Annotated in this window: 60 protein-coding genes, 2 tRNA genes and 1 pseudogene (2 of these 63 only partly in view); 32 read left to right on the top strand and 31 right to left on the bottom strand. The window is 52.9% G+C overall.

Annotated elements, in window-relative coordinates:
- From HAP95_RS02245 to HAP95_RS02230, 4 genes are all read left to right on the top strand, one after another.
- Positions 1-329, top strand: the end of a protein-coding gene (locus HAP95_RS02245; RefSeq protein ID WP_215882780.1) for a phosphorylase family protein. It extends 736 nt beyond the left edge of the window; the window shows 329 of its 1065 coding nt (coding positions 737-1065); the start codon falls outside the window, past its left edge; it ends in the stop codon at positions 327-329.
- 227 nt (positions 330-556) lie between these two features.
- Positions 557-1321 carry a tetratricopeptide repeat protein gene (locus HAP95_RS02240; RefSeq protein WP_215882779.1) on the top strand — a complete coding sequence of 255 codons (765 nt, stop codon included), beginning with the start codon at positions 557-559 and terminating at the stop codon, positions 1319-1321.
- Entirely contained in the window at positions 1318-3393 is a 2076-nt protein-coding gene (locus HAP95_RS02235; RefSeq protein ID WP_215882778.1) for a phosphocholine-specific phospholipase C, read from the top strand. The genes HAP95_RS02240 and HAP95_RS02235 overlap by 4 nt, the downstream gene beginning before the upstream one ends.
- A 96-nt stretch (positions 3394-3489) precedes the next feature.
- Positions 3490-4176: a YoaK family protein gene (locus HAP95_RS02230; protein WP_215882777.1), complete on the top strand. Its 687-nt coding sequence runs from the start codon at positions 3490-3492 to the stop codon at positions 4174-4176.
- Between the two features lie 14 nt (positions 4177-4190).
- Here the strand turns inward: HAP95_RS02230 and HAP95_RS02225 are convergent.
- Both HAP95_RS02225 and HAP95_RS02220 read right to left on the bottom strand, forming a co-directional pair.
- A tRNA-Arg gene (locus tag HAP95_RS02225) sits at positions 4191-4266 on the bottom strand.
- Between the two features lie 69 nt (positions 4267-4335).
- The gene (locus HAP95_RS02220) at positions 4336-5343 is read right to left on the bottom strand and encodes a sodium:calcium antiporter (RefSeq protein ID WP_215882776.1); all 1008 of its coding nucleotides are present in this window, start codon (positions 5341-5343) and stop codon (positions 4336-4338) included.
- A gap of 122 nt (positions 5344-5465) precedes the next feature.
- Here HAP95_RS02220 and HAP95_RS02215 point away from each other — a divergent pair, with 122 nt between their 5' ends.
- A complete protein-coding gene (locus tag HAP95_RS02215) occupies positions 5466-6089 on the top strand; it encodes an MBL fold metallo-hydrolase (protein WP_215882775.1) in 624 nt (207 codons plus the stop codon).
- Positions 6090-6182: 93 nt separating this feature from the next.
- Complete coding sequence (locus HAP95_RS02210; protein WP_215882774.1) at positions 6183-8051, top strand: DEAD/DEAH box helicase; 1869 nt, start codon at positions 6183-6185, stop codon at positions 8049-8051.
- Positions 8052-8103: 52 nt separating this feature from the next.
- Here the strand turns inward: HAP95_RS02210 and HAP95_RS02205 are convergent, their stop codons facing one another.
- The 6 genes from HAP95_RS02205 to HAP95_RS02180 form a co-directional block, all read right to left on the bottom strand.
- Positions 8104-8307 carry a cold-shock protein gene (locus tag HAP95_RS02205; protein ID WP_009564993.1) on the bottom strand — a complete coding sequence of 68 codons (204 nt, stop codon included), beginning with the start codon at positions 8305-8307 and terminating at the stop codon, positions 8104-8106.
- A 105-nt stretch (positions 8308-8412) separates the two neighbouring features.
- The gene (locus tag HAP95_RS02200) at positions 8413-9801 is read right to left on the bottom strand and encodes a sigma-54 dependent transcriptional regulator (RefSeq protein WP_215882773.1); all 1389 of its coding nucleotides are present in this window, start codon (positions 9799-9801) and stop codon (positions 8413-8415) included.
- Positions 9802-9885: 84 nt separating this feature from the next.
- Complete coding sequence (locus tag HAP95_RS02195; RefSeq protein WP_215882772.1) at positions 9886-12042, bottom strand: primosomal protein N'; 2157 nt, start codon at positions 12040-12042, stop codon at positions 9886-9888.
- Positions 12043-12277: 235 nt separating this feature from the next.
- The gene (gene ubiA / locus HAP95_RS02190) at positions 12278-13180 is read right to left on the bottom strand and encodes a 4-hydroxybenzoate octaprenyltransferase (RefSeq protein ID WP_215882771.1); all 903 of its coding nucleotides are present in this window, start codon (positions 13178-13180) and stop codon (positions 12278-12280) included.
- Positions 13180-13704 (bottom strand): chorismate--pyruvate lyase family protein, encoded by a 525-nt coding sequence (locus HAP95_RS02185; protein WP_226832442.1) that lies wholly within the window; start codon positions 13702-13704, stop codon positions 13180-13182. Before HAP95_RS02185 ends, ubiA begins: the two co-directional genes overlap by 1 nt.
- 1 nt (position 13705) lies before the next feature.
- Positions 13706-14290 carry a class I SAM-dependent methyltransferase gene (locus HAP95_RS02180; RefSeq protein ID WP_215882770.1) on the bottom strand — a complete coding sequence of 195 codons (585 nt, stop codon included), beginning with the start codon at positions 14288-14290 and terminating at the stop codon, positions 13706-13708.
- A 172-nt stretch (positions 14291-14462) separates the two neighbouring features.
- On the opposite strand from HAP95_RS02180, the gene miaB reads away from it, so the two are divergent.
- From miaB to lnt, 5 genes are read left to right on the top strand one after another with little or no spacing between them, the layout of a single operon-like run.
- The gene (gene miaB, locus HAP95_RS02175; RefSeq protein ID WP_215882769.1) at positions 14463-15818 is read left to right on the top strand and encodes a tRNA (N6-isopentenyl adenosine(37)-C2)-methylthiotransferase MiaB; all 1356 of its coding nucleotides are present in this window, start codon (positions 14463-14465) and stop codon (positions 15816-15818) included.
- Positions 15819-15822: 4 nt separating this feature from the next.
- The gene (locus tag HAP95_RS02170) at positions 15823-16809 is read left to right on the top strand and encodes a PhoH family protein (protein WP_215882768.1); all 987 of its coding nucleotides are present in this window, start codon (positions 15823-15825) and stop codon (positions 16807-16809) included.
- Complete coding sequence (ybeY, locus tag HAP95_RS02165; protein WP_215882767.1) at positions 16806-17303, top strand: rRNA maturation RNase YbeY; 498 nt, start codon at positions 16806-16808, stop codon at positions 17301-17303. The genes HAP95_RS02170 and ybeY overlap by 4 nt, the downstream gene beginning before the upstream one ends.
- A complete protein-coding gene (locus tag HAP95_RS02160; RefSeq protein ID WP_215882766.1) occupies positions 17296-18171 on the top strand; it encodes a CorC family transporter in 876 nt (291 codons plus the stop codon). Before ybeY ends, HAP95_RS02160 begins: the two co-directional genes overlap by 8 nt.
- Positions 18168-19688, top strand: coding sequence for an apolipoprotein N-acyltransferase (gene lnt / locus HAP95_RS02155; RefSeq protein ID WP_215882765.1), 1521 nt, complete (start codon positions 18168-18170; stop codon positions 19686-19688). Before HAP95_RS02160 ends, lnt begins: the two co-directional genes overlap by 4 nt.
- On the opposite strand, the gene pmbA is transcribed toward lnt, so the two are convergent.
- On the bottom strand, positions 19657-21003 hold the full coding sequence (gene pmbA / locus HAP95_RS02150) for a metalloprotease PmbA (protein WP_215882764.1): 1347 nt from the start codon (positions 21001-21003) through the stop codon (positions 19657-19659). The two genes, lnt and pmbA, sit on opposite strands and share 32 nt — an antisense overlap.
- 365 nt (positions 21004-21368) lie before the next feature.
- Between pmbA and HAP95_RS02145 the strand changes: the two genes are divergently transcribed.
- Together HAP95_RS02145 and bfr are read left to right on the top strand one after the other, a co-directional pair.
- Positions 21369-21596, top strand: coding sequence for a bacterioferritin-associated ferredoxin (locus HAP95_RS02145; protein WP_215882763.1), 228 nt, complete (start codon positions 21369-21371; stop codon positions 21594-21596).
- A 95-nt stretch (positions 21597-21691) separates the two neighbouring features.
- On the top strand, positions 21692-22180 hold the full coding sequence (gene bfr / locus HAP95_RS02140; RefSeq protein WP_215882762.1) for a bacterioferritin: 489 nt from the start codon (positions 21692-21694) through the stop codon (positions 22178-22180).
- Here the strand turns inward: bfr and HAP95_RS02135 are convergent.
- The gene (locus HAP95_RS02135) at positions 22177-22704 is read right to left on the bottom strand and encodes a GTP-binding protein (RefSeq protein ID WP_368356537.1); all 528 of its coding nucleotides are present in this window, start codon (positions 22702-22704) and stop codon (positions 22177-22179) included. The two genes, bfr and HAP95_RS02135, sit on opposite strands and share 4 nt — an antisense overlap.
- A 124-nt stretch (positions 22705-22828) precedes the next feature.
- Here HAP95_RS02135 and HAP95_RS02130 point away from each other — a divergent pair, with 124 nt between their 5' ends.
- On the top strand, positions 22829-23020 hold the full coding sequence (locus tag HAP95_RS02130; protein WP_215882760.1) for a hypothetical protein: 192 nt from the start codon (positions 22829-22831) through the stop codon (positions 23018-23020).
- Positions 23021-23057: 37 nt separating this feature from the next.
- On the opposite strand, the gene HAP95_RS02125 is transcribed toward HAP95_RS02130, so the two are convergent.
- The gene (locus HAP95_RS02125) at positions 23058-24260 is read right to left on the bottom strand and encodes a carbohydrate porin (protein WP_215882759.1); all 1203 of its coding nucleotides are present in this window, start codon (positions 24258-24260) and stop codon (positions 23058-23060) included.
- Positions 24261-24450: 190 nt separating this feature from the next.
- Between HAP95_RS02125 and HAP95_RS02120 the strand changes: the two genes are divergently transcribed.
- The 4 genes from HAP95_RS02120 to HAP95_RS02105 are packed head-to-tail and all read left to right on the top strand — an operon-like array spanning position 24451 to position 27940.
- Complete coding sequence (locus HAP95_RS02120) at positions 24451-25407, top strand: metal ABC transporter solute-binding protein, Zn/Mn family (protein WP_215882758.1); 957 nt, start codon at positions 24451-24453, stop codon at positions 25405-25407.
- Positions 25408-25411: 4 nt separating this feature from the next.
- Positions 25412-26233 (top strand): metal ABC transporter ATP-binding protein, encoded by an 822-nt coding sequence (locus HAP95_RS02115; protein WP_215882757.1) that lies wholly within the window; start codon positions 25412-25414, stop codon positions 26231-26233.
- A gap of 4 nt (positions 26234-26237) precedes the next feature.
- Positions 26238-27119 (top strand): metal ABC transporter permease, encoded by an 882-nt coding sequence (locus HAP95_RS02110; RefSeq protein ID WP_215882756.1) that lies wholly within the window; start codon positions 26238-26240, stop codon positions 27117-27119.
- 2 nt (positions 27120-27121) lie between these two features.
- The gene (locus tag HAP95_RS02105) at positions 27122-27940 is read left to right on the top strand and encodes a metal ABC transporter permease (RefSeq protein WP_215882755.1); all 819 of its coding nucleotides are present in this window, start codon (positions 27122-27124) and stop codon (positions 27938-27940) included.
- Between the two features lie 163 nt (positions 27941-28103).
- Here the strand turns inward: HAP95_RS02105 and HAP95_RS02100 are convergent, their stop codons facing one another.
- Both HAP95_RS02100 and HAP95_RS02090 read right to left on the bottom strand, forming a co-directional pair.
- A complete protein-coding gene (locus tag HAP95_RS02100) occupies positions 28104-28346 on the bottom strand; it encodes a HigA family addiction module antitoxin (RefSeq protein ID WP_226832439.1) in 243 nt (80 codons plus the stop codon).
- 195 nt (positions 28347-28541) lie between these two features.
- Positions 28542-29345 carry a helix-turn-helix transcriptional regulator gene (locus HAP95_RS02090; RefSeq protein WP_215882754.1) on the bottom strand — a complete coding sequence of 268 codons (804 nt, stop codon included), beginning with the start codon at positions 29343-29345 and terminating at the stop codon, positions 28542-28544.
- A gap of 120 nt (positions 29346-29465) precedes the next feature.
- Between HAP95_RS02090 and HAP95_RS02085 the strand changes: the two genes are divergently transcribed.
- From HAP95_RS02085 to HAP95_RS02065, 5 genes are read left to right on the top strand one after another with little or no spacing between them, the layout of a single operon-like run.
- Complete coding sequence (locus tag HAP95_RS02085; protein ID WP_215882753.1) at positions 29466-30227, top strand: class I SAM-dependent methyltransferase; 762 nt, start codon at positions 29466-29468, stop codon at positions 30225-30227.
- Positions 30228-30271: 44 nt separating this feature from the next.
- Complete coding sequence (gene leuC / locus HAP95_RS02080) at positions 30272-31684, top strand: 3-isopropylmalate dehydratase large subunit (protein WP_215882752.1); 1413 nt, start codon at positions 30272-30274, stop codon at positions 31682-31684.
- Positions 31665-31832 carry a hypothetical protein gene (locus HAP95_RS02075; RefSeq protein WP_215882751.1) on the top strand — a complete coding sequence of 56 codons (168 nt, stop codon included), beginning with the start codon at positions 31665-31667 and terminating at the stop codon, positions 31830-31832. Before leuC ends, HAP95_RS02075 begins: the two co-directional genes overlap by 20 nt.
- Positions 31832-32461 (top strand): 3-isopropylmalate dehydratase small subunit, encoded by a 630-nt coding sequence (leuD, locus tag HAP95_RS02070; protein WP_215882750.1) that lies wholly within the window; start codon positions 31832-31834, stop codon positions 32459-32461. Before HAP95_RS02075 ends, leuD begins: the two co-directional genes overlap by 1 nt.
- 15 nt (positions 32462-32476) lie before the next feature.
- Positions 32477-32788 carry a hypothetical protein gene (locus HAP95_RS02065; protein WP_215882749.1) on the top strand — a complete coding sequence of 104 codons (312 nt, stop codon included), beginning with the start codon at positions 32477-32479 and terminating at the stop codon, positions 32786-32788.
- An 11-nt stretch (positions 32789-32799) separates the two neighbouring features.
- Here HAP95_RS02065 and pdxH read toward each other — a convergent pair whose 3' ends face one another.
- From pdxH to HAP95_RS02050, 3 genes are read right to left on the bottom strand one after another with little or no spacing between them, the layout of a single operon-like run.
- Positions 32800-33456 carry a pyridoxamine 5'-phosphate oxidase gene (pdxH, locus tag HAP95_RS02060; RefSeq protein WP_215882748.1) on the bottom strand — a complete coding sequence of 219 codons (657 nt, stop codon included), beginning with the start codon at positions 33454-33456 and terminating at the stop codon, positions 32800-32802.
- A gap of 24 nt (positions 33457-33480) precedes the next feature.
- On the bottom strand, positions 33481-34140 hold the full coding sequence (rpiA, locus tag HAP95_RS02055) for a ribose-5-phosphate isomerase RpiA (RefSeq protein ID WP_215882747.1): 660 nt from the start codon (positions 34138-34140) through the stop codon (positions 33481-33483).
- Complete coding sequence (locus HAP95_RS02050) at positions 34137-34898, bottom strand: type 1 glutamine amidotransferase domain-containing protein (RefSeq protein WP_226832437.1); 762 nt, start codon at positions 34896-34898, stop codon at positions 34137-34139. The genes rpiA and HAP95_RS02050 overlap by 4 nt, the downstream gene beginning before the upstream one ends.
- Before the next feature lie 519 nt (positions 34899-35417).
- Between HAP95_RS02050 and HAP95_RS02045 the strand changes: the two genes are divergently transcribed.
- The 6 genes from HAP95_RS02045 (at position 35418) to HAP95_RS02020 (ending at position 41110) form a co-directional block, all read left to right on the top strand.
- A complete protein-coding gene (locus HAP95_RS02045; RefSeq protein WP_215882746.1) occupies positions 35418-36383 on the top strand; it encodes a COX aromatic rich motif-containing protein in 966 nt (321 codons plus the stop codon).
- A gap of 15 nt (positions 36384-36398) precedes the next feature.
- Positions 36399-38513 carry a cbb3-type cytochrome c oxidase subunit I gene (locus HAP95_RS02040; RefSeq protein ID WP_215882745.1) on the top strand — a complete coding sequence of 705 codons (2115 nt, stop codon included), beginning with the start codon at positions 36399-36401 and terminating at the stop codon, positions 38511-38513.
- A gap of 82 nt (positions 38514-38595) precedes the next feature.
- Positions 38596-39231, top strand: a complete 636-nt coding sequence (locus tag HAP95_RS02035) for a cytochrome c oxidase subunit 3 (protein ID WP_215882744.1) — start codon at positions 38596-38598, stop codon at positions 39229-39231.
- Positions 39228-39668: a cytochrome o ubiquinol oxidase subunit IV gene (locus HAP95_RS02030; RefSeq protein WP_193650984.1), complete on the top strand. Its 441-nt coding sequence runs from the start codon at positions 39228-39230 to the stop codon at positions 39666-39668. Before HAP95_RS02035 ends, HAP95_RS02030 begins: the two co-directional genes overlap by 4 nt.
- An 11-nt stretch (positions 39669-39679) precedes the next feature.
- On the top strand, positions 39680-40618 hold the full coding sequence (locus tag HAP95_RS02025; protein WP_215882743.1) for a cytochrome C oxidase assembly protein: 939 nt from the start codon (positions 39680-39682) through the stop codon (positions 40616-40618).
- A 21-nt stretch (positions 40619-40639) separates the two neighbouring features.
- Positions 40640-41110, top strand: a complete 471-nt coding sequence (locus HAP95_RS02020) for a UbiA family prenyltransferase (protein WP_226832434.1) — start codon at positions 40640-40642, stop codon at positions 41108-41110.
- Between the two features lie 24 nt (positions 41111-41134).
- On the opposite strand, the gene HAP95_RS02015 is transcribed toward HAP95_RS02020, so the two are convergent.
- The 4 genes from HAP95_RS02015 to HAP95_RS02000 form a co-directional block, all read right to left on the bottom strand.
- Positions 41135-41500: a cytochrome o ubiquinol oxidase subunit IV gene (locus tag HAP95_RS02015; RefSeq protein WP_010643010.1), complete on the bottom strand. Its 366-nt coding sequence runs from the start codon at positions 41498-41500 to the stop codon at positions 41135-41137.
- Positions 41497-42135, bottom strand: a complete 639-nt coding sequence (locus tag HAP95_RS02010; RefSeq protein WP_010643012.1) for a cytochrome c oxidase subunit 3 — start codon at positions 42133-42135, stop codon at positions 41497-41499. The genes HAP95_RS02015 and HAP95_RS02010 overlap by 4 nt, the downstream gene beginning before the upstream one ends.
- Positions 42136-42204: 69 nt before the next feature.
- The gene (locus HAP95_RS02005; protein ID WP_215882742.1) at positions 42205-44355 is read right to left on the bottom strand and encodes a cbb3-type cytochrome c oxidase subunit I; all 2151 of its coding nucleotides are present in this window, start codon (positions 44353-44355) and stop codon (positions 42205-42207) included.
- Positions 44356-44384: 29 nt separating this feature from the next.
- The gene (locus HAP95_RS02000) at positions 44385-45353 is read right to left on the bottom strand and encodes a ubiquinol oxidase subunit II (RefSeq protein ID WP_215882741.1); all 969 of its coding nucleotides are present in this window, start codon (positions 45351-45353) and stop codon (positions 44385-44387) included.
- Between the two features lie 405 nt (positions 45354-45758).
- Between HAP95_RS02000 and HAP95_RS01995 the strand changes: the two genes are divergently transcribed.
- The 3 genes and pseudogenes from HAP95_RS01995 to HAP95_RS17445 all read left to right on the top strand — a co-directional run.
- Positions 45759-46421: a hypothetical protein gene (locus tag HAP95_RS01995; protein ID WP_215882740.1), complete on the top strand. Its 663-nt coding sequence runs from the start codon at positions 45759-45761 to the stop codon at positions 46419-46421.
- 627 nt (positions 46422-47048) lie between these two features.
- A complete protein-coding gene (locus HAP95_RS01990) occupies positions 47049-47906 on the top strand; it encodes an oxygenase MpaB family protein (RefSeq protein WP_215882739.1) in 858 nt (285 codons plus the stop codon).
- A 186-nt stretch (positions 47907-48092) separates the two neighbouring features.
- Positions 48093-48422 (top strand): annotated as a pseudogene (locus HAP95_RS17445) (PAS domain-containing protein); the annotation flags it as partial.
- A 15-nt stretch (positions 48423-48437) separates the two neighbouring features.
- On the opposite strand, the gene HAP95_RS01980 reads toward HAP95_RS17445, so the two are convergent.
- The 11 genes from HAP95_RS01980 to fabD all read right to left on the bottom strand — a co-directional run.
- The gene (locus HAP95_RS01980; protein ID WP_215882738.1) at positions 48438-48845 is read right to left on the bottom strand and encodes a chorismate mutase; all 408 of its coding nucleotides are present in this window, start codon (positions 48843-48845) and stop codon (positions 48438-48440) included.
- A gap of 457 nt (positions 48846-49302) precedes the next feature.
- Positions 49303-49393: transfer RNA gene (locus tag HAP95_RS01975), tRNA-Ser, on the bottom strand.
- Positions 49394-49496: 103 nt separating this feature from the next.
- Positions 49497-49859: a PilZ domain-containing protein gene (locus tag HAP95_RS01970; RefSeq protein ID WP_010640182.1), complete on the bottom strand. Its 363-nt coding sequence runs from the start codon at positions 49857-49859 to the stop codon at positions 49497-49499.
- The gene (locus tag HAP95_RS01965; protein WP_215882737.1) at positions 49843-50844 is read right to left on the bottom strand and encodes a DNA polymerase III subunit delta'; all 1002 of its coding nucleotides are present in this window, start codon (positions 50842-50844) and stop codon (positions 49843-49845) included. The genes HAP95_RS01970 and HAP95_RS01965 overlap by 17 nt, the downstream gene beginning before the upstream one ends.
- Entirely contained in the window at positions 50841-51491 is a 651-nt protein-coding gene (gene tmk, locus HAP95_RS01960) for a dTMP kinase (protein WP_215882736.1), read from the bottom strand. The genes HAP95_RS01965 and tmk overlap by 4 nt, the downstream gene beginning before the upstream one ends.
- Entirely contained in the window at positions 51488-52495 is a 1008-nt protein-coding gene (mltG, locus tag HAP95_RS01955) for an endolytic transglycosylase MltG (protein ID WP_215882735.1), read from the bottom strand. The genes tmk and mltG overlap by 4 nt, the downstream gene beginning before the upstream one ends.
- Complete coding sequence (gene pabC, locus HAP95_RS01950) at positions 52495-53328, bottom strand: aminodeoxychorismate lyase (RefSeq protein ID WP_226832430.1); 834 nt, start codon at positions 53326-53328, stop codon at positions 52495-52497. Before pabC ends, mltG begins: the two co-directional genes overlap by 1 nt.
- Positions 53329-53354: 26 nt before the next feature.
- Positions 53355-54596 (bottom strand): beta-ketoacyl-ACP synthase II, encoded by a 1242-nt coding sequence (fabF, locus tag HAP95_RS01945; protein ID WP_215882734.1) that lies wholly within the window; start codon positions 54594-54596, stop codon positions 53355-53357.
- A 38-nt stretch (positions 54597-54634) separates the two neighbouring features.
- On the bottom strand, positions 54635-54883 hold the full coding sequence (acpP, locus tag HAP95_RS01940; RefSeq protein ID WP_010639790.1) for an acyl carrier protein: 249 nt from the start codon (positions 54881-54883) through the stop codon (positions 54635-54637).
- 84 nt (positions 54884-54967) lie between these two features.
- Positions 54968-55717 carry a 3-oxoacyl-ACP reductase FabG gene (gene fabG / locus HAP95_RS01935; RefSeq protein ID WP_215882733.1) on the bottom strand — a complete coding sequence of 250 codons (750 nt, stop codon included), beginning with the start codon at positions 55715-55717 and terminating at the stop codon, positions 54968-54970.
- Positions 55717-56599 carry the 3' portion of an ACP S-malonyltransferase gene (fabD, locus tag HAP95_RS01930; RefSeq protein WP_215882732.1) on the bottom strand. Its footprint extends 53 nt past the window's final position, so 883 of the gene's 936 nt are visible here — the last part of the coding sequence; the start codon falls outside the window, past its right edge; its stop codon occupies positions 55717-55719. Before fabD ends, fabG begins: the two co-directional genes overlap by 1 nt.

The raw sequence follows: 56599 nt of genomic DNA, 5'->3' as shown, positions 1-56599 counted from the left end.
CCGATGAGGCCGGAAATTATCCTATTGCCCTGGTTTCAACAATGAACAAGATTCCTTTTATTGAGATTCATACTATTTCTGATGCAGCAATGAACGTGCCTACGGTAATTAATCAGTATTTTCATCAATGTTCTGAGTATGCACAGAAAAGATCTAACTTGATTGCGTTAAAAATGATTGAAATGATATCTTCTGAAAAGGATGGAAAAGTCGCATATAATTTAATGGGTGGATTTACTGATCCTTGGCCTAATGGAAAATTTATTAAAGCTATGAAGCCACCAGTCTATGTCTCAGATTGGACGAAAAAATATGGGGTTTACCGCTAAAACCAATCTGAATCTTGGTTATATCTGGTGCCTGGATATGGACGCCTCGAAAAACCCTCATTCAATTTCTATGTTGAAGAGGAGTATCGCCCCAGTTATCTGGGCGGCGACTATGCTGTAGGACAGCCAGGCGCCCCGACCTTTGTGGGTGCAGACCTTCGCGCAACATTCTGAACCTGTCTAAAACACGGTGGGCCGCATGGCCCACCTAACATCAGGAGCTTAAAATGCGACAACGTGTTTTGCAGTTGGCTTTTACCGGTGCAGTTCTGCTGACACTGTTACCTTTTGCCGATGCGGCGCAAGCTGGCAACACTCCCACGATTGTCATGAGCAACACCGCCAATCCGGGCGCCGTTGCTGATGCCTATCTGTCCCATGCCCGGGCCATCCATAAGGCGGATGATCCCATCGTCCATCTGCTGAATCAGGATGCCTATGCTCAGGCGGTGCCTCTGCTCAAAAAAGCAGCGGCGGACAAGGACGATTTCTGGGCTGCTGACACGCTGGGTCATTTGTATCAGGCAGGTTTGGGCGTTTCCGCAAACCCCCAAACCGCTTTCCACTGGTATCTGCAGGCCGCCGAAGCGGGGGATCGCTTTGCCCAGCGCCAGGTAGCCAATGCCTATCTCAATGGCTGGGGGGTTACTCACAACCCCCAACAGGCAGCCTTCTGGTTTCGCCAGGGTCTGATGGTGCCGCAGGTGGTCAATGCCGATTTCTGGCTGGGTAAGGCTTATACAGCAGGTTGGCTCATGCCGAAAAACAAAACCAAGGCTGCCTGGTATGAAGGGCGCAGTCTGGCCCTGTTAAAAAAACTCAATGCCGAACATGTGGGCGCTGCCGCCTATGACCTCGGTATTGCCTATCTCTACGGGCATGGGGTTCATGCCAATCGCGCATTGGCAGCGCGTTATTTTGCACACGCTTTGGCCTGGCACTATCCACCGGCTGCCGCTGCCCTTCAACATCTTGAGGAGAAGAATACATGAGACGTCGCGATTTTTTAAAAAGCCTGGGGGCCGGTGCCACGCTCACCGCTTTTCTGGGCAGTTCAGTAGCCCGTGCCGCCATGCTGCCCGCCCTGGGTCGTTCCGGGACTCTGGAAGATGTGGAACATATTGTGGTTTTCATGCAGGAAAACCGTTCGTTTGATCATTATTTTGGACACCTGAGCGGGGTGCGCGGTTATAATGACCGTTTTCCGCTGAAGTTACCCGACGGTAAACCCGTCTGGTTTCAGGGGCGCATGGACGACCCGACCCGGCCCATTCTGCCTTTTCATTTCAATACCCACAAAACTTCTGCGCAATTCCTTCAGGACCTGGACCATAGCTGGGCGTCCCAGCACGGAGCCATTGCGGGGGGCCTGATGAATGCCTGGCCGCTCAACAAGACCGACATGACCATGGGCTATTTCCAACGCCAGGATATCCCTTTCCATTATGCGCTGGCCGATCATTTTACCATTTGTGACCATTATTTTGCGTCTATTGCTGGCCCTACGAGTCCTAACCGCAGCATGTTATTTACCGGTACCATTGATCCTGAAGGTAAGCAGGGCGGGCCTTTCATTGATGACAATACTTGGGATTATAACCCGCTGAATAAACGCGAACCGGCACTAAAGCCGTTTACCTGGACGACCTACGCTGAACGCTTACAAGATGCAGGCATTTCCTGGTGTGTTTACCAAGAGGGGCGAGATTCGGACGATGGAACTTATCAAGACCCATTTAAAGGTAATTTTGGAGATAATGCCCTGGCATGGTTCAAACCTTTTGCCGGGGCATCCACCAGTGATGAACTGTATCAGCGCGGCATGGCAGGTGGAGGATTAGCCCGCCTTCAGGCTGATGTCCGCCTTAATAGACTTCCTCAAGTTTCCTGGATTGTTACTCCGGCGGGTTACTCTGAGCACCCCTCCTATCCACCGGCCTATGGCGCCATTTACATTGCCCGGGTGCTGGATGCCCTGACCAGTAATCCGGAGGTCTGGGGTAAGACCGTGGTCCTGCTGGATTACGACGAAAACGATGGCTTCTTTGACCATGTCACGCCACCGCAGCCCCCGACTCCGGTGCGCCCGGGGAAATCGACCGTCAGTACTGAAGGTATGGTCCATGATCATATCAACCCTGACTGGCCGGTACTCTATAGTGCGGATCAGTTGCCCTACGGTCTGGGTCCCCGGACGCCCATGACAGTCATCTCGCCCTGGAGTAAGGGGGGATATGTGTGTTCGGAAGTCTTCGACCATACCTCGGTCATCCGTTTTATTGAAAAACGCTTCGGCGTCAGTGAACCCAACATTGCCCCTTGGCGACGGGCGGTTTGCGGTGATCTGACTTCAGCCTTTGACTTTTCACGTGCCGATGAGCGCAAGGTGCCCCTGCCCAGTACCGCCAATTATGTGGCAACGGTCCATCACGAATCGACTCTGCCGGCTCCAGTGGTTCCCGAACACACCGAGAGCATCATTCCCCAGGAAAGTGGTCTGCGCAAACGGCGCGCCCTCGCTTATGCGACCGAAGTTCGGCTGGAAGCCAGCCGTAGAGGCGTCCGTCTGCACATGCACAATCCTTCTGATTTGGGTGTGGTCTGTACGGCCTACTGGGATGGCAGTCATGAGCTGCCTCACCATTACACCATCGGGGCCGGAGCCAAGCTGAAAGACGAGATGATGCTGCCCAAGGATCAAAAACTGGCGCTCACGGTTTATGGACCGGACAGCTATATCCGCAAAATTATGGGTACGGGTCCTTCCACTTTGCACATTGATACCCAGGGAACCCAGACTGGGAATATCCGGGTGCTCTTGTATAACGCCGGTGCCGATACCCTGCCCATTGAAGTAATGGACCCGGTGTACGGACAGGGTACTCGAAAAATTCAGTTGGCGGCAGGGCAAACCCAGGAACTGCACTGGAACCTGCAACCCAGTCACCACTGGTATGACCTGATCGTCTCCACCCCTCAGCACCATTGGCGCATGGCAGGGCATGTCGAAAACGGGCATGAGAGTTTCAGCGATCCGGCTAATATCGCGCCAGTTTTGATTTGATGCTGGCACATTGTCCTCGCCCCAGATTCGATTATGATGGCTCTATAAGGAACCGTGAACAATAATTTAAGAGGATATTGAGATGGCCTGCATTTTATGAATGAGCAATCTTCTGCGCCCCAACGCCTGGGGAAATCCGATCGGACCATGCACCTTCTCTCAGCTACTTCTGGCGGAGCAGACATTGTCGCCTTTCTCAAGTTTCACATGGTCTTTACCTCGGCTATGACGGGCAATCTGGCTCTGTTTGGCATTGCCGTAGGCCAGGGACACCTGCTCTCAGCTACCCATTCTCTGGCCGCCCTTCTGGGTTTTATAGTTGGCATCGCCCTCGGGAGCGTGTGGAAAGAACATCTCTATGGATTACGAATACTTCTCTGCGTAGAGACCTTTTTTCTGGGGGTTTATGCTTTAGTCTGGATGCTTGTAGGTTTTCCTGGTGATGGTGTATTGCTCTATGTCCTGATTATGGCTTCTGCGCTAAGTATGGGGCTGCAAAGTGTGGCTGCGAGGCTGATTAATGTCGCAGGCGTTCCTTCTGTCGTGTTCACGAATACCTTGACCAGCATTGTCATTACTTTTGTCGAAAATATCCGCAAGAAACGTCCGCTTCCCTTTGCCTGGCGTCAACAGCTAGCCGCGCTATGTGCATATCTGGTTGGTGCGATTTTGTTTGCATTTTTTCTTTTTCAGGTTCCTGCTCTCGCAATGGTTTTACCGGTATTTCTGGTTGGTATTGCGTTGCTAAGCCACTGGAAGAGTACGAGGGCCAGCTCTGATTAGAGATTACGTCGGATTGGTGCCCCGAGCGCGAATCGAACGCGCGACCTACCGCTTAGGAGGCGGTTGCTCTATCCACTGAGCTACCGGGGCATGGGTCTAGTCTAGCAAAAGCAGGATACCAGCGGCGAGTCCCTTGTTTGTTCGCATATCAAGAGGTGCTCAGGTCAAGGCCAAAAAGTAGGCGGCATAACACAGACCATTTACCACAAAATGATACGGACGCAGGATGACCCCACGGATGACTAGCAAGTAGGTATAAGTGCCGGCCAACAAAGTGAGCCCCGCCCCCAGCAGTACGGGGAAGGAGGGCGACCAAGGGGTGAGTAATACGCCAATGGCGGGCAGGAGGCTGCCCTGAAAAACCAGCGCACCGGTGATGTTGCCAAAGGCCAGGGTATCTTTGCCGCGCCGAATCCAGAGGATGCTGTTGATTTTTTCCGGAAGCTCAGTGGCGATGGGAACCACCAGCAGCGACAGGATCAGCGCCGATATGCCCAGCCAGTGGGATAACCCTTCAATACCATCCACAAATAAACTGGCACCAAACACGATCATGCCCAAGCCGATCGCCAACTGCAGCAGAATCACCGGCATTTGCACGGGTAAACCTGTTTTGCTGAGGTATAAGGCATGACCAGCTTCTGTGCCATGACCCTCGGCAACCAGGGCCGCCGAAGCACGTAGGGTAACCAGCACATACAAAAAATACAGGGTGATCAGAATCAGGGCGATGCCGACCCGTACCAGGGTAATATGGTGCGGTACAAACAAGGCGACGCTGGAGAGGCCAAAAGCGGCCAGAAACCATCCCAGATCACGACGTAATCCGCTGGGTTCTGGCTGTAGGGCACCCTGCCAGCCCCGTTTCGGAGACACAAAAACGGCCATCAGGAATAAGGTCAGGGTGGATAACATCATGGGCGCACCCAGAATGGCACCGACACCGACTTCTTCACCAAGATGGGCGGGTTTTCCCGATGCGGCAGCAAATACCGCGACGATGGGGACCATAGCCTCCGGCAGTGCCGTGCCTACAGCGGCAAATATCGAACCGGTGACCCCTTCGGATATGCCGAGGCGGTCACCCAGATGTTCCAGGGCATTGGTGAATGCCTCGGCCCCGGCGAGGATGATTATCAGGGCAGCAATCAGCAGGAGTATATTCATGAACGGATTATGCCACAGTGGTATGTATCCACAACGACAAAAAACGGTCGCAAGATGAGTTTCAGCGTGGATTATGTTTATACTGCAAGCATCATCTGGAATGACCGAGGCAGGAGCAGAGTATGCAAAAGTTGTGCAGTTTCTTCGACCGGGATATTTACCACGTAGAAGGTGGGGGCGCACAGCCAGCAGTATATTTTATTGCAGATAAGGATGCCGGGGGCATTCTCGTCAACGCGCCGGTATATACCGAGGTATTGAAAGCAGAACTGGAAGCTTTGGCTCCGCTGCAGATATTGTTTTTGCCCAGCCATTTTGGCGCGCAGGATGTGTTGCTCTGGAAGCAGGCCGGTTGCAAGCTGGTGGCGCAGCCCGCCGAGGCCCAATTTTTGAACACGCCCATCGATATTGCCCTGGATAGCAAGTTGCGCCTGACGCGCACCATTGATTTTCTGCCAATGTCTGGCCGCACCCCCGGCAGTTGTGCTTTACGCCTGAAAAACAAGCCAGGCGCTATCTTTTTTGGTCCTATCCTCGAATGTGCCAGTCCGGACCAGTGGCCGACCCTGATGGCCCATGCCGATGATCATTCCTGGGAAACCCGAATTTTTGGCAGCCTCGGCCTTCAGGATGTGCATTTTGAATATGCCTTCACAGATACCTTTGTGGCAGACCGGACGCCCGTTGGTCCCGGGGCAGATCTGGCGATTCAAACAGAACTGCAGGCGGCACTCGACGCCGACTGATTTTGCCGAACCGCATATATCGACAAGAAAACACTGCAAGTTCGCGATAATTGGCGTATAGTTCGGACCCTGAATTCTCTTCCGGGTGTGTCCATGTCTCAACAATCTGATCTCCGTTTTAGTGATTTTGCTCTCGCCGAACCTTTGCAGAAAGCGGTGGCGGAGATCGGCTATGAACAGCCCTCCCCGATTCAGGAGCAAAGTATTCCGCCGCTGCTGGAAGGCCGCGATGTCATTGGCCTCGCCCAGACCGGTACGGGTAAGACAGCGGCTTTTGCCTTGCCCCTGCTCAGCCGTGTCGATATTAGTCTGCGCATTCCGCAATTGCTCGTTCTGGCCCCCACTCGCGAATTGGCCATTCAGGTTGCCGAGGCCATGCAAAGCTACGCCAAATTTCTGCCGGGTTTTCATGTGTTGCCTATTTACGGCGGGCAATCCATGGGCTTGCAACTGAAGCAATTGCAGCGGGGTGTGCATGTGGTAGTAGGGACTCCGGGGCGCATTCAGGATCATTTGCGCCGCAAAACCCTGCGCCTTGACCAATTGCAGGCGGTAGTTCTGGATGAGGCCGACGAAATGTTGCGCATGGGCTTCATTGATGCAGTGGAAGACATCCTGCAGCACACGCCGGATGGTCGGCAGGTGGCCTTGTTTTCGGCGACCATGCCCGATGCCATTCGCCGGATTGCGAAAACCTATCTCAAGAACCCTCTTGAAATCAAAATCAAGTCGGCGACGACCACTGTGGCCACTATTCGTCAGCGTTACTGGCAAGTGAGCGGTACCCACAAGCTGGATGCGTTGACCCGGATTCTGGAAGTCGAAGACAGCAATGCCTGGATTGTATTTGTCCGCACCAAAACAGCGACTGTAGAACTCGCCGAACGTCTGGAAGCACGTGGTTACGCCTGCGGTGCCCTGAATGGTGACTTGAGCCAGGCCTTGCGTGAACAAACCATCGAACGCTTAAAATCCGGTGCTCTGGACATTGTGATTGCTACGGATGTTGCGGCGCGGGGCCTGGATGTGGAACGCATCACCCACGTCATCAATTACGATATTCCCAATGATACCGAGGCTTATGTGCACCGGATTGGGCGTACTGGACGGGCAGGACGAAGCGGTGATGCCATCCTCTTTGTGGCTCCGCGCGAGCGTCATTTGTTGCGGGCTATTGAAAAGGCTACCGGCCAGACGATTACGGCTATGCATTTGCCGAGCATCGAAGATGTGGCCGACCGCCGCATGTCCCAGTTCAAGGACCAATTGTCGGAAGTGATCAACGCTCAGGATTTGTCGGTTTTTGAATCGCTCATTGCCGATTATCAGCAGGAGCATGACGTGGGCCTCAGTGAAATTGCGGCAGCTCTGGCCTACATGGTGCAAAAAGAACGGCCACTGGTGCCTGTTGAAGAACCCACCCGGCCCATGCGTACTGAGTCCTCAGGATCAGGGCGGCCAAGCTCTTCACGGCGGCGCGGCGATGACGAAAGGCCAGTGCGTAGTGATCGCGGTGCTAACCGCGCACCCCGTAAACCCCTTGCGGATGATCAGCCGATGCGGCGCTTCCGTCTGGATGTCGGCGAAGATCATGGCGCCCAGATCAAGAATATTGTCGGCGCTATTGCCAATGAGGCAGGGATTCCCAGTCGCAATATCCGCAAGGTGGAAATCCACGGTGAATACAGTACGGTAGAGTTACCGGCAGATATTCCTGCGGACGCCTTGCAGCATTTGCAGAAAGTCTGGGTGGCGGGACGGCCGTTACAAATTGCCCCACAAGAAGCCGGAAGCGATAAATCGGGAGCACCCCGTCGGTCTTCAGCACCCCGTGCGCGTAGCGGGGGAGACGCGAAACCATCGAGGAAAATCTTGTCGGCAACTACGAAACCATCGAAAGGTGAGGCTAAACCGCGTGGTGGCACGGCTGGCAAGCGTAAAAAGCCAACGAGAGAGAGTTAGAAAATATAAAAACCGGATGCTCGAAACATCCGGTTTTAACGCTGAGCCCTGATTAAGCCCGGCGGACCTTTTCGGCCTGCAGACCTTTGGGTCCACGCGTAACTTCAAAGTTGACCCTTTCACCTTCAGCCAGGGTTTTGAAACCCGTACCTTCAATGGCGGAATGGTGCACAAACACATCTTCCTTACCATCTTCAGGTGTAATGAAACCAAATCCCTTACTGTCATTGAACCACTTCACTGTACCAACCGCCATTTCACACCCCAAAATAATCAAAAATAGCCCAACCGGCTAATTTCAAGAATAGCATATACCTGCCCCTGCGCAAGTTGCTATGCTGATCAGCCTGTTAGCGTACAATCAGCTTTTGGAAATGCCGTGTTTTTCCATCAGGCGATATAAAGACACCCGCGAAATGCCTAGCTGGCGGGCAGCCATACTGACACTGCCGCGACTTTGTGCCAGTGCGCCACGAATGCTGCTGGCTTCAGCACTGTCACGGGCTTCATTCAGGGTGACCTGCATGCGGGAATTGGTGCGCCGCTCCAGACCTAAATCAACCGGTGAAATCAGGAATTTTTCACACATGACCATGGCTCGACGGACACGGTTGATGAGTTCCCGGATATTGCCCGGCCAGTCATAATGATTCATGGCATGGAGTGCTTCTTCACTGAATCCTTTGACGCGATGCGCTTTTTCATCCGAAAAGCGCGTGAATATATATTGCGCCAACAAGGGAATGTCACCCACACGATCACGCAAGGGTGGCATTTTTATCTGCAACACATTCAAGCGGTAGTAAAGATCCTGTCGGAAACTTCCGTCCTTAATGGCTGCTTCCAGATTGATATGGGTGGCAGCGAGCACGCGGACATTGACTTCTATATCCTGACGGCCACCAACGCGGTGAATGGTTTTTTCCTGTAAAAAACGGAGCAGATTGGTTTGCAGATCCATCGGCAAGTCGCCAATTTCGTCCAGAAAAAGGGTTCCGGCAGCGGCAGACTCAATGCGTCCGATTTTGCGTTCATGGGCACCGGTAAAAGAACCTTTTTCATGCCCGAATAATTCTGATTGAATCAGGTTGGCAGGGAGAGCACCACAATTGACGGCTACAAAGGGCCCTTCTTTACGAGTGGATCTTTCATGAATAGCTTGGGCCGTCAGTTCTTTACCTGTCCCGCTTTCCCCCGTGATGAGAACGGGCGCTTCTACACCAGCGACTTTGCGAATTTCCTGATAGATTTTCTGCATCTGATCACTGGCGCCAACCATCTGGCTTTCGGGATGATGGTGAAGATCCCACTGTCCGCCCTGAAAGGTATCGGCCGTCATTTCTGCCATACCAAATGCGTGTCCCAAGGTAATGGACAGACGCAGGGCATCTAAAGGCAAGGTGTGATAATCATAAAATGCGCTACCAATCAGCTGACGGAAAGCCGGTTGTTCAGCGGCATTGGGGGGGATCAAGGCAATCCATTTTAACAGGGTTGACTGGGCGAGCATCAGTTCGACGCGATGCGCATGATCCACGAACTCTTTCTGGCTGAAGCCGACTACGCCAACCAACGCGCCGCTTTTGCTGGCGTATTGAGGAGCCTCCACTAAAGAGGGTGCAAAAATGATATTCCAGCCTTCTTCTTTCAATATTCCGGTGGAGTCAGCAATGATCTCTTTTTCACCAACATACAACACACTGCGTTCTATCGACGGGTCGGAGAGTTTGACCTTGGCATTTTTGGGCATGTGTACTCCTTCGAATTTGTTACGAGTGTCGCATAAATTTCACGCATACCCAATATAGTGGAGCTTTTACTCATCACGCCGGAATCAAAGCATGAATTGCGGGTCGACATCGACAAACCAGCGCACCCTACGGGCTTCTGGCAGCTGCTGACAGCAGGGCAGCCAGGTTTTAAGGGCCTTCTGCATGATCCGGCGTGTGGGAGCTTCTATCCATAATTCAGCGCGCTCAAAACCGGCCCGTCTTTCCAGAAGTGCGGGCTGCGGTCCGCTGATTTCCAGCGAATCAGGAGCGCAGGCTTTTGCCGCTTCCAGGAAGGCCTGAATGGCTGCTCGTTGATGGGCTTCAGCACACATAAGGGTCAGGGCTGTGCTGGGAGGAAGGCTTGCTTGCAGGCGTTCTTCCAGGAGTAACTGGGCGGCTTGCTGATAGTCTCCCTCACTGAGTCTCTGGATCAGGGGATGATGGGGTAGGTGGGTTTGCAGAAGGACGCGTCCGGGTCGGTCTTCGCGACCTGCTCGCCCCGCCACTTGCAGAACCATCTGCAGCAAGCGCTCGGGAGCCCGAAAATCGGCACTGAATAGGCCTTGATCCGTGTTGACGATGCCGACCAGCGTGACGGCTGGAAAATGATGGCCTTTGGCGAGCATTTGTGTGCCAACCAGGATGGCGGGTTGATTTTGATGGATCTGCTCCAGTACGGCGGAAAAAGCCTCCCGTCCGGGTAACGCATCCCGATCAATACGCCAGACTGGAGTTTCGGGAAAGCGTTGGCGCAGGATTCCTTCCAGTTGCTCGGTTCCCTGTCCGGCAGTAATCAGCGCAGTGCTGTGGCATTCCGGACAGTCTTGAGGCCAACGTGAATCGTAACCACAATGGTGACAGCGCAGGCGTTCCTGGTGACGATGCCAGGTGAGGGCGGCACTGCAGCGTGGGCAGTGCAGGACATGGCCACAATCATGGCAGAGTACGGCAGGCGCATAACCCCGTCGGTTCAAAAACAGCAAGACCTGATTCCCCGCCGCAAGCGTTTCTGTGCAGGCGTTTAGAAGATCGCTGGAGAGCCCCCCCTGAAGATATTGGCGGCGAAGTGCAATAATCGTGATGCCTGGCAGGGGCGCGTTGGTAGCGCGTTGCCGTAACTGCAGACTTTGATAACGTCCCTGCTGGACATTGTAGAGACTTTCCAGAGAGGGCGTGGCCGAACCGAGAATCACCGGAATATTCTCCAGTTTGGCCCGCTGAATGGCCATGTCTCGGGCGGAATAGTGCCAGCCCCGGTGTTGCTTGAAAGAGGGATCATGTTCTTCGTCAATGACAATACAGGCCAGCTTCGGCATGGGAACAAACAGGGTAGAGCGGGTGCCGATGAGCAGTTGTATATGCCCCATGGCCGCCAATGCCCAGATGCGCAAGCGTTCGGTGTCGGTCTGGGCGGAATGCAGTGCGGCGACCGCTGCCTTGCCAAAGCGGGCCTGACAGCGGGCCAGCAGCTGTGGGGTAAGACCGATTTCCGGGACGAGAATAAGCACCTGCCGACCGGCTTCCAGATGGGGACGGATTGTTTCGAAGTAGACTTCGGTTTTGCCGCTTCCGGTAACGCCATCCAGTAGCCAGCAGGTAAAGCCTTGGGTAGCCCGTAATTGGGTGATGGCAATGCGCTGTTCTTCATTCAGCGGGTAGGGAAGCGGTTGCGCAGTCACCCAGGGAGCGGGAAGGGCGAGGGCTTCCACCCAGCCGTTTTGAAGCGCCTGGCGAAGGACAGGTCGTAAGCGTGCTGGTACTTCTGTTTCGGTGGTAGGGTTTGCGGTGCCGAGCAGGATTATCAGGGCTTCCTGCAGTTTGCCGGGGCGTGCAGGCGTTTGTTCAGGCTGGGTGAGTTGATAAGCCTGTGCTGCGGGCCGGGGCAAAGGCCGGCCCTGACGGAGTAGCGCCGGGAGGGCGGCAGCCCAGACATCGCCCAGAGGATGCTGGTAATAATGCGCACCAAAATTCAGAAGCTGCTGCAAGGATTCCGAAAGCAGGGGCCGCGTATCGAGAACAGCCTCAATGGGTTTCAGGGTGATTTCCGGTGGACAGTGGTCATATCCCACCAGAATACCAATGCGGCTTTTTTGACCAAAAGGGACACGCAGGCGTACGCCGAGAGGCAGGCGTTCCGGATTTTCCGGCAGAGCATAGGAAAATATCCGGGGCAGGTGACCCAAAACAGCCACTTGCAGGCAGGCAGTCTCAGTGGGCATTAAAGTTGCCCACAAGTTCTGTGGATAAGTCTGTGCATGGACCTCAGAAAAACACGCATATGCCTAGTGCTTCAAGACCTTAGCTGGCTTGCCCAAAAAAGTGGCAAGGGTAAATAATAAATAAAAACAATTAGATGACAATTTTCAACAATAACTTAACAGCGCTGCTCTGGCTTTTATCGGTTTATGAGTAAACTGTGTATAAGTTTTTCAAAAACGCACAAGATTCTCCGTTTTAGCCCCAGACTCCCGGTATGGGCAAGCTTGCCGATGGCGCCAAACCGGCCACTATTCCCCAAAACAGAACCAGCCCAATCCAGTTGTTGTGCAAAAAAGCGCGAAAAGCCAGATCTCTGTCACCTCCCAGCAACCCTTGTTCATAAGCGCCGAGAACCAGCGCCACGAGCAAGGCAAACCAAAAGGGCCAGTGCATTTGGGTACTGACGCCAATACCGACAAATACGCATAACATCACCAGTTGCAGACCGGCGATAATATGACGATCCCAGCGGCCAAACAAAATGGCTGTAGATTTGATGCCAGCCTTCAGGTCATCCGGACGATCCGCCATGGCATAGGCCGTATCATAGGCGACCACCCAGCAGGCATTGGCGAGCATCAGCCACCAGGCCATACCTGGAACGGTCCCTCTGGTTGCCGCAAAAGCCATGGGAATACCAAAGGAAAAGGCAATGCCCAGGTAAGCCTGGGGAAGATGCGTGAAGCGTTTGAACAGGGGATAGGTAATGGTAATGAATACTGCGCCACCGGCCAAAGCCAGACTGAGCAGATTCAAAAAAGGCAATAAGGCTGCTGCTAGCAGGCAGAGCAACACAAAGAGACGTAAAGCTGCAGCGGGACTGATGAGTCCTGCTGCCAGTGGCCGGTGCCGGGTGCGTGCTACCTGTTTATCAAAATCCCGATCAAAATAATCATTGATGACACAGCCTGCCGAGCGCATCAGCCAGGTTCCCAGGGTAAAAATCACAAACAGGCGCAGGGAGGGCGTCCCTTTGGCTGCCAGCCAGAGTCCCCAATAGGTTGGCCAGAGCAATAACAGCGTACCAATAGGGCGGTCCATGCGCATCAGTGCCAGATAGGCGGAAAAACGCTGATGAAACGGGATTGGATCATTCATCAGCGCCGACCTCGACCCGCCCAAGGGGGTAAGTCTGGCAGGAAATGTTCTTCAACCAGCACTTCAGTATGACCTCGGCGTAAAATGGAGCGTCGTCGCCAGACACGTTGGCCGAAGCGCGGCAAGGCCTCCATGGTGATGGGGGAGCGGCGCAAGCGGCGATGCCGAAACAGGGTGTTGCCGATGGGACGGGAACCATGGCGCGCCAAGGGAAGCAGACCATGGCGCAGCCCGCAAAGCGGTATGGTGGTCATGGCCCATATGGCGGGCCGATCCGGATCTCCAGCGTGGAGAAGTACTTCCCGCCAGAAAATGCGCTCGCCCCGCTTTAAATGCAAAAGCCGCTGTTCACTATAAGTCGGGTTTCGGCGTCCACTCCCTATAAGCAGCGCAGTAACCCGATGGGTATGACCATAGGCGCGTTGAAGTGCTGCAGTCAGCGATGCCGGGAGCGCCAACCAGGGCCATAAATGGCTTGGCGCATGATCCAGTGCTGCGGTTTTGTAAGCCATGATTCGGGGCAAATCAGACCAATCCTTTGCCGTGAAAAATAAATTGATCAATGCGGGCGGGAGGTAAATTGCGCAGCACCATGGCGGGGCGTCCGCGTCGAAACTCAGTGGGCAAGCCCTGGCAGGAACTGCGGAAATGATAGGTAAACTGAATAAATACCGTGCCCTGCTGGCTGACTGCCGGGAGTTGCTGAAAAATACGGGCGACGATTTCCTGGGGAATGGTGCGGAGCGGCAGGCTGGAAACAATGGCCCGGACCTTGCCACGATGGGCAATCATTTCCTGGAGTCGGGCAGCATCGCCTTCGATGACTTCCAGTTGCGGAAAGTGATGGCGCAGATGGTGGACCATCGTCGGGGCCTGTTCCACCAGCACCAGATCACTGGCATCTATACCCCGGGCGAGCAGGGCCTTGGTGACAGGCCCCATGCCGGGACCGAGTTCAATCACCAGTCCCGGTCCATCCGGGACCATAGCGGCCATGCGTCTGGCGAGAAAAGGAGAACTGGGTAGTACCGCGCCAATGGTCTGGGGGTCGCGTAAAAACTCGCGGGTAAAGTGCCAAGCCTGGGATACCGGCCCGGAAGATCTGGACATGGATTTTCTCCACCGGATAAAGGGCAATGCACGGATTTGCGCAGAACCCATATGAACGGTCAATACTCTAGCATGGGCGGCATGTAGAGCGAAACTGAGCGAAACGGGGCCCTTGTCAATCCGGGTTGCTGGCCCTATCATCGCGATAAGGCCGCTTTTTTCCGGAAATGCATTGCAAAATCTGTTTATTAAAACCTACGGTTGTCAGATGAATGAATATGACTCCGAGCGCATGGCGGATCTGCTGGCGCAGAGTCATGGACTGAAATTGGTAGAAGATCCCCAGCAGGCTGATGTGCTTTTGCTCAACACCTGTTCCATTCGTGAAAAAGCTGAAGATAAGGTGTTCACCCAATTGGGATTCTGGCGTCCGTTCAAGGAAAAGCGCCCGGAAGTGATTATTGGCGTGGGAGGCTGCGTAGCCAGTCAGGAAGGCGCAAAATTGCGTCGTCGTGCCCCTTACGTCGATCTGGTGTTTGGTCCGCAGACCCTGCACCGTTTGCCTGACCTGCTCGATGCCTGTGTGGCTGAACGCCATCCTCAGGTGGATGTGGATTTTCCGGTTCTCGAAAAATTTGACCGCCTGCCCCAGCGTCCCGGTCGCGATGGTGCCACGGCTTTCCTGACCATTCAGGAAGGCTGCGACAAGTTTTGTACTTTTTGTGTGGTGCCCCATACCCGGGGGCGTGAATATAGTCGTCCCATGCCCGATATTATCCGTGAGGCACGCAGTCTGGTTGATCAGGGGGTGCGTGAAATCACCTTGTTAGGGCAAAACGTCAACGCTTACCGTGGCGCGACGGGCTTGATTGGCGAAGGTGGCCTTGCCGAATTGCTGGAAAGACTTTCCCGGATTCCGGGTTTGCTGCGCCTGCGCTATACCACCTCTCATCCCAGTAATCTGGATGATGAACTGATTGCCGCTCACGGTTCTATCGAAAAACTGGCTCCGCATCTGCATTTGCCGGTGCAGAGCGGTTCAGACCGGATTTTGCGGCGTATGCACCGCAAGCATAGTGTCGAGCAATATCTGGAAAAAATTGCTCGCCTGCGGGCGGCACGTCCGGGCATACAAATTTCATCAGATTTCATCGTCGGATTTCCGGGTGAAACCGAGGCGGATTTTGCGGCCACCATGGACTTGATTGAGGCCGTGCGTTTCGACCAGTCCTACTCCTTCAAATACAGTCAGCGGCCCAATACCCCCGCCCTGAAACTCAAGGACAGTGTTCCTGAAGTGGAAAAAGATGCCCGTCTCGCCATTTTGCAGGGACGTATCAACGGGTTGGCCCAAGCATACGCCCAGAGTCTGGTGGGTACACTTCAGGCGGTATTGATTACCGGTCCTTCGCGCCGTGATCCGCGTGAAGTGACCGGGAAAACCGCCTGCAACCGCTCAGTCAATCTGCCCGGCAACCCTGACTGGGCAGGGCAAATGATGGATATAGAAATTACGGCCGCCTTGCCCAATAGTCTGCGTGGTCGTCTCACGCCGTCCAATCCTGCGGCACATCGTCTTGCCGTATAATCCCATGGAGCCTCCCAGTAAGAATCCCGCCGTCAGTCATGGTGATTTTATCGCTGAACAGGCCAGCGCCGGTGTTCTGTCGGAAATGGCTGGCGAACTGGACAGCCATCTAAGGCAACTGGAATCCCGGCTGGGCGTTGTCATTCTTCCGCGTGGGGAACGTTTCCATATTACCGGTCCGCAAGCGGCGGTGCAGGCGGCAAAAACGGTTCTGACTGAGCTCTATGCTCAGGTAGTTCAGGGCCGGAAGCTCTCCAGTCACTGGGTGCATCAATGTATTCAGCGTGTTCAGGTGGAAGCCGAAGCTGAAACGCAGGAAGCGTCGGAATCCCCAGGGGTGCAAACGCTCAAAGGGACTATTCGGGGTCGAGGGTTGCGTCAACGCCGCTATCTGGATTCCATCCGGCATAATGACCTGACTTTCGGCATCGGTCCGGCCGGTACGGGAAAAACCTATCTGGCCGTTGCAGCGGCCGTGGAGCAAATTGAACGCAATCAGGTGCGCCGCCTGGTGTTGGTGCGTCCCGCTGTCGAAGCTGGTGAACGGCTGGGTTTCCTGCCCGGCTCTTTGAGTGAAAAAGTTGATCCCTATTTGCGCCCCCTCTACGACGCGCTGCATGAAATGATTGGCTACGAGAAGGTGGCGAAACTCATTGAGCGGCAAATTATTGAAGTGGCACCACTGGCTTACATGCGCGGACGGACTCTCAACGACGCCTTTATCATTCTCGACGAGGCCCAGAATACGACTCCGGAGCAGATGAAAATGTTTTTGACCCGCATGGGTTTCGGCGCAAAAGTGGTCGTCACTGGCGACGTCACCCAGATTGACCTTCCGCGCGGCCAGCTTTCCGGGCTGGTCCAGGTGCTGGATGTGCTGGACGCCATGCCGGGAGTGGAAATGGTCTTTTTTGAAAGCGCCGATGTGGTCCGTCATCCGCTCGTGGCCCGCATCATTCAGGCTTATGATCGCTTTGGAGATAAGGCATGAGCGGGCTTTATTTGCGCCTATCCGTGGATGATTCCGTGGAGCCGGCTGCTATTCCTTCCCGCAACAAGGCCAGGAGTGCCATCCTTCAGGCGCTGACGGTTGCGACCCCGCGATCACCGGACGCAGGGCGCATGGCCGAAATATCCCTCGCCTTTGTGAGTAATGCGGAAATCACCCAATTGAATGCCCACTATCGGCAGCAGGAAAAACCGACCAATTGTCTGTCTTTTCCCCAGGATCCCCTGCCTCCAGTGTTCCGCCGCGACCTGCTGGGAGATATTGTGATTGCCCCGGCCGTGGTACTTCAGGAAGCGGCCGAGCAGGGGAAAACTTTGTTGAATCATTATCGCCACTTGCTGATTCACAGTACGTTGCATTTGTTGGGCTATGACCATGTGGCAGACCACGAAGCGCAGATCATGGAACAACTGGAAACCCGATTACTGGCTGAAATGGGTGTGGCCGACCCCTACCTGAACCAAATACATGAGTGAAGATCGAAGTACGCAGGAGCGCCCACGGAGTTGGTGGGCGCGTTTTACCCAGTCCCTGCGCGGTAATGTGGAAGATCAGGACAGTTTGCTGGATCTGGTCCGGGAGGCTGGCGAGCGGCAGGTGATTGATGCCGAAGCCGCGCGCATGGTGGATGGGATTTTTCGGATGGGCGAATTGACCGTCCGCGACGTGATGATTCCCCGCGCCCAGATGGAAGTGATTGAGATGGATATGCCGTTGCCGGAAATCATCGCCAGGGTTTCGGAAGTCGGGCACTCGCGTTTTCCGGTGGTGGGAGAGGATCGCGACGACGTGCACGGTATCCTGCTGGCCAAGGATTTACTTCAGGCCTGTCGTTCGGGCATGTCCATGCCACGGTTGGGAGAGTTGTTGCGACCGGCGACGTTTATTCCTGAAAGCAAACATCTGGATCACCTGCTCTATGAGTTTCGTACCGGTCGTCACCACATGGCGGTAGTGGTCGATGAATATGGTGGGGTGGCTGGCCTTATTACCATCGAGGATGTTCTGGAAATCATCGTCGGGGAAATCGAAGACGAATATGACATTGACGAAGATGTCATGATAGCCTCACGGGAAGACGGCGACTTTCTGGTGAATGCGCTGATTCCGCTGGAGGATTTCAATGAACATTTTGCGGCGCATCTGGCAGATGGGCACGCGGACACGTTGGGTGGTTGGGTAGCTACCCGTCTCGGGCATGTGCCGAGGGTGGGCGAAGTGATTGAGGAGGGTAATTTGCGACTGGAAGTGTTAAGGGCCGATCGACGCCGGGTACAAATTGTCCGGGTGTCTCCTCCGCGCAGTGCAGCCCTGCCCGAATTGCCCAATCAGGATAGTGCATGATTCACGATTCCGTCAGAACCTGGGCGTTTCCTTTGCGGCTTCTGGCCGCATTAATTTTGGGCGCGCTCTGGCCTTTGGCTTTTGCCCCTTTTAATGACTGGTTTCTCGCCATCATTCTGCTTTTTGCGCTGTTCTGGCTGGCTACCACGGCTGAACGTCCCCGGCGGGCGGCCGCTTTGGGATACGCTTTTGGTTTCGGGGCGTTTTGTAGTGGAGTCAGCTGGATATCCATCACCCTGCACAATTTTGCCCATATGGACTGGCTACTTGCGGGTGGGGCGGTGGCGCTGCTGGCGGCATATTGCGCCATTTATCCGGCTTTGGCCCTATGGCTGGCTATCCGTTTTTTTCGGGGAAATGCGCGGCTTGTCGCCTTACCGGTGTTGTGGATATTTGCGGAATGGTGTCGAGCCCGGTTCTTCACGGGCTTCCCCTGGCTGGCTACAGGATATACGCAGACTCATGTTTTCCTGGGTGGTTTCTCCGCCTGGCTGGGACAGTATGGGGTCGGACTCGCCACCGCCGGTTTTGCCACTATTTTGTTATGGATGTTGCGCGAATCTCAATCCAAACGGGCACTGCTCGGCGGTGTTTCCGCCTTGCTGGTGCTTTCCGGAGTGGCTCTGGCGGCAGGGTCAGTCAGCTTCACCCATCCCGTCGGGCACAAGCTCCGAGTCAGCTTGCTGCAGGGTAATATTCCGATCACCGAAAAATGGAATGGTGCAGCCATCAGCCAGATACTGCACCATTATGTACAACTGATTTTGCAGACCCCCAAAAATAGCCAGCTGGTGGTTTTGCCGGAAACCGCCTTTCCCATTTTTCAGACAGAAATTCCTGAACTGATTAGTCAGTTACAGGAATGGTCGGCGCGGAATCACAAGATTCTGATTATCGGCATTCCCGAGGCGGCAGATGGCAAATACTACAACGCTGCCATGGAAATTGACGGGAACGCCCCTCTGCGCTGGTACCAGAAAGAACATCTGGTGCCTTTTGGTGAATATATTCCCTTGCCGCACCTGCTGGGTCCTTTGGTCCACCACTTTTTACCGGGTTTGGGGAGTTTTTCCTTTGGGCATGGCCCTTATGTTCTGCCCGTAGATGGACAAAAGGCCGGCATGACCATTTGTTATGAAGAATCTTTTTCGCGTGATGTCCGCAAGGGGGTCAATGAAGGGGCGACCTTTTTGCTCAATATCAGTGATTATGCCTGGTATGGGCATAGTATCGCTGCTGCCCAGAGTATGCAGATGGCCGCCATGCAGTCCCGTCAGGAGCAGAAACCGGATGTGCGGGATACCAATACCGGTATAACCACGCTGATTTCTCCCCACGGCGAAATCCGCACCCAGCTTCCGCAATTTGTGGTGGGCACTCTGAACGGTTCGGTGCAGCCCATGGCCGGAGAGACTCCCTATGGCCGTTGGGGGAGTCTGCCCTACCTGCTACTGAGCACTTTGCTCATGCTTTTGGCCATAGGGCTTACTCGCCGGCAATCACCATCTCGTCAATGAGAACGGAAGAACAGCCGGTGTTGCCATGGGTAAGCAGGTCGTTGCCGACCATCTGCATGCCCTTGAACATAGCCTGCAGGCTACCAGCAATGGTGATCTCCTCCACCGGATATTGAATCTCGCCATTTTCTATCCAGAAGCCGGCAGCACCGCGTGAATAGTCGCCGGTGACCATGTTGATCCCAAAACCGATCAGTTCGGTGACCAGTAAACCCCGTCCCATTTCCCGGATCATTTCCTGCAGCGATTGGCTGCCGGGCTCCAGGGTCAGATTGTGGGCACCTCCGGCATTTCCGGTGGTCGGCATCTGCAACTTGCGGCCACTGTAACTGTCGAGGATATATCCTTGCAGAACGCCTTTGGAAATAATGTCGCGATTGCGGGTGGCTACGCCTTCCGAGTCAAAGCTGGCACTGCCCAGCCCCCTGGGGCGCAAGGGTTCTTCATAAATGCGAATATGTTCCGGAAACAGGGTCTTGCCCAGGCTGTCTACCAAAAATGAACTTTTACGATACAGACTACCACCACTGATGGCACTGGCCAGGTGTCCAAGAATGCTGGAAGCCACCTGATTTTCAAAAATTACCGGTGCCCTGGTGGTGGGCAGCTTGCGGGCATCCAGACGCCGCACCGCCCGTTCAGCGGCGATTTTGCCGATACTTTCCGGGCTGGCCAATGCGCTGGCATTGCGAGCTACATCATACCAGTAGTCCCTTTGCATGCCGCCTTTCAGGTCTTCGGCAATGACTGAGCAGGACAGGCTATGCTGGGACGATTGTCTTTTCCCCACAAAACCCAGACTGTTGGCGTAAACAGAAAGGCCTTCGCTCGTGCCCAGGCTTCCGCCTTCAGAATTGTGAATACGTGGATCGCTATCCCGGGCAGCAGCCTCGCAACGGCGTGCCAACTCTGCGGCCGTATCGGCGTCTATTGACCAGGGATGATAAAGATCCAGATCGGGGAACTCGCGGGCGAAAAGCTCCGGATCAGCCAGGCCCGAAAAGGGGTCTGCGGAGGTGTGACGGGCAATGGTGAGCGCGGCTTCCACGGTTTCCGCAATGGCCTTGCGGGAAAAATCAGAGGTGGAGGCGCTACCTTTGGACTGCCCCAGGTAGACCGTCACGCCCATGCCTTTATCCTGATTGTACTCAATGGATTCCACTTCGCCGAGGCGGACAGTAACAGAAAGCCCCTTGCCCGTACTTGCTGCCGCTTCTGCTGCAGTTGCCCCCTGTTTGCGGGCGAGAACCAAAATGTCCTCGCTGATCTGGAACAGGGTTTCGGCATTCAGGGTGGAATGGGGGGCTTGGCTCATGGGGGTGGGTCTCGCTGTGAATGAAAGAATCCCGACATCTTACTCCCAAGCCATCCGATGGAGAAAGAGAATGACTGATGAATGACTGTTGAACCTAAAAAATGGCCGTTGGGTCTGCAGGCTTTTTGCTCCATTGTTCCTTGCCTGTTGTTCTACGGCTCATCCTGCTGTCAGGAGAGAACTCGCCCTGCGGGCTCAAACAGCTCTCCTGACGGGCGCAGGATTTCGCCAAGAACAACAACGGCTCGAAACAAAAGTCGCTGCAAAGCCTGCAGACCCAACGGCCATTTTTTAGAGATAATGTTATTGACATGCATTATCATTTGCGTTTGAATGTTGTGTAAGAGTTTTTCATGAGACTAGCTATGTATATATGTCTATGTAATGCTGTCACCGAAAAAGACATTCATCAGGCTGTTTGTGAGGGTGCCTGTTCCATGCGGGATCTACGCCAACAGTTAGGTGTGGCTTCCCAGTGCGGGCGTTGTGCGACTTGTGCCAAAGCGGTTCTGGATCAGGAAATGCAGCATGCCAAGGTCGTGCAGTATCCCATGCATCAGCATCCCCGCCCCGCACTCAAACAGGCGGTATAACCTGTTTGATTGGTTCAGGGATTGCCGCCTAGGTTTGGCAAATACGCTATAATTTCCCTAAGGTTTTAGATGAACGATTCAATAAGGAGCGCGTCATGAAAGGGGATAAAAAAGTTATTCAGTTGTTGAACAAAGCGCTGGCCATTGAGCTGACGGCCATTAATCAATATTTTCTGCATGCCCGCATGTACAAAAACTGGGGACTTTTTGCTTTGGGTAAGCATGAATATGCGGAATCCATTGAAGAAATGCAGCATGCCGACAAACTGATCGAACGTATTTTGTTTCTGGACGGCCTACCCAATCTGCAGGACCTGAATAAATTACTCATCGGTGAAAATGTGGCTGAATGCCTGGCTTGTGACTTGAAACTGGAAGAAGCCGGCCGCGCCCATTATGTCGAGGCCATTCATTATTGCGAATCGGTCAAGGACTACGTCTCGCGCGAGATTCTCGTTGAAATTCAGGAACAGACCGAAGAGCATATTGACTGGCTGGAAACCCACATTGATCTGATCGACAAAATGGGTTTACCCAACTTTATGCAAACGGCCTCGGGTCCTTTGGGTGCTGGGGCCGATTAATCATTCCAAAGCGCATCCAGAGGATGAAAGGGGCGGCGAGCGGCAAAATGAAAACTGCCAATCCCATATTCCGTACTTTCCGGAATATGTTCCCCGCGCATTTCCATCAACCATCCGGGGGCCTGGCTGGCTTCTTCAAAGTCAAAAAGACCGGTTTGCAGTACGCGATTGACAGGAACCCGACCAAACTCGGAAATTTCAATGCGCGCCTGAGGATTCAGCGCCTTCAAAATAGCCATCAAGCTCTGCTGTTCTTCCGGGCTGATGAGGTCCACCTTGTTCAGCACCAGCACATTGCAGAATTCAATCTGCTCAATCAGGAGGTCGGTAATGGTGCGTTCATCTGCCAATAAGGCCACCTCCTCAAGCAGATCTTCCCGGAGCGTGCAGCAGATGCAGCCATTGGACATTTCAACGACTTTTTCTTCCGTGCGTGATAGTTGCGCGCGCCCTTCACGGACCAGGGCGGCATCAATATTGATTTCACTCATGTCATTGACAATAACTGCGACGCTTCGGTTGATGTTACAGTCAGTAGTAATGACAGGCTATAATTAAAACTGTAGCGAGCTGACTGAATTTCTATTTTGTTCCTGGTCTTGCAAAGAATAAGATTAATGATGTGTTAATTGACACAGGAGATCGATAATGGATATGCATTCAATGAGCATGCAGGCGATGACCAGCAGCATGCATTATATTTCTGATGGACAAACCGCTGCAGGGATCATAGTGACAGGATTGATTGCCTTCGCCTTTTTTGGGTTGGCTGCAGCGCTGTTCATGCGCGCTGCGCGCGCCGAGGCAAAAAAAGAGGCACAAGAGGCAAGCAAGCACTAAAAGCCATCATGGCATTTAGAAGCCTGTTGTTTAGTTTTTAAGCGTGTAAATGATAGTGCCAACCCAGTCGGATAATGGCGACGAAGGCATTGGGGATAGTGTTCCCGGGGCTGGCACCGGGGTTGACGATATATTGCAGGTCGGGCTGAATATAAAAATCCTTGAAAATTGGCTGTTTGAAGTTCACTTCCAGACTGGTTTCTGCAGCTCCCGTGTTCGAACCGGATTGGCGTTGCCAGGCGCGGGCCATGCCCAGGCTCAGGGTAGAGCCGGGTGAGCCTAGAATGAAATGTCGCAGCCGCAATCCTGCGCCCACATAGGCATTCACCGGTGAAACGGTTGCGGCATTGGGGGCTCCGCCACCTTGCAGGAAAACCCCCCAGTTCATCTGATCGGCTTTCCAGCGATACTCGGCGGTACCGTAAAAACCGCCCTGACTGGTAGAAGTACCGATGCCAATATTTTGCGTGAGGTAAGGGCCGTAGATGTGGTTGTAATAGCCTCCGGCCTTGAGCATCGCCGTGCCAGGACCGATGGGAATGCTTTGATCGACTTCACCATAATAAATCATTCCGTCACTGCCTCGGGGCGCACGGAAGGGATGGACGCCATCCGCACCAAACACGCCCGCCATCACCGTGGTATTGCCCCAGCTCGCTGAAGCCATGGCCCCGAGACTGGAATAAGGATAAGTGGGCGTGAAGGGAATGTTGGCCGAAATGATGGGGTAAATACCATAAGAGGCATTGAACAGTTCGCCTGCTACTCCGGTATCATTGAAATAGTCGTTAGGATTGAGCAAGCCGAGGCGCAAGGTATTGCCGCCGAATTTTTGTCGATAATAAGCCTTATAGAGATGGGCCATATGTTGATAGGGCGTAGTGAGATTGGATACGCCTTGTAGATCACCAATGTACAAACTGTCGGGGTTGCTGCTGCCCGCAGCAAGTCCTTCCACTACAAAAAGACCTCCTTGCCACCAACCGGCCTTACCGGTATGCAGGGCTAGTCCACCTTTCCAGAGCCCGGTTGCGGTGGTGCCGGTGCTGATGCCGCCGCTCAGATTGGAAACGCCTTCTACCTGACCATGCATGACCAGGGAAATCCCCCGCCACCAGTTTTGGTGCGCTGCTTCGGGGATGGACTGCCCCGTACTGGCAGCCCAGGCGGGAGCAGTAGATACGCAGAAAAGAATGCTACTCAAGAGAATATGGCGGAAACGGCTTTGCTGGCGAAGCATTAATTCTCCCTTAATTTAACGAATACTATAGTAATGATAACGATTATCGATAGCAACTGTAATAACAGTGTTTTTATCAGTGCGATGGGCCGCTTGACAGTTATAACATGGTACTTTAATGTGCAACACAGTTGCATATAAGTATGACGCACAAACATTCCGTTATCAACATCACTTCAGGAGAAGTAACATGCAGCACACTGAATCCAATAAATTATCACTATCCAATCTGTCCGGGCGGTATGCCTGTGCCGGGCGTCGTTTTCTGCCCTTGCTGTCCTTGTTGGTGGGTCTGGGTGCTGCACAAATGGCCGCAGCAGACACCATTCATGCCGTGGGGGTGGAAAATCAATATGCTAATGTCATTAGCCAGATTGGTGGAAAATATGTTCAGGTGAGCGCCATTGAGAGTAATCCCAACACGGATCCCCATGCTTTTGAGGCGAGCCCGGCTGTGGCCAGACAAATTGCGGCTGCCCAGTTGGTGGTTCGTAACGGCGTGGGTTATGACAGTTGGGCCAAAAAAATTCTGGCGGCTGATCCTAATCCCAAGCGTCAGGTGATTGTGGTTCAGGATCTTTTACATTTACCCGACAGCACCAAAAACCCGCATCTCTGGTACAAACCGGAAACCATGCCTGCGGTGGTCAAGGCGGTTGCGGCGAGCTTGAGTAAGCTGGATCCTGCCCATGCGGCTTTTTTCAAGGCCAATGTTCAGAAGTTTGATGCTTCGCTCAAGCCCTGGTACGCCGCCATTGCCAGTTTCAAAGCAAAATATCCCCATACTCCGGTAGCGGTTACCGAACCCGTGGCGGATTACATGCTGCAGGCGGCAGGCTGCGATCTGAAAACCCCCTGGAATCTGCAGGCGGCAATCATGAATGGGACCGATCCGGCACCCCAGGATGTCAGCATCCAGAATCAGCTTTTCAAAAATCATCAGGTCAAGGTGTTTCTGTATAACCAGCAGGTCACTGACTCCCTGACAGCGTCTTTCCTGAGTGATGCCAAGGCTGCACATATTCCGGTTGTGGGCGTTTATGAAACCATGCCAACCGGGTACACTTATCAATCCTGGATGCTCGCAGAAGTGAATGCCCTGCGCGCAGCCGTAGAACAGGGTACCTCTACGACGGTGTTGAAATAATATCTTGACCAATCAGAGTCCGATTCTTGCGGTCGCCGATCTTTCTGTGGATCTGGGCGGCCGCAGTATTTTACGGGATGTCAGTTTTGACCTGTATCCTGGGCAGCTCTGCGCCCTGATTGGTGAAAATGGGGCGGGTAAAACCACCCTGTTACGTACCTTGCTGGGCTTGATTACCCAGCGTGCTGGCACGGTGCTGATCGGCGGTGCGCCAGCTCGGGAACATCGGGAGCTGGTGGGCTATGTTCCCCAGAAAATCAATTTTGATCCGGATCTGCCCTTGCGCACCCGTGATTTGGTGCGTTTGGGGCTGGATGGCCAGCGTTTGGGGCTGCCGTTTTTTAACGGACGCACCCGCTACGCGGTGGATCAGGCGCTGCAAGCCGTGGGCGCGGAGGACTTTGCCGATCAGCGGGTTGGGGAATTATCGGGGGGGCAGCAGCAGCGTGCCGTCATCGCCCATGCTCTGGTTCGCAAGCCGCGTCTGCTGATTCTGGACGAACCGCTGGCAAATCTCGATTTTGGTAGCGCCAATGCACTGGTAGATCTGCTGGGACGCTTGATTGTCCAGCAGAAAATGACGGTGCTGGTGACTGCCCACGACATGAATCCGCTGATTCCGGTGATGGACCGTCTGGTGTATCTGGTAGACGGGCGCGCCGCCACCGGCACGGTTGCCGAGGTCGTGCAAGCGGAGGTGCTCAGCAAGCTTTACGGTTATCCCGTGTCGATCCTGCATCATGGCGGGCGGATTCTGGTGCTGCCCGACGCCCCCGAAAATGCCGATGTGGCCAATATGAATCGTTGTGCGGGTCACGGAGTGTGAGCAGATGTTTGCTTTTTTAAGCAGTCAGCCGGTGCAAACTGCGCTCATTGTGGGCAGTTGCGCGGCGTTGGTCAGTGCCCTGATTGGGGTGTTCACCGTGTTGCGTGGAAATGCCTTTGCCGGCCACGCCCTGGCAGATGTCAGTAGTGCCGGAGGAGCCGCTTCGTTTTTATGGGGTATCAGCCCCTTGCTGGGTTTTCTCGGCATGGCCTGGATTGCTGCATTCGGGATGGAATTTCTGGGGGTCCGCAAGGCGCGGGAAAGAGATTTGGCGACCGGCATTGTGCTGGGTGCCGGCCTGGGGTTTTCCGCGCTGTTTTTATATCTGGATGTCACTACCACCAGTACTACCGGTGCCGCTGTATCGGTGATGTTCGGGTCTTTATTCGCCATTTCGCGAGGCTTGATCTGGCCGGCCATCCTGGCGGTACTGGCGGTGTTTTTGCTGGTTGGCTTGTTTTATCGGCCGCTGATCCTGACAGCGGTGGACCCGGATCTGGCGACTTTGCGGGGCGTTTCCCCACGTTGGATGGGTTTGCTACAACTTCTGGTATTAGGACTGGCCGTTGCGGTTTGTGCTCTGGCTATTGGCGCGGTTCTGGCGACGGCACTCCTGATCGGCCCTGCCGGAGCGGCGATTCGCCTGAGCCGACGTCCTGCCCAGGCTATTTTCTGGGCGATGATTATTGCTCTGACGGCGGTCTGGTTGGGAATCTGGATGGCCTATGAAAGTTATTACTGGTTTTCCGGCAATGCCTGGCCTGTCAGTTTTTTTGTGGTTGTCCTGATTTTTCTGTTTTATCTGCTGGCTATGCTCGGTTCTTCGTGGCAACACAAATACCAGCGCCGGGGTATTACGTCCTTGCGCCGCCTTCAGGAGCCTTAGCCGTGTTTTCCAGTTTTATGATCAACACCTGGATTGCGGGCACTGCCATCGCCCTAGTAGCAGCACTTGTCGGTTATTTTGTGGTCATTCGCCATTCGGCCTTTGCGGCTCATGCCTTGCCGTTGGGAGCTTTTCCGGGGGCGGCGGCGGCTAATCTGCTCGGAGTGAATCCCTTTGTTGGTCTGCTGGTTTTTGTGGGAATGGGTGTCCTGCTCTTGCGTCAACTGGCCCGTATAGGGCGGCGTGACGTGGGAACCGGACTGCTACTGGTGCTTTTTCTGGGCGTCGGTGCGCTGTTTCTCAGCATGACCAGTGAATACGCACCTGAGGTATTTTCTCTGCTTTTTGGTGAGATGCTGGGCGTCAGCGATGCGGATTTGTGGCCCATACTGGGGATTTGCGCCCTTGTCTCGGTGGTCATGATCACTATTTTCCGCCCCTTGCTGCTGGATTCCAGTTTCCCTGATCTGGCTGCTTTACAGGGGATTTCTGCAGCACGTATGGATCTGATTTTTTTAAGTCTGCTGGCGCTGGTGACGGCTTCAGCCCTGCCAGTAGTCGGTGCCTTTCTGGTGTTTACCTTGTTGGTGGGGCCGCCTGCTGCTGCCCAGTCGCTGAGTATCCACCCGCTGCGCAGCCTGCTCCTGGCGGTAATTTTTGCCGAGAGCAGCATCTGGTCAGCCATTGCGCTGTCTTATTGGACCAACTGGCCCATCGGTTTTTTTGTCGGCATGCTGGGCGCCGGACTTTTTACCCTGGCCCGCAGTTATCGTCACTGGAGTCAGCGACAGCGCCCGGCCGTGCAGGTTTCTAGTTTGTGAACACTAGAACCTTCGGATGGCTGCGATTGCTGCAGGGTAAATCAAATGGTTGCAATTCTCTAATATTGTTCTCATAAAGACTGATACATTTTACAGTCATGTTGACAAGATTTGGGACCAAGATGGTCAACCTGCCAGAGTCGTTACCAGCGGATCCTGGTCGTTACGCCGCATGAACGTCGTATCGTTGAATTTTATTGAGAATTGCTTGCATGGCGTGGCGCGTCACGGCGAGATCGTAATCGGTTTGCAGGCCCACCCAGAAACCATCGCTCATCCCGAAAAACCGGGACAGCCGCAGCCCGGTATCCGGGGTAACGGCCCGCTTTCCCATCACGATCTCCACGTCCCAGGCGTTGCTGTCGCGCCATACGAAGCAAATCCGCCACTGATCATTGCTGCGCATGCTCCATTGGCTGACGTCTATTTCCCGTATGAAAGGTGAGTGTGTTCAATAGAAACAGTTTGTTAGTATCAAGTAACTTGATATCTTAGGGTCGAAAATAAGTGAGCTATCATTAGAACAAATTTACCGTGCCGCTGCATCCCAGCCATTCGCAACTATCCATACTATCCATCAAAAAACAATTTCCCAATCTGATCACGAATCCACTGCTTCCTGATATGGCAACAAAATCACCAGTTTCATATCCGTATGCGCCGCTGGTAATAAGGTGCTTTGCTCATACACCACCCGCCCATGTACTGGGTGTTGGAATACCCGGCGGCCGCCTTCTCTTTCCACTACATCCTGAGCAGGCCAGAGCTCGGCAAATGTGCGGCTCTGACTTTGCAGTTGGGTGATGATTCGGGCCATTTCGGGATCATCCAGGTGTTTGCCGACATCTGCACGAAACTCGGCAACCAGACGTCGGCAACGGCTTTGCCAATCATCGACGAAGCTTCTGGCGCCGGGGTCGAGGAACAAAAATTCCAGTAAATTGGGAGGCTTTTTCTCAGGAGCCGGGCTGACTGGTAACCAGCCCACAAAATGTGTGGCGGCGGCCGTATTCCAGGCAATGACATTCCAGTAGCGATCCAGGATATACACGGGATATTGCAGGATTTTGAGAAGGTGGAGCAGGGCGGGCGCTACGGCAGAAGGGGGCGATTCCAGCTGGGGATCAGCCTTGCCCGCAAGATGAAACAGATGCTGCCGTTCGGCATGGGATAGTTGCAGTACCGTGCTGAGGCGATCCAGCGTGGGCACGGAAGGCTGCACCGGCCGCCCCTGTTCAATCCAGGTGATCCAGGTGCCACTGACTCCCGAGAGCATGGCGAGTTCTTCGCGGCGTAGCCCGGGAGTGCGACGGCGTCCAAGCGCATTCAGGCCAGCCTGCTGCGGTGTTGTTTTTTCGCGGTGGCGACGAATAAACGCCCCCAAGGCCAGTGAGTCACCAGACATGCATCGGTTCCATGTAAAGCGCAATCATGGTAGTTAATATACCAGTATAAGTACTCATATTGTACCAGTTTGATGGTCTTCTTATGATAGGTGTGTATTTTTTTGGAAGCCTAAAAGCGCATGAATAATCAGCAAAAACTGGTAGAGAAGCAATTCGGCGTGGCGGCGACGGATTATCTCCATAGCCCGGCACATGCACAGGGTGCAGATTTACAGAGTCTGCGTGGAGAGTTTGCCGGACAGTCCACCATGCGGGTGCTGGACCTTGGCTGCGGGGCGGGGCATGCCAGCTTTACTCTGGCGGAAGTCGTCGGGGAAGTGCTCGCAGTGGATCTCTCCAGTGAAATGCTGCGTGTGGTAGCTGACGAGGCGCAACAGCGTGGATTGTCTAATCTCCACACCGAAAAAAGTATGGCAGAATCATTGCCTTTCGCCGATGCTTACTTTGATGGAGTGGTGACGCGCTTTTCCGCCCATCATTGGGCGGATGTCCCTGCGGCTCTTCGGGAAATGCGGCGTGTACTCCATCCTCAGGGAAAATGTGTCATCATTGATGTATGCGCACCCGAAAATCCATTACTGGATACTTTTTTGCAGACGGTCGAAATTTTACGTGACCCTTCTCATGTGCGGGATTACCGGGTTTCAGAATGGCAGGCGATGTTGGCTGCAGCCGGCTGGCAGGTGGCTGATCAGGATACCTGGAAACTGCCCCTGGATTTTGCCAGTTGGATAACCCGAATGCGCAGCCCGGAAGAGCGCGTAACAGCGATCAAAAGCGTATGGGTCGGGGCTCCGACGGAGGTTTGTGAACACTTTGCGCTGCAGCCGAATCATGATTTTTCGCTGGATGTGTGCTGGATGACGGCATGGCCCTTATGAGCGACATTGGTTAATTTTGGATAGGGATGTTTGAGGAGAAGCTTGTGGCAGCAAAAACGCTTTATGACAAATTGTGGGAAAGCCATGTGGTGCATGCGGAACCGGATGTTGCCGTATTGCTTTATATTGACCGGCAGTTGCTGCATGAAGTCACCAGCCCCCAGGCCTTTTCGGGTTTGCGCGCGGCGGGACGCAAAGCCTGGCGGATTGATGCCAATATCGCTACGGCAGACCACAATGTCCCGACCACGGATCGGGCGGCGGGTATTGTCGATCCGACTTCCCGTTTGCAGGTCGACACCCTGGATCAGAACTGTGCGGAATTTGGTATTGAAGAATTCGGAATGCTGGATCCGCGCCAGGGCATTGTGCATGTGATTGCCCCCGAGCAGGGACTCACTCTGCCGGGCATGACCGTGGTGTGCGGCGATTCCCATACGGCGACTCATGGTGCGCTGGGTGCGCTGGCCTTTGGTATTGGTACCACGGAAGTGGAGCATGTGTTGGCGACCCAGTGCCTATGGGCACGCAAATCCAAAAGCCTGCGGGTTTGGGTGGATGGCGAACTGGGTCGGGGCGTCACCGCCAAGGACATGGTGCTGGCCATTATCGGCAAAATGGGTACGGCGGGTGGTACGGGCTACGCCATCGAATTTGCCGGACCAGCCGTGCAGGCTTTGTCGGTAGAAGGGCGCATGACCTTATGTAACATGGCCATTGAAGCCGGAGCGCGCTCGGGTATGGTCGGCGTCGATGCCATAACCATTGATTACTTGCGGGGCCGTCCTTATGCCCCGGTGGGCAGAATCTGGGATCAGGCCGTGGCGGCCTGGAGTGAACTGCATTCGGATGCGGATGCCAGCTTTGATGCAGAAATTCGTCTCCATGCAGCGGATATCGCGCCTCAGGTCACCTGGGGAACCAGCCCCGAGATGGTCGCAGAAATTAGCGCCACCATTCCTGATCCTGCTCGGGAATCCGATATGGTACGTCGTAAGGGCTGGACGGACGCGCTGGCCTATATGGATTTGCAGCCCAATACCCCCCTGTCTGCCATAGCGCTCGACAAGGTTTTTATTGGCTCCTGCACCAACGCGCGCATTGAAGATCTGCGCGCTGCTGCTGCTGTAGCCAAGGGGCATCAGAAAGCCGCTTCGGTAAAAGTGGCGATGGTGGTTCCCGGCTCGGGACTGGTGAAAGCCCAGGCCGAAGCGGAAGGGCTGGATAAAATTTTCAAGGAGGCGGGTTTTGAGTGGCGTGAGCCGGGTTGTTCCATGTGTCTAGCCATGAACGCCGACCGTCTGGAGCCTGGAGAACGTTGCGCCAGTACCAGTAACCGGAACTTTGAGGGGCGTCAGGGAGCCGGTGGCAGAACCCATCTGGTCAGCCCGGCCATGGCGGCAGCGGCCGCGATTGCCGGACATTTTGTGGATGTACGTGACTGGTCTGCACAATAAAAAGCGCGCCCGCTCCTGGGTGTTGCGCATCGCTCTGGGCTTATGCAGCTTGGGGATGGTGGAAATTGGCATTTTTTCGAGCTTGCGCGGTTGCTCGGCAGAAGTGGCTGCCGTGGAATATCTCGTCAAGCGACAGCTGGAGAAATAATGGAAGCTTTTACCGTATTAGAGGCAATTGTCGCCCCCCTGGATCGTCCCAATGTGGACACCGACGCTATCATCCCCAAGCAGTTTCTCAAAACCATTGAGCGACAGGGTCTGGGCAAGCATCTTTTCGATGCCTGGCGCTATCTGGAACAAGACGGCAAACAGGTGGATAACCCGGAATTCATCCTCAATCAGCCGATATATGCAGATGCCCGGATTTTACTGGCCCGGGAAAACTTTGGTTGTGGTTCCAGTCGTGAACATGCTCCCTGGGCGCTGGCAGATTATGGTTTTCGCGCCATCATTGCCCCCAGCTTTGCCGACATCTTTGCAAATAATTGTGTGCAGAACGGGATTTTATTGATTCGACTGTCCGCAGATGAAGTGGATCATTTGTTTCACGAAGTGGCGGCTAACCCCGGTTATCGTTTGCGTATTGATCTGCCGGCTCAGGAGGTGCAAACCATGGGAGATAGTCGCTATTGTTTTCCCATGGATGCCGGACACAAACACAAGTTATTGAATGGCCTGGATGATATTCAATTGACCCTGCAGCATGAAGGGGCCATTCGCGCTTATGAGGCAGCCCGTCGACAATCAGCTCCCTGGTTATTTCGGGATGGTGTTTAAGGAGATTTAATCAATATGATTCAGGATGCAGCGATAGAAGATGAGGGCTTGCAGCCCATTCGTGCCGATGCCGTTATCATCGAAGGGAAAACCAAACGAGGCAAGCCCTGCAAGGTCATTGACAATACCTGTCAGGTTCCCAGGCAGGAGTTGCAGGCGCTACTGGATGACCTGATCGAACAGGAACATTTCGGCCCTTCCGGTTTGAGTATGGCGGGAGGCAACAGCATTCGTATCGGGGCACCGCAATCTGCCCATGTGCAGCTTGGCAACGATATTTATCGCATGATTCTGGTGGATTACGAGGCGCGTATTGAAGTGTTTTGAGCCATGACGGCTCAGGGCATGAGTCGTTCAATCAACCAGGCATGACTCGCGTCATCAGAACGCCGATAAACAAACCGGTCATGCAGGCGGTCACGACGGCCCTGCCAGAATTCAAAGCGTTCGGGAATCAGCCGGTACCCACCCCATGCCGGGTTGCGTGGGACGTTGTCCTCAGGATAGCGCTGCTGTAATTCGGCAACACGCGCTTCCAGATCAGCACGACTGGCGATGACCTGACTCTGGATGGACGCCGCAGCAGAATAACGGCTGCGGCTCGGGCGTTGTTGAAAATAGCTTTCGGCCGCTGCCGTATCCAGGGGTTCTACAGGGCCGTTGATGCGCACCTGACGATCATTTTCCGGCCAGTAGAATACCAGTGCTGCATGCGGGTTGGCGGCCAGTTCCTGACCCTTCTGGCTGCGCTGGTCGCTGTACCAGCAGAGCCCCTGTTCATCAAAATGCTTGAGCAGTACATAGCGCGCATCAGGATGCCCGTCAGCATCAGCCGTAGCCAGCACCATGGCGGTCGCATCAAAAGTGCCCGCCTCCTTTGCGGCCGCCAGCCATGTCGCCAGTTGCTGGAAGGGGTTGCTGTCCAGTTCCTGTCGATGCAACTCCCCGTGGGTAAAGTCTCGCCGGGTACTGCGATGATCGATTTCACCTTCCATATGCATTTCTCTTTTGAGCAGAGCTCAGGCCTTTTTCTCAATGACGCCGTTTTCGCTACCAAAAAGCATCACGTCGGCACGCCGGTGGGCAAAAATGCCGTTGTCCAGCACTCCCGGAATCAGATTGATGGCGGCTTCCATTTTCACCGGATCAGAAAAATCCAGACCGGTGACATCAATGATGGCATTGCCATTATCGGTGGTCACGCCATTGCGCAGGGTAGGGGACCCACCCAGCTTGACCAGTTGTCGGGCGACAAAACTGCGGGCAAAGGGGATCACTTCCACGGGCAGGGGAAATTTGCCCAGCATGGGTTTGTCTTTGCTGGCGTCGGCGATGCAGACGAACAGTCTGGCCGCGCTGGCCACAATTTTTTCCCGGGTCAGTGCCGCGCCGCCGCCTTTAATCAGACGGAAATGCGGGTCGGCCTCATCGGCACCGTCTACATAAACGGGAATATCACCGGTGCTGTTGAGGTCGAGAACATTTAAGCCCTGGGCTTTCAGACGATTTTCGGTGGCAATGCTGGAGGCGACATAGCCATCTACATGAATTTTTGCAGCACCCAGAGCGTCAATGAAAAAGTTGGTGGTTGAGCCTGTACCTACTCCGACCACCATACCGGGCTGGATGTAGGAGAGGGCGGCTTCGGCCGCCATTTTTTTGAGAGCATCTGCATTCATTGCCTGTTTTCCTTGTTAGTCTGAAAAAATAATCGTTGTATAAAAGCTTCCGTCAGTGCCACCGCCGAGGCTGGATTCTGACCACTCAGAATTTGCGCATCATCGACCACATGGCTTTGCCAGGATTCCCCGACACTAACGAGGAATCCCGCATTTCTCAAGTGCTCCTCCAGAGTATAAGGCCAGCGGCCAGCCAGTGCAGTAGCGGCTTCTTCAGCGGCGCTGAAGCAGGTGACCGGATTGCCGGAAAAGGGCGGGGCGCTTTGATCGTGCGCAGTCGCCAATAAGGCAGCGCTCCCATGGCATAAGGTCGCCAGTGCCTTGCGATGATCACGACAATGCTGGAGAAGGCGCGCGACATCGGCAGACTTTGCTAAATCCATTAGCGGACCATTTCCGCCCGGAATAAATAATCCCTGCATCGACTCCAGCTGCTCGGCCTGCAGACTTTGCACGGAAACAGGATGCTCCAGTTCGGGTATGCGCGAGAGTTGCTCCGCCAGTTTAACGGCCTTTTGCCGGTCATTATTGAGATTGGCTATATCCAGACTGTCGGGGTCCACTATCGGGATGTTGCCTTCCGGGGTGCCAATAGACAAAGTCCAGCCAGCGTTTTTCAGCAAATTCCACGGAACGACCAATTCTTCTGCCCAGAAGCCAGTGGGTATTCCGGTGCCATCCCGGAGTTGCAAAACCCGGGCGCTACTGAGCAGAAATAGAATATAGGGCTGCTGGTTCATGGGAAAAGTGTAACACAAAAGCCAGCTGCAACAATAAAAATATATGTAAGGTTAATCTTGTATTTTTATAATATACGCCCGTAAATCAGGTCATTTTAAATATTAATAAAAATACAATAATATATTATTTTTTAGATTGTCTTGTTGATACATTCTAAATCTACTCAATATGAGAGAAGAAATTATAAGCTGATAAACACAACATTAAACATTGAAGTAATGTTTTTTAAATTTTAATTTTCACAATAACAAAATGATTATTATTGATTTTTTGTAATATAACAAAATAAGTGTATTATTATATTCGCAATAAAAAATTAAATATATTCATAGCACTAATGAGATTGTTATTAACCCAAAAATATTTGTGGGGATGTTCTATTGATTTGCAGACTTCTCTGCACTACTTTTACACCCGAGATTCAAATTAGCATAAAAAGTATAAGTTTGTATGGTTTTCATCAAAAGCTGATTGGATAGTAACCGCTATCTTGTTTTATTGCGGATCATCTGTTGTCCGCCAGGGAGAAATACATAATGGATATTAAGTGGAGGAACTGGCTGAAAAAGGGGTGGCGCGCTGCGGCGTTGGCCCCCATTTTGCTGCTGGGTGGATGCGCACATAACCCTTACTGGATATTTGATCCTAAGGGTATCATGGCCAAAACCAACCTGTTTTACATGATCGTGGATGTGGTGATCATGGGTGCGATTGTCGGGCTGACCGCCTTGCTGGTGGTCTGGTTCATGTGGCGCTACCAGAAAGGCAAGAACCGGGGCAAGTATGATCCGCACTGGTCTCATTCCAACACCATTGAAGTGTTTGTCTGGGGTATTCCCATTATTGCCGTCGGATTTCTGTCCTACTTCGCCGTCAAAGGGACTTTCGAAATCAATCCTTACAATCCGACGGTCATCACCCACCATATGAAGCCCAATGGGGACCCGGTGGAGGTGGATGTCATTGCCACTGACTGGCAGTGGTTATTTGTCTATCCGCAATATCACATGGCCGTAGCTAACGAATTGGTCTTGCCGGTGCACACTCCGGTTTTCTTCCGCCTGACCTCCAGTGCCGTGACCACGACCTTTTTCATTCCCCAGCTGGTCGGCATGATTGACGTGATGCCCGGTATGCGCACCAAAAATGCCTTGCTCAGTGATCATGCCGGTGAATACCAGGGTATTGCTTCCGACTTTGCCGGTGCGGGTACTTCCTGGATGACCTTTAAAACCAAAATGGTCGACAAGGCCGATTTTTCTCAATGGGTGCAAAAAGTGCAGCAGGCCCCTGGCAGCATGACCTACGCCAGCTTTAACCGTTTTGCCCAGCCTTACATTGATGTCAATCACCACGTGGTTTACTTCTCTTCAGTCGAACAGGGACTTTTTGATCATGTCATGACTGAAGTGATGCGCGGAAAAACCTGGCCAATCCCGCCGATGATGACGGAAAACATGGTCGACTACATGAAAAAGCAAGCCGCTGAACATCGCGATTAATCGGAGGATCATCACATGCTCGTAGATTTACCTGGGGGCTGGAGCCCTCTTCTGGGGCGTCTCGCCTGGTCGCAGATTCCCTATGCCAATCCGATTCTGGCACCACTGTTTGTGGCGGTGGTCATCGGAGCCATTATCGTCCTTGGTCTGATTACCTATTACGGTAAATGGACTTATCTCTGGAAAGAATGGTTGACTACGGTTGATCATAAGAAACTCGGTGTCATGTATATCATCATCGGCCTGGTGATGCTGTTTCGAGGCTTCATCGATGGTTTGATGATTCGTACCCAGCAGGTCTGGGCAGTGGGTCCGCATTCTTCAGGGGTGTTTGGATCGCTGCATGGTTATTTGACCCCCTTTCACTTTGGTCAGGTTTACAGTGCCCACGGTCTGATCATGATTTTGCTGGCAGCAACTCCCTTGCTGGTAGGTTTCATGAATATCATCGTGCCCATTCAAATTGGTGCGCGGGATATGGCCTATCCATACCTGAATGCCCTGGGTTTATGGATTACCGCTGCGGCAGCGGCGTTAATCATGATTTCCCTGTTTGTGGGGGATTTTGCCCACAACGGCTGGTTTGAATACGCGCCGATTTTTGAAATGCAGTACAGCCCGGGTGTGGGCGTGGATTACTGGATCTGGACCCTGCAGTTGGTGGCTTTGGGTACGACTTTGGGTGGTATCAACATTCTCGCCACTGTTATCAAAATGCGGGCGCCCGGCATGACCTGGGGCAAGTTGCCGATTTTTGTCTGGGCCTCTCTGTCGGCCAACGTCATTGCCCTGACTTCTTTCCCGGCATTGCAGGTGGCACTGGGTCTGGTTGCTGCAGATCGGTATCTGGGTGCGCATTTCTTCACGGCCGGTATGGGTGGTAATTTGATGCTCTATACCAACCTGTTCTGGATCTGGGGTCACCCGGAAGTGTATTTCGTGATTTTGCCGGCTTTCGGCATGATGTCGGAAATTTTCCCGACTTTCTCTGAAAAACCCCTGTTTGGTTATATCACCATGGTGTTGGCCAGTATGGCTATTGCCGGGGTGTCCTGGCTGGTCTGGTTGCATCACTTCTTTACCATGGGCGCAGGCCCCTATGTCAATACGGCTTTCAGTGTGGCCACCATGTTGGTAGGTATTCCTACCGGGGTGAAGGTGTTCAACTGGGCATTTACCATGTATCGGGGTCGCCTGACCTTCAATGCCGCCATGCTCTGGGCGATTGGTGCGCTGTTTTTGCTGCTGATCGGTGGCATGACCGGCATGATGCTGGCCATTCCGGCCATTAATTACATGGTCCATAACAGTGTGTTTGTGGTCGCCCACTTCCACTCCATGTTATTGGTTATTGTGTACGCCATTTTTGGCTCTGTCCTGTACTGGTTCCCGAAAGTATTCGGCTTCAAACTGGATGAATTCTGGGCGAAAACCATGTTCTGGTTGTTCTCCGCAGGCACGGCACTGGTATTCGTGCCCATGTACATGCTCGGTTTCATGGGCATGACCCGGCGTCTGGAATATGTCTTCAATACCGGATGGCAGTCTTACCTGGACGTCATGGAGTTTGGCATCGTCGTCTATACCCTTTCGGTATTGGCATTTTTCATCCTGCTTTATGTCAGTGTGCGTGACCATGCAAAAAATCGTGTGGGTGCGGACGCCTGGGGAACCTCACGTTCTCTGGAATGGATGACCCATTCTCCCGTGCCGTTTTACAACTTTGCAGTGCTTCCCCATATCAATGAGCGGGACGAAGTGGCATGGCGTCGGCAGCATGGTATCGACAATGTCCGTCCTGAACATTATGACGACATTCACATGCCCAACAACACCGGTGTGGCCATCATCCTGGGCGGCCTGACTTTTGTGCTCGGTTTCGCGCTGACCTGGCGAATCTGGTGGCTTTGTATTGTGTCTTTGCTGGCCATCATCGTGTTGATGATTATCCGCTCGTTCAGGGGAGATCCCGGCTATATCGTCACCGGTGCCGAGTTGCAGCGGATGGAAGAAGAGGCTTATCGCCGTGAGGCGCAAATTGCCGACAGTCATCACAGTCATCCCGTCAGCGGTGGGGTAGTGGGTAATGCCATGGCCTATCAGCGCAACGATTCGTCGAAGCGGTTGTAAATTCGACAGAATGGCTTCAGTGCGCAGGCGACATCCAGCACAACGGACGTCTGCGCTACTCACGAATTGAGGAGTTTTAATTATGAGTTCACATGCCAGTACGGTTGATCCCAAAAAAGCGGAATTGTGGGATACCCATCATCATACGCATGATGTGATTTCCACCCGCACCCTGGGATATTTTTTGTACCTGCTTAGCGACGGTATGTTGTTCGCGACATTATTTGCCGCTTATGGGGTGCTGAGTTATCAACATAGTTATTTCGGTGGGCCGACCCCTGCTGAATTCGTCAAACCCTGGTACACCTTTGCCCAGACCATCGCCTTGTTTTTGAGTGTGCTGGCTTATGGTTTCGGTATGAATGCCCTGAAGCACAAAAACAAGAGCGGTTTGATCAACGGCATGCTTGCAGCATTTGTGCTGGGTGTGGTCTTCCTGGTTCTGGATATTCATGACATGAATCATCTCTATTCCATGGGTATTACCCTTGCCAGCAGTGGCGGCATGTCGGCATTTATAGTGCTGACTCAGGTGCATGCGACCCATATTTTCTTCGGCTTGATCTGGATTCTGGTGATGATAGCCCAGGTGATGACCAAGGGCTTTACCGAGGAAACGGTGGGTCGTCTGCTCACCTTGCGGATGTTCTGGCATTTGCAGGCGGTGATCTGGGTTTTTGTTTATATCTTTGTCTACTTGTGGGGATACATATCATGAGTCACGGTGCCGCAGATCCGACCATGCATCCGGAAGTGCAACTGTCCACTTCCAAGGGCTACTTTCTGGGTTTTGCCATTTCAGCTTTCCTGATGTTGGTGGCAACTTTTCTGGTGACCTCTCATTCGGTTCCACCTTTCGGTTTGTTGATGGTGATTTCGGTGTGTGCGGGAATTGCCGTGATTGCCCAGATTTATTTCCTGCTGCATATCGACATTTCCGAACACAACATCTGGAATACCGTGGCCCTGGTGCTGTTTATTCCTTTGTTCCTGATTACCATCGGGCTGACCTGGTGGATGTTCTCACAGCTATATCTGCGGACCATGGATATGTCAGTGATGTCATCGGCCATGCAACCTGCCGTGCACGCATCAGCCACTCCCGGAATGGCAGCCATGCCGGGGATGAATGCCCATACGGATTCAGGTAACTAAGGAGCAAGAGAATGTCCACGTCCCTGGGAGCAAAGCCTTCAGTAGTGTCGGATTCAGCACTTCCTCACGCCATAGAAGGGGAGATGACGCCGGTGGTGCGCTGGATTGGCCGGATCATCACGGCCGGTCTGCTGCTGGCGGTGGCGGCGGGCCTGTGGCAAGGCTTCAGCAGTCACGGACTGCTGAATGGTCTGGTCAATGGGCTTAAGGCCAGTGAAGTCGGCTTTGCCATTGTCCTGATCCTGCTCGGCAGCATCGTCGAAGGCTTTGGTTATGGTCTGTCTCTGGGGACCAAATGGCCTTACACCCGTAACATTGTGGTCCTGATGGGCCGGGGCGACCCGGAAGCCGCCCATCGGGTCGTCGCCACCCTGGTCGGACTGGTCGCCCTGGCACTGGTCATTCTCGCCCCCACGGTCACCACCATCAGTGGTCTGATTCTGATTATCGTGACCGCCCTGTTTGGCATGGGCACCCTCTACGTGCTCGCCGGTCGGGCCCCGGCTTTTGTGCACGGCACCCATGGCCTGCTGGCTTATGGCGTGTTTCTGATTTACCTCACCGGGCTGGCCTATCCCGGTCTCAATTTCTGGACTTATCTCGGTGCCATGGGAGCGCTCCATGCCCTGTTGCTTGCCGTCTTTCTCGGTGGTATGACCACCGGACAACGCGGCTTCGGTACCGCGATCGGCGCCTTCGTACAACCCAAGAAAGCCTCACAATGGACCATTGCCGCCCACATCACGGCGGGCCTGATTCTGGTCGCCACCCTGGGCTACATGATGCCCGCCTACCCGATCGCCTTCTATCTGGCCGTCGGTCAGTTCGCGGTTGGATTTTTACTTTTTCACGCCGTCAGCCTCAAACCCAAAGACCCCGGCATCATGGTCGCCTTTCACCAGAGCATGGTACTGCTCATGGCCCTGGCCATTGTCCTGGTCTGGCGCTGAGACACGGCCACAGGAACCCGCATGAAAAGTCACATGATTACCGCCACCCCCACCGACCCCGACGGCCTCCTGCCGGTGGCAGGGACAGAAGTAGCCCGCCACCAGCGTTTTCGCCCCGGCCTCTTTCTCCATGACCTCTGGGTCCTGGCCAAAGCCCGGGTCGTCTCCCTGCTGGTCTTCACCGCCGCCGTCGGCGAAATTCTCGCCCCCAACGCCCTGATCCACTGGCAGTCCGCCCTGGCCGGACTGTTCGGCATCGCCCTGGCCGGTGGCGCGGGGGGGGTGCTCAACCAGATCGTCGAACCCGACCTCGACCAGCACATGCGCCGCACCCTGCACCGACCGCTGGCCGAAGGCCGTATCAGCCGCCGGGGCGCCATCGTCTACGCCAGCCTCCTCATGACTGCCGCCATCGCCATTCTCGCCTGGGGCACCAACCCCCTGACCCTGATCCTGACGCTGGCTGGCACCGTGGGCTATGATGTCTCATAATTTTCTCACCCATATCGTCACCCTTCAGTGCATGCCAGGCATACCCGGAATCATCGGCATAGTGCGTAGGTATAACTGGGAGAACATCCACCAGGTCAGTCCGATCGTGATGACAAACAAGGGAATGAACATCACCAGGGCCACGGTATTCCAGATGTTGTGTTCAGAAATGTCGATATGCAGCAGGAAATAAATCTGGGCGATGGCCGCCAGACCCGCACAACCCATAATGGTAAGCAACAGGGGGAAAGGTGCCAGGACCTGACCACTGACCAGAATGGTAGCAGCCAACATCAACAAAGATGCAATAATAAATCCTGTCAAATAACTCCCACGACTCGCCATCTGTACTTCCGGATGTTCAATCGGATTGCTATGGCCATGACTCATGACATATACCCCCACAAATAAACAAACACATAAATAAATACCCACATTACCGCCTGAAACTGCCAGAACATGCGCAGACTGATCAGACGTCCAACCACATCTTCAGTAAAGCCTTTTCTCAGGATTTGATACAACATCACCAGCATCCAGATCAGGCCGACAAAAATGTGGGCGGCATGCACCTGGGTCAGGGCGTAAAAGGCGGAAAGTCCGCCGCTGACTTCCGGCGTTACGCCGATGCTGATCATGCGCAACACATCATGAATATCCAGACCAACAAATACGATACCCAAAACCATGGAGGCAATTATTCCATTGATAACGCCGGCCTTACTGCCGGTTTTAAGTGAAGCCATGGAAAACCCGTAAGCCAGTACACTCAGAAACAAGGCCATGGTCTGAATAAAGGTGTACCAGGGAGCAACAAATTGTGCCGGTGTCGGACCGGTATAATAACTATGAGAATAACTTAGCACGCCATAAGCTGCGAAAAGTGTCGCGAACAACATCCCGTCACTTAATATATACATCCAGAACCCGAAGGTTCGGGTGGAAATCACATCATGCCCTTCGTAATCATCCGACCACAAAACCACCTGGTTAGGATCTACGGGCTTATCATGAGAAGAACTCATATCCAACTCCTTCATTAAATGCTGGGCAAAGGCGTGGCAGTATTCAACCCGCCACGCTATCCGGTGGTATCAAGACAACGGTCGGGAATTTCCAGGCGGAGTACCCTGAGGTCTTTGATCACTTGCTGCGGCGGAATAAGCCGTTACTGTTCCTCCGGTATAACCACCCCCTTTGGGGAGATGTTGTTGACCATCAGACATGTTCTGCCGGGATTGCCGATCCAGCTTTTCCATTTCTTCTGCAGAAATAACGTAACCCGGATCACCTTTACCGGAACGATAAATCATGATCAGCACCGTTAAAATCAGCGCCGCAACGGTCAACCACCAGATCCGCCAGGTCAGTCCAAAACCTATGACAAAGGTTAATGCGCCAATATAAACGGCTACGCCTGTGTTATTGGGCATATGTATGGCAGCAAAGTGATCTGGCCGACTTTCTGAAAAACCGTGTTCCCGACGCCAGGCCGCTTCATCCCGAGCATTGATATGAGGAACCATAGCGTAATTATAAAAAGGCACAGGTGAATCGGTCAGCCATTCCAGACTCCGGGAAGTACCCCAGGCATCGGCACCCACACGATGATGCGCCCGATCCCGAATGCTGACATAAATCATCCAAAGAAAAGCCAGTACCGACAGTACATAAACTGCGATGCCGATTTCCTGAACATCAAACCAGACTGCCCAATGCGGATCAAAGGGCCAATCCAGGCGCCGTGTTTCGCCCATAAAGCCCAGCATGAACATCGGGAAAAAAACCAGGAAGGTTCCGGCACTAAATAACCAGAACATGATTTTTCCCCAGGCTTCATGAAGCTTGAAGCCGAACACTTTGGGGAACCAGAAAATCACTGCACCGAATACTGCATAGACAATACAAAGCAGCATCATATGAAAATGCGCCACCACAAATACACTGTTGTGCACCATGTAGTTAACCGCTGGAATAGAAAGCATCATTCCAGTCAGACCACCAATCAACAGTAGGAACAAAGCACCAATAGCCCAAAGCATGGCTGCGCTAAAAGTGAGCCTTCCCTTGTACATAGTTGCTGCCCAATTGAAGACTTTTACGCCCGTAGGAATACCCACCAGCATGGTCGCAATACTAAACTCCGTACTGACATAAGGACCCATACCCATAGTAAAAAAGTGATGCAACCAGACAATCCAGGATACACCAGCAATAGCAAAAGTAGCCAAAACCATAGCCGTATAACCGAAAATTGGCTTTTCGGAGAAAGCAGGAATAATTTCCGAAATCATGCCAAAAGCCGGGAGAATGACGAAATACACTTCCGGATGACCCCAGAGCCAGAATAAATTGGTATAAAGCATCAAGTTACCGCCAAAACCGGCGGTAAAAAAGTGTGTACCCAGATAGCGATCCGCACCCACAAGGGCCAATGCCACCTGCAAACAGGGAAAGGAAGTTAAGGCAATAATATTGGCTGAAACGGCTGACCAGGTAAAAATTGGCAGGCGACTCCAGGTCATGCCAGGTGCCCGCATTTTAACCACTGTAGCCAGAAAATTAATACTACCAAGCGTGGTGCCCAAAGCTACCAGCTCCAGCGTCCAGATCCAGTAATCTACGCCTACACCAGGACTATAGGCCAGTTCAAAAATCGGCGCATAACCAAACCAGCCATTGTGTGAAAAATCCCCTACAAATAGAGAAATCATGATCAGAAAAACAGCGGCGGCAGTAATCCATAAACCCAAAGCATTCAGATAGGGATAAGCCATATCCCGAGCACCAATTTGCAGAGGGACAATAATATTCATGATGCCTACCAGTAGTGGCGTAGCCGCCAGCAGAATCATGATTAATCCATGCGCACTATATACTTGACCAAAATGAAATGGGGTCAAATAGCCGTGAATCGCGCCCATGGCTTTCATGCCGTTATCACCAGGCCCCACCGCCAGCATTTGCTGGGTGCGCATCATCAGGCCATCAATAAATCCTCGAAAAAGCATAACCAGACCAAGAATGATATACATGACACCCAACTTCTTGTGATCTACCGTGGTAAACCATTCTTTCCAGAGATAACCCCATTTTCCGTAATAAGTAATAGCTGCCACCAGCGCTATTCCAGCAAGAACGATCACCACAAATAGCGGCGCAAGAATGGGATTGGTGTAAGGGATCTCGGACAAGGCGAGACGTCCCAGCAAAGGACTCCAGGGTCCAGGTACGTTAACCAGCATAGCGGTTCTCCATTGCGAGTCTGTTGTTATCAGGCACGGTGTTCTGAAGCCTGCAGTTTTAAGCAGTGAAACATGTTTTCAGTCATAAACATGGGTAAAGGCCATTTTTTCCCATCCATGACCTCCAGAAGCAGATGATTAAAAAGACCATGCTCAACATGCCCATAAACCGGGGTTTTATCCTTTACATTGATATAGGGTTCGGCAAAGCGGTTGAACGCTGCGTAATTCATGGTATTCGGGCTATTTTCAACACCGTCAGCCCATTGTTTAAAATCGGCCATACTGACCACTTTGGTTTTGAAGAGCATCCACGAAGTCCCTGCCCCGCAATAGTCTGCAGCAATACCCTGATAGGTTCCGAGATTGTTGCTTTCTAAAGCATCTTTAGTGCGCATGCCCGGCATCACATCAATCATGCCCAGCAATTGTGGTACAAAGAAGTCCGTGGTGACCGCCGTAGAAGTCAACTTGAAAAACACGGGAGTATGGGCGGGCACGACCAATTCATTGGCAACGGCCATGTTGTGAAACTGGGGATAGATAAACAGCCATTGCCAATCCGTCGCGATGACATCGACCTGGATGGGATCGCCTTTCGGCTTCATGTGCTTGGTAATGATGGTAGGATTGTAGGGATTGACCGCGAAACTGCCATGTATGGCTACGGCCCAGGAAAGAAAAGCCACTGCGACGATCGGGATACCCCAGAATGCCACCTCCAGCTTTCTGGAATGCTCCCATTTCCCATCATAGGTGCCACGATTTTTGCCTTTTTGGTACTTCCACATGAACCAGACAATCAAAATAGCCGTAACACCAACAATCGCCAGCATGACGGCCACATCAATCATCATATAATCATAACTGGCTTTGGCACCTACTCCCTTGGGATTAAATATCCACCAGATGGAATGCTTTGCACAGCCATTCAATAACAGCAGTAACGGAATAATCGCCAAATAACGCAAATGACTTTGCTTTGCTTTGTTCAACATATTCACCTCTCCTTCAATGAGGTATTTATTAGAAAAAGGTACTAAACCACTATTCAAATGTGAAAATTTATAATTACATTCATCATGTTAAGTAATTATTCCTGCTTTTTATACTCTCAACCCTGATTTACATTGGATAGTGTTATGCGATATATACATTACTACCCACTGTAGAACAACTATAAAAAATCTATGAGATCAGCCAGCTTATTAAAAGTGGATAAAAGTAATATTATTAATATTTAATATAATGAAACGGTGATTATTTGATTAGCGAATATCGCTAACCATGATATGCTTACGCATCCCACCAGAGCGTCTGCCATGATTAACAAACCTCTATACGAACACGCGCAGGAGTTGTTTCTTTCCTGGAACACCGTAGATTCCGAAGACATCCCGGAATTGCTGATTGAACTGCGCCTACAACATAAATATCTGACCCTGTTCCGCGAACAAGCTGCCGTCACCCAGCAAATTGCCATTACAAAAATGACGGCCACTTCTATTCAGATAAATACGGGCAGTCCTTTGAGTCTTCTCGGACAAATTGGGGAAAAAGTGCTCTGTGTGTACTACGGCACAGAGCAGTCTCTGGGATTCCTCTCTACCATCAGGGCGATCGACGCCTCAGGAATGCATATCGACTATCCAAAACAGTTATGGCTTCGAAATACCAGAAAACATGATCGTTTCAGCCTAACAGTTAATATGACTGCTTACTGGAGTAACCCACAACAGGATGAACCCATATATGGACAGGTCATGGATGTGAGTTATGGTGGATTTCTGGGTGGAATGCATATGGCCGCCTATGATGATGGCAAACTGAATATACACCTTCATGAACAAGGAGAAATTATTCTGCTCAAATCTGATCACAGCAGTTGGAAAAGCCAGGCCGAACTGCGTCGCTCTGCACTGGTGACACGAAATCCATCGAATACTGACGGCGTGACCGTCGACCATAACGGCTTTGCTCTTTTGGGTTTTGCCTTTATTTTTAACGACAAACAACAGTCAGAAACGCTTGAAAAATTTCTTGAAGGTAGCATTGAACCGCTATAAAAAAATGTTAAAAATTGAGCACAAGCATAATGTAAGAACGCCGATCCCGGCAAAGAGGTTGTGCGGAACACAAAGAATCTAAAAAGGATGTACGAGATACTATAGTAGAATTTTCACCAGGCAAGATCAGCGGTAAGATAGAAAGACCTCACAAACTGAAGTTTCACCGATTTTCATGAGATACTGTTAAACAGCCAGACGGAATTTTCGGCGGTTTGGGCTTACACCCCCATGACGAGTCCTCCTTATCCTTTGCGTGGATAAATTTCCACCTTGGCACCTTGATGCCGTCCGGATCAAGCGGGGGCTCCCTTCTGAAGCGCCCCGCTGCCGGTCCTATAGGGGGAGGCATCCATTACATCTGCGATGGAGTAAGGCGAAGATAGGTTGAAGGCTCTTCCTTTATTCTGCAGTATTTGGATGCTATTCTATTTGATAGCCGGACTCATGTGTCAGAAGAAACCAAGTGGACAATTGTTGGATCAGTGAACTCTTCATTGTGCCTTAACCGTCTTCTGCCGTGGTAGTAATGTGGCTCCATAGATTTTTGATTCTCTATAAGATATGAAGTGCTCATAAGGCGCGCATGGGATAACTAATGCCTTCCAATCTTTCTGTAAATCATTCATGACTACGGCCTATGATCGTGAAATTCTCCAGCTAGATCCGGTCAAGGATCACTGCCGAATCACTTTTCTGATGGCAACTTGTGTGTATCCTTTTGATATACCGCGTGCGCTTGAACTAGCCCTGTTTCGCACGTATGCGGTCCCCCGCATTTCTGGTCTCCTTCGCCACACGGGAGAACTCACTGAACGCACCCGCAAACGTTACGATGATACCGACCTGCTCCTCAGTGAATTGATTGAACACGGCTACGATAGTCCACGAGGGCAGGCTGCCATTGAAAACATCAACCGCCAGCACACCAGATATACGATTCGCAATGATGACTACCTATATGTATTGTCGACGTTTATTTTTGAACCGATACGATGGATAGAGCGTTTCGGGCATCGCCCCCTATCAGAAAAAGAACGCTTGGCCTGGTTCAACTTCTGGCGGACCATAGGCATGCGCATGAACATCCAAGGTATTCATGATGAATATGCTGAACTGGAGCAGTTTAATCAGTCCTATGAGGCAGAGCATTTTCATTATTCAAATTCAAACCGATGTGTCGCAGAAAAAACGATAGACTTGCTGCTGGGCTTTTATATGCCGCCCGTACTGTTTCGACTGGGACGGCCTGCCGTTTATGCGCTACTGGATCGACCCTTACTCAACGCCTTGGGCTTATCTGGACAATCAATCTGGTTGAGCCGAGTGCTCACCCGTGCATTACTTTTGCGAGGACGAATAGCCAGTGCGCTACGGCTCAGAAACAAACCCTTGATGCGTACGCAATTGCACCGGCCAACCTACCCAGATGGCTATCGCATTGACGATCTTGGCCCAGAAAAACCTATGCAGCAGCGGGATTGAAGGTCTACTAAAGACATACTCTTGGCCTTTCCTATTTGCCAGTCGCGATTCTCATGGCTGATTTGAACGTCAGGCGTTTTTGGTATTTGCTCAATGGGATATCGCATTACTTCTTATTCTGCATAGCGGCCAGGCGTTTGATTTCTGGTTTATGAACATCGATGTTGTGCTGCCGGACCAGTCGCCTTGCCGCTGTCAAACACCCTCTTAAACTCGACTGATTATTGTCTTGACAGAGGGGTCCACTATACAGTAATCCGGCTTTATCATCTGCGGGATATCCCTTGGCGGAATAAAACAGATGTGCAGCTAGCCGATTTGCATCCAGAATTTCGGGTGATTCACGAAGACTGTCTGGCTCAGGATGAAAAGGCCTGGCGCGACCGGAAAATACGCATAGAGGAAGAGTCCATGCCGCAAACAGGTGGTGGATTTGCTACGTTAGAAACAAAGCGGACCCCTCTTTTTACAGTAAACGGAGAGCGTGTAGGGCTCATCATTATCACGCGGGATGTGACGGATCGAAAGACATCAGAAGCCAAAATTGAATATCTGGCTTTCCATGACAGTCTCACCAATCTTCCTAATCGTCGTTTCCTGGAAATGCATCTGGAACAGGGGTTGCTGCGTGTCCAGCGAAGTCGACACAGGATGCGCATGTTCGGTTATCTCCGCGTCAATGAACCCCGAAATCATTGCACGATACACCTGCTCTGTGACAGATGGATTTGCACCAAGTTCTTGCGACAATGCCGTCACCCTGGAAATAACCTGTTCGACGCGTTGAGGCGCTTTCACATCCTCCGCAGTTTTCTTGAATCCCGCAGCCTGCTTCACAAATCTGCCACGTTTAGCCAAAAGAGCAACAATTTGACGATCAATGCGGTCGATGTTAGAGCGGACTTCTTCAATGGAAGCGCAATTGACTGTGTTGCTCACGATATATGCCTTTCTTGTTAACTTACAGGCTGATTCCATTGCATAATTTTAACATTTCCATAATTATATGGATACTCCCCACATTCGTAAAAGCTAGGGGAAACAGTCCCAAATCCTTGTGAATTCACCGCTCCCAGATTCTTCATGGAGAAATTTCAACTTTAGCGACGGACTACTGGATAGAGCACCAAGCCAACCTTGATCAATTATCTTAATTCCATTCGCATCGTCTGGATGGGCAACCATTCTCGCTCTGCATTTTCCGACGGCATCGGCACCACAGGGTCTCGGCATGGTAAAAACCTGATGCCCAATCTTGCCAACATTCCCACGACTCGTTATCGCAACCCAAGTGAGTCTATGAAGAAGAATTTTTCACCGGGTAAGATCATAGGTAAGATAGAACGGTTTTAAAAATATTTAATTATTTATAAATCAGATAGTTACGCAATTTTATTGGCGGAGAGGGTGGGATTCGAACCCACGGTACCCTTTTGGAGTACACAGCATTTCCAGTGCTGCACCTTCGGCCGCTCGGTCACCTCTCCTGAGGGTGCGAAGTGTAACCCAGACCTTGCTCAAAGAGCAATGACCGGAAACCCTGGTCCCGCAACTTCAAATCCTGATACTGAAAGCCTGATGACAATTCCGTCAAAAACTCAGCACCGCATCACCATGGGTGGGTAATCCGGACAGGGCATTCTGAATGCGCGTGAGCACCCCTGAGCGATCATTCTGAAATTGGACGCCGATGGCCGGTGGCCGACCATCGCGGTTTTCCACGGGAGTGACCCAAATAACCTTACCCATCACCGGGGCGCGGGGTTGGCTGTCTGGCAGGGTAATCATCAGCAGGACTTCGGTCCCCATGGGGAGAAGATTAGGCGTTTCCACCAGTAATCCGCCACCCTTGATAGCAGACATAAAGCAACGCTGTACGGCTTGGGGGTCACGCAACACTACGGACAACGCAGTAGCTGCGCCTCCCGGTTTGGGCTCAGTTTTGAATTCCATGAGTTTTCCTCCTTGGCCACAATTTCAGCCAGTCCAAAAGCAACATTTCCATGACCATCAGCCCATTACTGTTTTGGGCCAGGGTCAATGGCAGTTGCAACCAGCCATCCAGGTTGGACTGCAGTGCTTCCGCCGAAATATCCGGAGCTTTCAGTCGCAACTCTTCTAAATAGTCCAGGTCAGCGATTCTGTCCAGCAGCCCCTGTCGCAAACGCATAAAATCTGCGAGGACATTCAGTACCATCTCCCGGATCAGGAGTAGATCCGAACTTTTGCTCCATTGCTCCGCGAGTTTCAGAGTCGCCACAACCCCCTGCCCTGACAAATCCAGCAAACTGCGCATCCATTGCTGGCGCTGCTCTTGCCAACCCGCCTCCCAAAGCTCCAGGGCGCGCAAGGGCCGATTGCCTAATTGACGGAGCAAAGCGACGCTATTTTCTGCATCCACCCCCTGCTGTTGCAGCCAGTGCATGGACTGCACCATCTGCATTTCCGGCAGGGGAATGCGCTGCAGGCGGGAGCGAATGGTAGGCAACAGGCGGGAAGCCTGTTCACTATGCAAAACAATGTGCGCACGGGTGGGAGGTTCTTCCAGGGTTTTTAGAATGGCGTTGGCGGCTGCCACCGTCATGGCTTCGGCATTATCTATGCGCAACCAGCGCGAGTTGCTGACCTGCGGCGTGTACTGAATCCATTCCATGGCCTGACGCAATGTATCAATGGAGATCTGTTTACCAGGCTCAGGGGCTGCCACCCATAAATCCGGATGAGAGCCTTCCGCCAGCAGCTTGCACGAACGGCATTGTTCACAGGCAAACCCTTCGACAGTAGGCTTGAAACACAACGTGGCGGCCTGCAGTGCATCAAGGTGCAGACGCAGCAGAGAACCGGATTCACCGACTGCCAGCATGGTCTGCGGTAATCCGGAGGCTAAAAAGGCCTGGATGGGTTGCCAGGATTGGGGATCTGGCTGCAAAGCTTTCATGAAAAATGCTTACGCAAACGGGGGGCCAGGGCTTGCTCTAGCGCGGCATGCACCTGATCCATGGGGGCTGAGGCATCAATGCGGATGATTCGCTGTGGTTCGGCCGCCTGACGTTGGGCAAACACGGCCCGCGCTCTGGTAAAAAATGGGGTCTGTTCCTGTTCCAGGCGATCCGGCCGCCGGGCACGAATGCGTGCGGCGCCCAGTTCCGGGCTGACATCAAACCAGAAAGTCAAATCCGGTGCCCGGGTAATGCCAGCCCAGTGCGCCAGTTCGGCAATACGCTCTTGAGGAAAACCCCTGCCCCCACTTTGATAAGCATAGGTGGAATCTTCATAACGGTCGCAAAGGACGATGTTACCTGCCGCCAGCACCGGCTGAATCAGGGTCAACCAATGGTCGCGTCGCCCCGCATAAAGCAGCAGTAATTCCGCTTCCGCATCCAGGGCCAATTCCGGGTTCAAAAATATACTGCGCAAGGCTTCACCCAAAAGACCACCGCCCGGCTCGCGCGTACGCTCCACGCTAAATCCCTGAGCTTCGCAAAAAGCTGCCAGCACTGGTATGGCAGAGCTTTTACCAGCGCCTTCAATGCCTTCCAGGGTGATGAACATTCCCGGCGTGATAGTGGGTTCCTGGGCTGTCATGAAAGCGTCCTCGCAGTAGGCTGCAGATAGCGTTTTATCTGCTCGATATGTTGCTTGTAGCTGGTCGAATAATGGTAGGCATTCCCTTGGGCAATAAAATACAGATCCTGGCTGTCAATTGGATGCAATACGGCCTGTAAACTACTCAAGCCGGGCATGGCGATGGGCGTTGGCGGGAGTCCTACATGCAGATAGGTATTATACGCACTAGGCACGTGCATATCCTGCGACGTCAGATGCCCCTGATAGTGCTTGCCCAGCGCATAAATCACCGTCGGATCTGACTGCAGTGGCATTCCTTGGCGTAATCGATTCAAAAACACGGCCGCTATATGCGCCTGTTGTGCGGGAGGAGCCCCTTCCTTTTGCACCACAGAGGCCAGAATGAGCGCCTGATAGGGGTTTTTTAAAGGTAATCCGGGGGCACGTTGCGACCATAAATGCTGTAAATTGTTATTCATCCGTTGATAGGCGCGCTTCAGGATACTCAGAGCTGAAGTCCCTGGAACATAGCGATAACTGTCTGGGAAAAGCCAACCTTCAGCACTGTTCTGGGCGCCGATTCCTGCGGCAGCCAGTTGTTGCGCGGCCTGATCGCCCGTCGGGAGTCCATGCAGGTTCAGATAGGGAGACTTTAAACGTAACTCCTGAAGAATCAGCGACAAATTCCAACCGGGGATAATGACCACATTGAGGGGCCGGGATTGCCCATGTATCAGACGTTGCAGAATATTCTCCTGCGAAACATGACCCTGAAAATCATACAGACCCGCCTGCAGCACGGGACGACCGGCCAATATCCAGGCCATACGAAACATCTGTGGATAAGGCAGAGCACCCGCCTTGTGCAGAATCTGAATACTTTCCAATGTGCCACTACCAAGCCGGATGGGGACCTGCTTTCCCGGCTTGGGAAAAGATTGCGGCAAGTACATCGTCACACCGTAATAGCCCAGCGGAGCCAGAATAATGACCAGCAGAAAGGTCAGGATTATGCGCCGCATCAGGATGGACCCAGCCCCAGTGTTGACTGCCATTGCAGTATTTGGGCACTGATTTTACCCTGGCTACCCGCCAGGTTACGATCCTGAAAACGCTTGACCGGCCAGATACCAATCAGACTGTTACTGAAAAAAATTTCCTCTGCCTCGATCAGGCTTTCTGCCCGATAATCCCCGATTTGGCAGGGAATGCCTGATGTCTGCAGCCAATTCAAAATAGCCTGACGCTGGATTCCGGCAATACCCCCCTCCTCCAGTGAGGGTGTATAGACCATGCCCGCAGCAACCCAGAATAAATTGGACATAATGCCTTCACGCAAAAAGCCTTGATGATCGAGGACAATGCCCTCGGCGTATTTCGGCGGCAAGGCATTACGGGCCATGATCTGATTCAGACGATTGAGGGTTTTCGCTTTCAGATAAGGGGCTCCGGTCAACAGGGGAACAGAGCAAATATCGGCGAGAATCCCCGGATACCAATAAGCTGGATTGCGCTCGGGCCAGTCCGAAGCAAACACATAACGGGCGGCGGAGCCATTGCGGGGAATACCATAACCCCCTCCCGGACCACGACTTAAAATCAATTTGAGAACATACCGATCGGGCAGAGAAACATGCTCTTGCAGTCGCTGAAAATCTTCAAGCCACGGCAATGGTCCGGGTAGATTCATCTGCAATAATTGAGCGCCCGCCTGAAGGCGTTGGAGATGCTCATCCCAGAACAGGGGTTTACCCTGAATGATGGCGACAGTCTCAAACAGACCATCACCATAATGAAAAGCGCGGTCAAGAACAGCCGGACAGGCCCCCGATTGTTGCGGGACCCCATCCATCATCACGGCCTGCACGTGCACTGAACGGATTAGTCGCTATGGCGGCGAAATACGAGGGTGCTGTTGGTACCACCAAAACCGAAAGAATTGCTCAAAGCGACATCTACGCTTTGCTGGCGGGCTTGCAAGGGGACGTAGTCCAGATCGCAGCCTTCATCGGCTGTATCCAGATTGATGGTCGGCGGCAATATTCCATGATGCAGGGCAAGCGTGGTAAATACGGCTTCCACCCCCCCCGCTGCCCCCAGCAAATGGCCGGTCATGGATTTGGTGGAACTCATGGCCAAAGAGCGCGCATGCTCTCCAAACACGGCATGCACTGCTTCCGTCTCGGCACGATCGCCCAAAGGGGTGGAAGTGCCGTGGGCATTAATATAACCTACCTGTTCCGGCTGGAAACCGGCATTATGCAATGCGACACGCATACACCGGGCTGCCCCCTCCCCGCCTGCTGCGGGCTGGGTCATATGATAGGCATCGGAACTCATACCATAGCCGGCCAGCTCTCCATAAATACGGGCACCACGCCGCATGGCAAACTCATATTCTTCAAGAACCAGAATTCCGGCACCTTCACCCAATATAAAACCATCACGATCCTTATCCCAGGGCCGACTGGCCTTTTCCGGCTCGTCATTGCGGGTCGAAAGGGCGCGGGCTGCTGAAAAGCCACCCAGCCCCAGCGGACTGATGGCGGCTTCGGCACCGCCGGCAATCATGACGTCCGCATCCCCATATTCGATGAGCCGAGCGGCATCACCGATGGAATGGGTGCCCGTAGAACAGGCCGTAGCCATAGCAATATTCGGGCCTTTGGCACCATACATAATGGAAATATGTCCTGCGACCATGTTCACAATACAACGCGGGATAAAAAACGGTGAAATACGTCTGGGGCCGCTATCCATCAAAACTTGATGTTCGGACTCAATACCAGCCAAGCCGCCAATGCCGCTGCCAACAGAAACACCAACCCGTTCAGCAATATCCGGACTGATTTTCAGGCCGGAATCTGCAATGGCTTCCATCGCTGCCACAATGCCGTAATGAATGAACAAATCCATTTTTTTGGCATCTTTGCCGGGAATGTATTGGGTGATATCAAAACCGCGCACTTCTCCGGCGATTTGCGAACTGTAAGGGGCAGGATCAATCCGAGTGACGCGGCCAATACCACTACGTCCCTGCATAATAGCATCCCATGCGGCCGGAATACCGATCCCCACAGGCGAAACAATACCCAGTCCAGTAATGACTACGCGTTTCTTCAAACGTCAGCTCTCCTCATTACCCTGAAATGAATCGCCGCTCAGGCATCCTTGGCGGGCATGTGAGAGGATACATAATCAATAGCCTGCTGCACGGTAGCAATTTTTTCAGCTTCTTCATCAGGAATTTCACAGTCGAACTCTTCTTCGAGGGCCATGACCAGTTCCACAGTGTCCAAAGAATCGGCGCCTAGATCATCCACAAAGGAAGCCTCATTGGTCACTTCATCTTCATTGACGCCCAACTGCTCGACTACTACTTTCTTTACACGTTCTGCCACATTTTCCATTTGGGAGAAACTCCTTTGCTGGTTAAAAATTATTGTCGGCGAGATTGGACCACAGGGGTGCAGTCCTGTAAAGCCAACGTTACCCTATCCCATCCACATGCCACCATTGACATGAAGAATTTGCCCGGTGATATAACCGGCTTGCGGGCTGGACAGATAAGCCACAGCCCCCGCCACATCGGCCACGTTACCCAGGCGACCCGCAGGAATTTGCTGTAAAAGCACTTCCTTATGGGACTCACCTAAACCTTCTGTCATATCGGTACTGATAAAGCCAGGAGCCACACAATTGACCGTCACCTGACGGGCGGCCACTTCTCTGGCCAGGGCGCGGGTAAAACCCGCTACACCCGCCTTGGCCGCCGCGTAATTACTTTGTCCGGCATTACCCATGCTGCCAACCACCGAAGTGATGTTGATTATACGGCCAAAACGCGCCTTTAGCATATCGCGCAAACAAATTTTGCTAAGGCGATAAACAGCGCGCAAATTGGTCGCCATCACCGCATCCCAGTCTTCATCTTTCATGCGCAACAGTAACTGGTCCCGAGTGATTCCTGCATTGTTAATCAGAATGCTGGGCGCCGCATATTCACTTTGAATTTTTTTCAGGCAGGCATCCATCGCCGCATCATCCGTGACATCCAGAACAACCCCGTGTCCTTGGATGCCGCTGGCCTGAAAATTTGCAGAAATGGCCTCAGCCCCCTTGCTGGTGGTTGCTGTAGCAATGACCAGGGCACCTTCATTGCCAAGCACCCGGGCTACTTCCTGACCAATACCACGACTGCCTCCGGTAACCAGCACGACCTGATTTTCCAGTGTGCTTCCCATCAAACCAGCTCCAGAGTGGCCTTGAGGCTTTTACCATCTTCTACATGCAGCATGGTCAAAGAAGGTTCGATCCGTTTGCCAAGGCCGGATAAAACCCGTCCTGGTCCCATTTCCACAAAAGTCAGGGCACCCTGGCGCGCCAGATAACGAATGGTCTCGGTCCAGCGTACCGGGCTGTATAATTGCTTGACCAGCACTGCACGAATACTTTCCGGCGTGGTATGACTCAGTACGTCAGCATTATGGATCAGCATGGCCTTCGGGGCGCGGAACGCAACTGATTCAACAACTGTTGAAAATTGTTGCGCCGCTGTGCTCATCAAGCTGCAATGACTGGGGACACTGACCGGCAGCATAACGACGCGTTTGGCACCGGCAGATCGGGCCGCTTCAACCAGTCTTTCCACTGCGGCGGCTTCGCCGGCGACCACTACCTGCCCGGGCGCGTTAAAGTTCGCGGCAGAAAGGACATTGTCCTGAGCCTCCTGGGCGCAGAGCCGCTTGAGATCCTCATCAGCCAGACCAATGACCGCCGCCATGGCACCGGAACCTTCCGGCACGGCCGCCTGCATCAAACGACCACGTTCGGCTACCAGACGAACCGCATCGGCATAATCCAGCGCGTCGGCAACCACCAGCGCCGTATATTCACCCAGGGAATGACCGGCGACAAAATCAGGATAAGCACCCCCCTCTTCCTCCCAGACCCGGTACACCGCATATCCGGCAGCCAACATCAGGGGCTGGGTCCAGCGGGTCTGGTTGAGTTTTTCGACAGGACCATTCTGACTGAGAGCCCAGAGATCTTCTCCCAATACGTCAGAGGCTTCTGCAAAAACCTCCTGGACCAGAGGATGAGTAGACGCCAGATCGGCAAGCATT

Origin of the sequence: Acidithiobacillus sulfurivorans, from assembly GCF_018853815.1 — a bacterium.
Lineage (GTDB): Bacteria > Pseudomonadota > Gammaproteobacteria > Acidithiobacillales > Acidithiobacillaceae > Acidithiobacillus > Acidithiobacillus sulfurivorans.
Note: the sequence above shows the minus strand (reverse complement) of the source record. Positions and strands in the feature narration are given on the sequence as shown.

Bases quoted from the DNA above. Each gene is read 5' to 3' on its own strand.
- HAP95_RS01970 (WP_010640182.1), bottom strand. From the start codon at position 49,859: ATGGAATTCAAAACTGAGCCCAAACCGGGAGGCGCAGCTACTGCGTTG.
- HAP95_RS02235 (WP_215882778.1), top strand. From the start codon at position 1,318: ATGAGACGTCGCGATTTTTTAAAAAGCCTGGGGGCCGGTGCCACGCTC.
- bfr (WP_215882762.1), top strand. From the start codon at position 21,692: ATGAAAGGGGATAAAAAAGTTATTCAGTTGTTGAACAAAGCGCTGGCC.
- HAP95_RS02125 (WP_215882759.1), bottom strand. From the start codon at position 24,260: ATGCTTCGCCAGCAAAGCCGTTTCCGCCATATTCTCTTGAGTAGCATT.
- HAP95_RS02065 (WP_215882749.1), top strand. From the start codon at position 32,477: ATGATTCAGGATGCAGCGATAGAAGATGAGGGCTTGCAGCCCATTCGT.
- fabG (WP_215882733.1), bottom strand. From the start codon at position 55,717: ATGGGAAGCACACTGGAAAATCAGGTCGTGCTGGTTACCGGAGGCAGT.
- HAP95_RS02180 (WP_215882770.1), bottom strand. From the start codon at position 14,290: ATGTCCAGATCTTCCGGGCCGGTATCCCAGGCTTGGCACTTTACCCGC.
- HAP95_RS01965 (WP_215882737.1), bottom strand. From the start codon at position 50,844: ATGAAAGCTTTGCAGCCAGATCCCCAATCCTGGCAACCCATCCAGGCC.
- leuD (WP_215882750.1), top strand. From the start codon at position 31,832: ATGGAAGCTTTTACCGTATTAGAGGCAATTGTCGCCCCCCTGGATCGT.
- ubiA (WP_215882771.1), bottom strand. From the start codon at position 13,180: ATGAATGATCCAATCCCGTTTCATCAGCGTTTTTCCGCCTATCTGGCA.
- mltG (WP_215882735.1), bottom strand. From the start codon at position 52,495: ATGCGGCGCATAATCCTGACCTTTCTGCTGGTCATTATTCTGGCTCCG.
- ybeY (WP_215882767.1), top strand. From the start codon at position 16,806: ATGAGCGGGCTTTATTTGCGCCTATCCGTGGATGATTCCGTGGAGCCG.
- HAP95_RS02000 (WP_215882741.1), bottom strand. From the start codon at position 45,353: ATGTTGAACAAAGCAAAGCAAAGTCATTTGCGTTATTTGGCGATTATT.
- HAP95_RS02230 (WP_215882777.1), top strand. From the start codon at position 3,490: ATGAATGAGCAATCTTCTGCGCCCCAACGCCTGGGGAAATCCGATCGG.
- HAP95_RS02005 (WP_215882742.1), bottom strand. From the start codon at position 44,355: ATGCTGGTTAACGTACCTGGACCCTGGAGTCCTTTGCTGGGACGTCTC.
- HAP95_RS02195 (WP_215882772.1), bottom strand. From the start codon at position 12,042: ATGCCCACTGAGACTGCCTGCCTGCAAGTGGCTGTTTTGGGTCACCTG.
- HAP95_RS02035 (WP_215882744.1), top strand. From the start codon at position 38,596: ATGAGTTCACATGCCAGTACGGTTGATCCCAAAAAAGCGGAATTGTGG.
- acpP (WP_010639790.1), bottom strand. From the start codon at position 54,883: ATGGAAAATGTGGCAGAACGTGTAAAGAAAGTAGTAGTCGAGCAGTTG.
- lnt (WP_215882765.1), top strand. From the start codon at position 18,168: ATGATTCACGATTCCGTCAGAACCTGGGCGTTTCCTTTGCGGCTTCTG.
- pmbA (WP_215882764.1), bottom strand. From the start codon at position 21,003: ATGAGCCAAGCCCCCCATTCCACCCTGAATGCCGAAACCCTGTTCCAG.
- HAP95_RS02210 (WP_215882774.1), top strand. From the start codon at position 6,183: ATGTCTCAACAATCTGATCTCCGTTTTAGTGATTTTGCTCTCGCCGAA.
- pabC (WP_226832430.1), bottom strand. From the start codon at position 53,328: ATGATGGATGGGGTCCCGCAACAATCGGGGGCCTGTCCGGCTGTTCTT.
- HAP95_RS02220 (WP_215882776.1), bottom strand. From the start codon at position 5,343: ATGAATATACTCCTGCTGATTGCTGCCCTGATAATCATCCTCGCCGGG.
- HAP95_RS02010 (WP_010643012.1), bottom strand. From the start codon at position 42,135: ATGAGTTCTTCTCATGATAAGCCCGTAGATCCTAACCAGGTGGTTTTG.
- HAP95_RS02045 (WP_215882746.1), top strand. From the start codon at position 35,418: ATGGATATTAAGTGGAGGAACTGGCTGAAAAAGGGGTGGCGCGCTGCG.
- HAP95_RS02120 (WP_215882758.1), top strand. From the start codon at position 24,451: ATGCAGCACACTGAATCCAATAAATTATCACTATCCAATCTGTCCGGG.
- HAP95_RS02090 (WP_215882754.1), bottom strand. From the start codon at position 29,345: ATGTCTGGTGACTCACTGGCCTTGGGGGCGTTTATTCGTCGCCACCGC.
- HAP95_RS02025 (WP_215882743.1), top strand. From the start codon at position 39,680: ATGTCCACGTCCCTGGGAGCAAAGCCTTCAGTAGTGTCGGATTCAGCA.
- HAP95_RS02130 (WP_215882760.1), top strand. From the start codon at position 22,829: ATGGATATGCATTCAATGAGCATGCAGGCGATGACCAGCAGCATGCAT.
- HAP95_RS02205 (WP_009564993.1), bottom strand. From the start codon at position 8,307: ATGGCGGTTGGTACAGTGAAGTGGTTCAATGACAGTAAGGGATTTGGT.
- HAP95_RS02215 (WP_215882775.1), top strand. From the start codon at position 5,466: ATGCAAAAGTTGTGCAGTTTCTTCGACCGGGATATTTACCACGTAGAA.
- HAP95_RS02145 (WP_215882763.1), top strand. From the start codon at position 21,369: ATGTATATATGTCTATGTAATGCTGTCACCGAAAAAGACATTCATCAG.
- HAP95_RS01990 (WP_215882739.1), top strand. From the start codon at position 47,049: ATGACTACGGCCTATGATCGTGAAATTCTCCAGCTAGATCCGGTCAAG.
- HAP95_RS02030 (WP_193650984.1), top strand. From the start codon at position 39,228: ATGAGTCACGGTGCCGCAGATCCGACCATGCATCCGGAAGTGCAACTG.
- HAP95_RS02240 (WP_215882779.1), top strand. From the start codon at position 557: ATGCGACAACGTGTTTTGCAGTTGGCTTTTACCGGTGCAGTTCTGCTG.
- HAP95_RS02160 (WP_215882766.1), top strand. From the start codon at position 17,296: ATGAGTGAAGATCGAAGTACGCAGGAGCGCCCACGGAGTTGGTGGGCG.
- HAP95_RS02200 (WP_215882773.1), bottom strand. From the start codon at position 9,801: ATGCCCAAAAATGCCAAGGTCAAACTCTCCGACCCGTCGATAGAACGC.
- HAP95_RS02020 (WP_226832434.1), top strand. From the start codon at position 40,640: ATGAAAAGTCACATGATTACCGCCACCCCCACCGACCCCGACGGCCTC.
- HAP95_RS02110 (WP_215882756.1), top strand. From the start codon at position 26,238: ATGTTTGCTTTTTTAAGCAGTCAGCCGGTGCAAACTGCGCTCATTGTG.
- HAP95_RS02170 (WP_215882768.1), top strand. From the start codon at position 15,823: ATGGAGCCTCCCAGTAAGAATCCCGCCGTCAGTCATGGTGATTTTATC.
- pdxH (WP_215882748.1), bottom strand. From the start codon at position 33,456: ATGGAAGGTGAAATCGATCATCGCAGTACCCGGCGAGACTTTACCCAC.
- HAP95_RS02085 (WP_215882753.1), top strand. From the start codon at position 29,466: ATGAATAATCAGCAAAAACTGGTAGAGAAGCAATTCGGCGTGGCGGCG.
- HAP95_RS02015 (WP_010643010.1), bottom strand. From the start codon at position 41,500: ATGAGTCATGGCCATAGCAATCCGATTGAACATCCGGAAGTACAGATG.
- HAP95_RS02040 (WP_215882745.1), top strand. From the start codon at position 36,399: ATGCTCGTAGATTTACCTGGGGGCTGGAGCCCTCTTCTGGGGCGTCTC.
- tmk (WP_215882736.1), bottom strand. From the start codon at position 51,491: ATGACAGCCCAGGAACCCACTATCACGCCGGGAATGTTCATCACCCTG.
- rpiA (WP_215882747.1), bottom strand. From the start codon at position 34,140: ATGAATGCAGATGCTCTCAAAAAAATGGCGGCCGAAGCCGCCCTCTCC.
- HAP95_RS02100 (WP_226832439.1), bottom strand. From the start codon at position 28,346: ATGCGCAGCAATGATCAGTGGCGGATTTGCTTCGTATGGCGCGACAGC.